55 protein-coding genes, 1 tRNA gene and 1 other RNA gene (2 of these 57 only partly in view) are annotated in these 56288 nt (G+C 64.0%); 30 read left to right on the forward strand and 27 right to left on the reverse strand.

The window, feature by feature from the left end; translation table 11 throughout:
• The 8 genes from FJ930_RS20115 to FJ930_RS20150 form a co-directional block, all read right to left on the reverse strand.
• Window positions 1–128: the 5' end (the start) of a 1-acyl-sn-glycerol-3-phosphate acyltransferase gene (locus FJ930_RS20115; protein ID WP_141839816.1), read on the reverse strand. 673 nt of this gene lie to the left of the window's left edge; only the first 128 of its 801 coding nucleotides appear in the window; its start codon is at window positions 126–128; its stop codon lies off the left edge, out of view.
• Between the two features lie 128 nt (window positions 129–256).
• A complete protein-coding gene (gene rimI, locus FJ930_RS20120) occupies window positions 257–751 on the reverse strand; it encodes a ribosomal protein S18-alanine N-acetyltransferase (protein ID WP_140607780.1) in 495 nt (164 codons plus the stop codon).
• A 1-nt stretch (window position 752) separates the two neighbouring features.
• On the reverse strand, window positions 753–1430 hold the full coding sequence (gene tsaB, locus FJ930_RS20125) for a tRNA (adenosine(37)-N6)-threonylcarbamoyltransferase complex dimerization subunit type 1 TsaB (protein ID WP_141839817.1): 678 nt from the start codon (window positions 1428–1430) through the stop codon (window positions 753–755).
• A 93-nt stretch (window positions 1431–1523) separates the two neighbouring features.
• Window positions 1524–2630: a DUF1513 domain-containing protein gene (locus FJ930_RS20130; RefSeq protein WP_141839818.1), complete on the reverse strand. Its 1107-nt coding sequence runs from the start codon at window positions 2628–2630 to the stop codon at window positions 1524–1526.
• Between the two features lie 76 nt (window positions 2631–2706).
• Window positions 2707–3786, reverse strand: a complete 1080-nt coding sequence (locus tag FJ930_RS20135; RefSeq protein ID WP_141839819.1) for an imelysin family protein — start codon at window positions 3784–3786, stop codon at window positions 2707–2709.
• Window positions 3786–5384 carry a di-heme oxidoredictase family protein gene (locus tag FJ930_RS20140; RefSeq protein WP_141839820.1) on the reverse strand — a complete coding sequence of 533 codons (1599 nt, stop codon included), beginning with the start codon at window positions 5382–5384 and terminating at the stop codon, window positions 3786–3788. The genes FJ930_RS20135 and FJ930_RS20140 overlap by 1 nt, the downstream gene beginning before the upstream one ends.
• Window positions 5385–5494: 110 nt before the next feature.
• Entirely contained in the window at window positions 5495–5806 is a 312-nt protein-coding gene (locus FJ930_RS20145; RefSeq protein WP_141839873.1) for a (2Fe-2S)-binding protein, read from the reverse strand.
• 106 nt (window positions 5807–5912) lie between these two features.
• A complete protein-coding gene (locus FJ930_RS20150) occupies window positions 5913–7202 on the reverse strand; it encodes an imelysin family protein (RefSeq protein WP_141839821.1) in 1290 nt (429 codons plus the stop codon).
• A 433-nt stretch (window positions 7203–7635) separates the two neighbouring features.
• Here FJ930_RS20150 and FJ930_RS20155 point away from each other — a divergent pair, with 433 nt between their 5' ends.
• From FJ930_RS20155 to FJ930_RS20165, 3 genes are read left to right on the forward strand one after another with little or no spacing between them, the layout of a single operon-like run.
• The gene (locus tag FJ930_RS20155; protein WP_141839822.1) at window positions 7636–8889 is read left to right on the forward strand and encodes an FAD-dependent oxidoreductase; all 1254 of its coding nucleotides are present in this window, start codon (window positions 7636–7638) and stop codon (window positions 8887–8889) included.
• A gap of 37 nt (window positions 8890–8926) precedes the next feature.
• On the forward strand, window positions 8927–9157 hold the full coding sequence (locus FJ930_RS20160) for a type II toxin-antitoxin system ParD family antitoxin (protein ID WP_140744210.1): 231 nt from the start codon (window positions 8927–8929) through the stop codon (window positions 9155–9157).
• Window positions 9158–9162: 5 nt separating this feature from the next.
• Entirely contained in the window at window positions 9163–9489 is a 327-nt protein-coding gene (locus FJ930_RS20165) for a type II toxin-antitoxin system RelE/ParE family toxin (RefSeq protein WP_141839823.1), read from the forward strand.
• A 56-nt stretch (window positions 9490–9545) separates the two neighbouring features.
• Here FJ930_RS20165 and FJ930_RS20170 read toward each other — a convergent pair whose 3' ends face one another.
• The gene (locus FJ930_RS20170) at window positions 9546–10823 is read right to left on the reverse strand and encodes a 4-aminobutyrate--2-oxoglutarate transaminase (RefSeq protein WP_141839824.1); all 1278 of its coding nucleotides are present in this window, start codon (window positions 10821–10823) and stop codon (window positions 9546–9548) included.
• A gap of 222 nt (window positions 10824–11045) precedes the next feature.
• On the opposite strand from FJ930_RS20170, the gene FJ930_RS20175 reads away from it, so the two are divergent.
• From FJ930_RS20175 to FJ930_RS20185, 3 genes are read left to right on the forward strand one after another with little or no spacing between them, the layout of a single operon-like run.
• A complete protein-coding gene (locus tag FJ930_RS20175; protein WP_141839825.1) occupies window positions 11046–12185 on the forward strand; it encodes an efflux RND transporter periplasmic adaptor subunit in 1140 nt (379 codons plus the stop codon).
• Window positions 12182–13261: an efflux RND transporter periplasmic adaptor subunit gene (locus FJ930_RS20180; RefSeq protein ID WP_141839826.1), complete on the forward strand. Its 1080-nt coding sequence runs from the start codon at window positions 12182–12184 to the stop codon at window positions 13259–13261. The genes FJ930_RS20175 and FJ930_RS20180 overlap by 4 nt, the downstream gene beginning before the upstream one ends.
• Window positions 13258–16359 carry an efflux RND transporter permease subunit gene (locus FJ930_RS20185; RefSeq protein WP_141839827.1) on the forward strand — a complete coding sequence of 1034 codons (3102 nt, stop codon included), beginning with the start codon at window positions 13258–13260 and terminating at the stop codon, window positions 16357–16359. The genes FJ930_RS20180 and FJ930_RS20185 overlap by 4 nt, the downstream gene beginning before the upstream one ends.
• A gap of 230 nt (window positions 16360–16589) precedes the next feature.
• Here FJ930_RS20185 and FJ930_RS20195 read toward each other — a convergent pair whose 3' ends face one another.
• The 12 genes from FJ930_RS20195 to ffs form a co-directional block, all read right to left on the reverse strand.
• A complete protein-coding gene (locus FJ930_RS20195) occupies window positions 16590–17336 on the reverse strand; it encodes an ABC transporter ATP-binding protein (protein ID WP_141839828.1) in 747 nt (248 codons plus the stop codon).
• Window positions 17333–18166 (reverse strand): ABC transporter ATP-binding protein, encoded by an 834-nt coding sequence (locus FJ930_RS20200; RefSeq protein ID WP_141839829.1) that lies wholly within the window; start codon window positions 18164–18166, stop codon window positions 17333–17335. Before FJ930_RS20200 ends, FJ930_RS20195 begins: the two co-directional genes overlap by 4 nt.
• Window positions 18163–19083 (reverse strand): nickel transporter permease, encoded by a 921-nt coding sequence (gene nikC, locus FJ930_RS20205; RefSeq protein ID WP_141839830.1) that lies wholly within the window; start codon window positions 19081–19083, stop codon window positions 18163–18165. The genes FJ930_RS20200 and nikC overlap by 4 nt, the downstream gene beginning before the upstream one ends.
• Window positions 19080–20147 carry an ABC transporter permease gene (locus tag FJ930_RS20210; protein ID WP_141839831.1) on the reverse strand — a complete coding sequence of 356 codons (1068 nt, stop codon included), beginning with the start codon at window positions 20145–20147 and terminating at the stop codon, window positions 19080–19082. Before FJ930_RS20210 ends, nikC begins: the two co-directional genes overlap by 4 nt.
• Window positions 20148–20165: 18 nt before the next feature.
• Entirely contained in the window at window positions 20166–21809 is a 1644-nt protein-coding gene (locus FJ930_RS20215) for an ABC transporter substrate-binding protein (RefSeq protein WP_141839832.1), read from the reverse strand.
• Between the two features lie 253 nt (window positions 21810–22062).
• Window positions 22063–23337: a lytic murein transglycosylase gene (locus tag FJ930_RS20220; RefSeq protein WP_181763430.1), complete on the reverse strand. Its 1275-nt coding sequence runs from the start codon at window positions 23335–23337 to the stop codon at window positions 22063–22065.
• Between the two features lie 26 nt (window positions 23338–23363).
• Entirely contained in the window at window positions 23364–23969 is a 606-nt protein-coding gene (gene recR, locus FJ930_RS20225; protein ID WP_141839833.1) for a recombination mediator RecR, read from the reverse strand.
• 81 nt (window positions 23970–24050) lie between these two features.
• Complete coding sequence (locus tag FJ930_RS20230; RefSeq protein WP_141839834.1) at window positions 24051–25019, reverse strand: cell wall hydrolase; 969 nt, start codon at window positions 25017–25019, stop codon at window positions 24051–24053.
• 231 nt (window positions 25020–25250) lie between these two features.
• Window positions 25251–25658, reverse strand: coding sequence for a hypothetical protein (locus tag FJ930_RS20235; protein WP_140744223.1), 408 nt, complete (start codon window positions 25656–25658; stop codon window positions 25251–25253).
• Between the two features lie 20 nt (window positions 25659–25678).
• A complete protein-coding gene (locus FJ930_RS20240; protein ID WP_019863040.1) occupies window positions 25679–26002 on the reverse strand; it encodes a YbaB/EbfC family nucleoid-associated protein in 324 nt (107 codons plus the stop codon).
• A 23-nt stretch (window positions 26003–26025) separates the two neighbouring features.
• Entirely contained in the window at window positions 26026–27834 is a 1809-nt protein-coding gene (locus FJ930_RS20245) for a DNA polymerase III subunit gamma/tau (protein WP_141839835.1), read from the reverse strand.
• Between the two features lie 105 nt (window positions 27835–27939).
• Window positions 27940–28036: signal recognition particle sRNA small type (gene ffs, locus FJ930_RS20250), an RNA gene on the reverse strand.
• A 155-nt stretch (window positions 28037–28191) separates the two neighbouring features.
• On the opposite strand from ffs, the gene FJ930_RS20255 reads away from it, so the two are divergent.
• The 3 genes from FJ930_RS20255 to FJ930_RS20265 are packed head-to-tail and all read left to right on the forward strand — an operon-like array spanning window position 28192 to window position 29946.
• Window positions 28192–28611 carry an HIT family protein gene (locus tag FJ930_RS20255; protein WP_140691276.1) on the forward strand — a complete coding sequence of 140 codons (420 nt, stop codon included), beginning with the start codon at window positions 28192–28194 and terminating at the stop codon, window positions 28609–28611.
• Window positions 28612–28664: 53 nt separating this feature from the next.
• On the forward strand, window positions 28665–29609 hold the full coding sequence (gene nudC, locus FJ930_RS20260; RefSeq protein ID WP_141839836.1) for an NAD(+) diphosphatase: 945 nt from the start codon (window positions 28665–28667) through the stop codon (window positions 29607–29609).
• A gap of 31 nt (window positions 29610–29640) precedes the next feature.
• Window positions 29641–29946 (forward strand): Dabb family protein, encoded by a 306-nt coding sequence (locus tag FJ930_RS20265; protein WP_140744226.1) that lies wholly within the window; start codon window positions 29641–29643, stop codon window positions 29944–29946.
• Here FJ930_RS20265 and FJ930_RS20270 read toward each other — a convergent pair.
• Both FJ930_RS20270 and FJ930_RS20275 read right to left on the reverse strand, forming a co-directional pair.
• Entirely contained in the window at window positions 29943–30806 is an 864-nt protein-coding gene (locus tag FJ930_RS20270; protein ID WP_141839837.1) for a prephenate dehydratase, read from the reverse strand. The genes FJ930_RS20265 and FJ930_RS20270 overlap by 4 nt on opposite strands.
• A gap of 38 nt (window positions 30807–30844) precedes the next feature.
• A complete protein-coding gene (locus FJ930_RS20275; protein ID WP_141839838.1) occupies window positions 30845–31573 on the reverse strand; it encodes a 3-deoxy-manno-octulosonate cytidylyltransferase in 729 nt (242 codons plus the stop codon).
• Between the two features lie 194 nt (window positions 31574–31767).
• Between FJ930_RS20275 and FJ930_RS20280 the strand changes: the two genes are divergently transcribed.
• The 9 genes from FJ930_RS20280 (at window position 31768) to FJ930_RS20320 (ending at window position 42116) form a co-directional block, all read left to right on the forward strand.
• Complete coding sequence (locus FJ930_RS20280) at window positions 31768–32454, forward strand: cytochrome c family protein (RefSeq protein WP_141839839.1); 687 nt, start codon at window positions 31768–31770, stop codon at window positions 32452–32454.
• A gap of 169 nt (window positions 32455–32623) precedes the next feature.
• A complete protein-coding gene (locus tag FJ930_RS20285) occupies window positions 32624–34501 on the forward strand; it encodes an extracellular solute-binding protein (protein WP_141839840.1) in 1878 nt (625 codons plus the stop codon).
• On the forward strand, window positions 34501–36369 hold the full coding sequence (locus tag FJ930_RS20290) for an extracellular solute-binding protein (protein WP_141839841.1): 1869 nt from the start codon (window positions 34501–34503) through the stop codon (window positions 36367–36369). The genes FJ930_RS20285 and FJ930_RS20290 overlap by 1 nt, the downstream gene beginning before the upstream one ends.
• A gap of 30 nt (window positions 36370–36399) precedes the next feature.
• The gene (locus FJ930_RS20295; protein ID WP_140744232.1) at window positions 36400–37494 is read left to right on the forward strand and encodes a microcin C ABC transporter permease YejB; all 1095 of its coding nucleotides are present in this window, start codon (window positions 36400–36402) and stop codon (window positions 37492–37494) included.
• Window positions 37494–38639, forward strand: a complete 1146-nt coding sequence (locus FJ930_RS20300; protein ID WP_141839842.1) for an ABC transporter permease — start codon at window positions 37494–37496, stop codon at window positions 38637–38639. Before FJ930_RS20295 ends, FJ930_RS20300 begins: the two co-directional genes overlap by 1 nt.
• Window positions 38640–38786: 147 nt before the next feature.
• A complete protein-coding gene (locus tag FJ930_RS20305) occupies window positions 38787–39020 on the forward strand; it encodes a hypothetical protein (protein WP_140744234.1) in 234 nt (77 codons plus the stop codon).
• Window positions 39020–39520, forward strand: coding sequence for a PIN domain-containing protein (locus FJ930_RS20310; protein WP_141839843.1), 501 nt, complete (start codon window positions 39020–39022; stop codon window positions 39518–39520). The genes FJ930_RS20305 and FJ930_RS20310 overlap by 1 nt, the downstream gene beginning before the upstream one ends.
• Window positions 39517–41145: an ABC transporter ATP-binding protein gene (locus FJ930_RS20315; protein ID WP_141839844.1), complete on the forward strand. Its 1629-nt coding sequence runs from the start codon at window positions 39517–39519 to the stop codon at window positions 41143–41145. The genes FJ930_RS20310 and FJ930_RS20315 overlap by 4 nt, the downstream gene beginning before the upstream one ends.
• A gap of 29 nt (window positions 41146–41174) precedes the next feature.
• Window positions 41175–42116, forward strand: a complete 942-nt coding sequence (locus FJ930_RS20320; protein WP_141839845.1) for a glyoxylate/hydroxypyruvate reductase A — start codon at window positions 41175–41177, stop codon at window positions 42114–42116.
• A 26-nt stretch (window positions 42117–42142) separates the two neighbouring features.
• Here the strand turns inward: FJ930_RS20320 and FJ930_RS20325 are convergent, their stop codons facing one another.
• Both FJ930_RS20325 and FJ930_RS20330 read right to left on the reverse strand, forming a co-directional pair.
• Window positions 42143–42502: a hypothetical protein gene (locus tag FJ930_RS20325; protein ID WP_141839846.1), complete on the reverse strand. Its 360-nt coding sequence runs from the start codon at window positions 42500–42502 to the stop codon at window positions 42143–42145.
• Between the two features lie 113 nt (window positions 42503–42615).
• Window positions 42616–43530 carry a class I SAM-dependent methyltransferase gene (locus FJ930_RS20330; RefSeq protein WP_141839847.1) on the reverse strand — a complete coding sequence of 305 codons (915 nt, stop codon included), beginning with the start codon at window positions 43528–43530 and terminating at the stop codon, window positions 42616–42618.
• 151 nt (window positions 43531–43681) lie between these two features.
• Here FJ930_RS20330 and FJ930_RS20335 point away from each other — a divergent pair, with 151 nt between their 5' ends.
• Window positions 43682–44689, forward strand: a complete 1008-nt coding sequence (locus FJ930_RS20335) for a ligase-associated DNA damage response exonuclease (protein ID WP_141839848.1) — start codon at window positions 43682–43684, stop codon at window positions 44687–44689.
• Between the two features lie 4 nt (window positions 44690–44693).
• Window positions 44694–46295: a cisplatin damage response ATP-dependent DNA ligase gene (locus tag FJ930_RS20340; RefSeq protein ID WP_141839849.1), complete on the forward strand. Its 1602-nt coding sequence runs from the start codon at window positions 44694–44696 to the stop codon at window positions 46293–46295.
• 105 nt (window positions 46296–46400) lie between these two features.
• Here the strand turns inward: FJ930_RS20340 and FJ930_RS20345 are convergent, their stop codons facing one another.
• Window positions 46401–47525, reverse strand: a complete 1125-nt coding sequence (locus FJ930_RS20345; RefSeq protein WP_141839850.1) for a hypothetical protein — start codon at window positions 47523–47525, stop codon at window positions 46401–46403.
• Between the two features lie 310 nt (window positions 47526–47835).
• Here FJ930_RS20345 and FJ930_RS20350 point away from each other — a divergent pair.
• The 10 genes from FJ930_RS20350 to FJ930_RS20395 all read left to right on the forward strand — a co-directional run bounded on the left by FJ930_RS20350 (window position 47836) and on the right by FJ930_RS20395 (window position 54603).
• Window positions 47836–47911, forward strand: a tRNA-Thr gene (locus tag FJ930_RS20350).
• Window positions 47912–48269: 358 nt separating this feature from the next.
• Window positions 48270–48707 carry a VOC family protein gene (locus tag FJ930_RS20355; RefSeq protein WP_141839851.1) on the forward strand — a complete coding sequence of 146 codons (438 nt, stop codon included), beginning with the start codon at window positions 48270–48272 and terminating at the stop codon, window positions 48705–48707.
• Window positions 48708–48838: 131 nt separating this feature from the next.
• Window positions 48839–49027 (forward strand): DUF2158 domain-containing protein, encoded by a 189-nt coding sequence (locus tag FJ930_RS20360; RefSeq protein WP_140744536.1) that lies wholly within the window; start codon window positions 48839–48841, stop codon window positions 49025–49027.
• 217 nt (window positions 49028–49244) lie between these two features.
• Window positions 49245–49667 (forward strand): EF-hand domain-containing protein, encoded by a 423-nt coding sequence (locus FJ930_RS20365; protein ID WP_141839852.1) that lies wholly within the window; start codon window positions 49245–49247, stop codon window positions 49665–49667.
• A 45-nt stretch (window positions 49668–49712) separates the two neighbouring features.
• Window positions 49713–50249, forward strand: coding sequence for an RNA polymerase sigma factor (locus tag FJ930_RS20370; RefSeq protein ID WP_141839853.1), 537 nt, complete (start codon window positions 49713–49715; stop codon window positions 50247–50249).
• A gap of 120 nt (window positions 50250–50369) precedes the next feature.
• Window positions 50370–50822, forward strand: coding sequence for a hypothetical protein (locus FJ930_RS20375; protein ID WP_141839854.1), 453 nt, complete (start codon window positions 50370–50372; stop codon window positions 50820–50822).
• Window positions 50819–51274: a periplasmic heavy metal sensor gene (locus FJ930_RS20380; RefSeq protein WP_141839855.1), complete on the forward strand. Its 456-nt coding sequence runs from the start codon at window positions 50819–50821 to the stop codon at window positions 51272–51274. The genes FJ930_RS20375 and FJ930_RS20380 overlap by 4 nt, the downstream gene beginning before the upstream one ends.
• A gap of 109 nt (window positions 51275–51383) precedes the next feature.
• Window positions 51384–51671: a hypothetical protein gene (locus FJ930_RS20385; protein ID WP_141839856.1), complete on the forward strand. Its 288-nt coding sequence runs from the start codon at window positions 51384–51386 to the stop codon at window positions 51669–51671.
• Window positions 51672–51785: 114 nt separating this feature from the next.
• Window positions 51786–53330, forward strand: coding sequence for a DUF1800 family protein (locus FJ930_RS20390; RefSeq protein WP_141839857.1), 1545 nt, complete (start codon window positions 51786–51788; stop codon window positions 53328–53330).
• A 34-nt stretch (window positions 53331–53364) separates the two neighbouring features.
• On the forward strand, window positions 53365–54603 hold the full coding sequence (locus FJ930_RS20395) for a DUF1501 domain-containing protein (protein WP_141839858.1): 1239 nt from the start codon (window positions 53365–53367) through the stop codon (window positions 54601–54603).
• Between the two features lie 54 nt (window positions 54604–54657).
• On the opposite strand, the gene FJ930_RS20400 is transcribed toward FJ930_RS20395, so the two are convergent.
• On the reverse strand, window positions 54658–56288 hold the final stretch of the coding sequence (locus FJ930_RS20400) for an acyl-[ACP]--phospholipid O-acyltransferase (protein ID WP_141839859.1). Its footprint extends 1780 nt past the window's final position; only the last 1631 of its 3411 coding nucleotides appear in the window; its start codon lies beyond the right edge, outside the window; it ends in the stop codon at window positions 54658–54660.

Here is a 56288-nt window from a genome sequence, read left to right on the forward strand (position 1 = left end):
CATGTCTTGAGGATGACGGTTTCCGGCCACCAGCCGGTTTTCATCGACAGTATCTGCAACGGTACCAGGACCAGCGAACCGGCGACGACGAGGCCCAGCGCCAGGAAAACCCTGATTTTTCCGATCATGCGTCCTTGGCCCTACCATTACAGTGCCGCGCGTCCTCTTGGACGCGCAAAGGACGCTGTAACACCTTAATCCTGGCGCATGATCCTTCCGAAAATCGGATCCGATTTGGGGGTCATGCGGCCTCTGGCTAGCGAAGATCGCGGCGCATGACAAGCGCCCCGGTCGGCCCGCGCCCGGGCGCCTTGTAGTAATCCGGGCGCTTGCCGACCTCGCGGAAGCCGAGCCGCCGATAGAGGGCGATCGCGGCGACATTGGTCTCGTCGACCTCCAGGAACAGCGCTTCGGCGCGCTGGGCGTGCAGTTCGCGCAGCACCGCGTCCATCAGCTGCCAGCCCAGGCCCTGGCGGCGATGCGATCGCGCCACGGCGACGGTCAGAATCTCGCCCTCGCCGGCTGCCAGCCTTGCCAGCACGAAGCCCACCGGCGGCTTGGCGCCCTGCCCAGTTTCGCGCGCGGCGTAGCCGAACACGGTGTCCTGTTCGAGCAAGGCAGCGAACTCGCCATCGGTCCACGGGCGGACGAAATCCTCGCGGTGCAGCAGCGAGATCGCGGGACTGTCGGTGATCCTGAGCGGCTCGAGTGCGTAGTCCCGCCGACGCGGCTGGAGAAAAGGTATGCGCATTCTATTTTTCTTGCCTTGAAAGAATAAATCCGGCCTGCGGCTTGGCATCAGCGCCGCGCAGGTAAAGCGGTTTTGGCCTGTCGCCCTCGCCTTTGGTGGCAGCCAGGCGTGCGTAGGTGACAATATCGGCGGTCGCCGCCCGAGGCCCGATATCGAAGGCGCGGCCCGCCGATGTAGCGATCTGCGCCGCCGCCGTGCCGGCAAGCACGGCAGCATTATCGACCGCCAGGGCCGTGGCTTCCGCCAGCGTGGCCACCGCGGGGCCGTAAGTCAAAGCTGACATTTTATCATACAATGCGGCATGGATCTCCTCACGGCCGGCATCGAGCGCCGCCAGCACGGCGCGGCCGGGAAATGCCGCTGCCGCTTCGGCCGCTAGCGCCTCGAGCGTCGTCACGCCGATCGCTGGCACCTTGAGCGCCAGCGCCAACCCGCGCGCTGTCGAAACACCGACGCGAAGGCCGGTGAAGGAACCGGGACCGACGGCGACGGCGACGGCGCCAAGGCCGGCGTAGTCAGTCGCACCCGCCTTCATCGCCTCGGCGATGACCGCCATCAGGTGTTCGGCATGGCCCTTGCCGAGATCGAGCACCGAGCGGCCGAGTTCCACCTCTGCCGCCGCGTCGTAGACGCAGGCGGCGCAGAGGCTGGCGGCACAGTCGATGGCAAGCACTTTCATGAAGCGACCGGTTCCGAGAACCACCTCCCTGTGCCCGCCAAGGCGCGCCACCGCAAGCACAATTTGTTAAGCGGCTTCGGTTCTGCCAGCGCGCTACCGGACCTGTTCGATGCGCAGCATGTGGTTATCCCAGACATAGTCCGGTTCCGACCGCGCCATGCCGCTGCCTTCAATAATCTCGCCGGCGCCGGTGGTGGCCATGAAGCCGGATCCGTCCGGCGCCACGCCGCAGACCTCGACCAGCGCGCGGGTCGAGATCACCCGGCCACTCGCCGCATCGATCACGGCAAGCGAATTACCTTCCGGCGACGAGACAGCGACCGTGGCGGCTGAAGGATTGGCGGCGACCGAGCCGATATAGTTGCGAAAGCCGGACAGCACATCCCCCGGCATGTCGAGCAACTGCAGATCCTTGCCGCGCGTGGCGCGGCCGACCAGCGCCGGACGATCGGTGCCCGGCCCCCTGTATTGGCAGCCGAACCAGACGGTGCCGGTCTGGTCGGTGTCCATGTGGCGGATCGACAGCTGGTGCAGCGCCGCCGGCAGTTCGTGCTTTTCGATGAGGTCACCAGAGACGCGGTCGACAAGCACATAGGACGGCTTCATGGTCGCGATATTGAGCTCGGCGCGGCCATAATCGGGATGGGTCTCGATGCCGCCATTGGCGACCGCGATCGTCCTGCCATCGCCCAGCAGCAGAAGCTCGTGCGGCCCCATGCCGTAGGTCGGGAACTCGCCGATTCGGCTGAATTTCGCCCGCGCATCATAGACGCCGACCACGCCTGCGGCGTTGTCGAAATCATTCTCCGTGGCGTAGAGCAGCGCGCCATCGGGCGAGAACACGCCATGGCCGAAGAAATGCCGGCCGTGGATGCTGGCGATTGTCAGCGGAGCATCGTGCCCGATGTGATCGAAAACGACGGCGAAAGTGCCTGGCTGGCGGGCGAAAACCACCGAACGCCTGGATACGGGATCGAAGGTGACGTCATGGCCGCGATCGGGCAGGTCGATCGCATGCAGCACCTTCCCGGCCTCGGACAGGACGGCAGCACCAAAACCGCCGTCGCGCTTGACGAAGGCGGTGGCGAAGACGGCATCCGCCGCCAGCGTTTTTGCCCAGGCCGACGGTGCCATCGCGGCGGCGAAGCCGATGCCGGCGGCTCTGAGGAAATCCCGACGATCGATGAGGGATGATCTCATGACACTATCCCGATGGTCACCGGCTCGTTCATTGTCATGTTGAAAGACCGGAGTTGGCATTCAGCTGCCATCATACTCAGTCCCCGTCCAACGACGAAAAACCCGCGGTCAGCCCGAATTCGGCGGTCAGCCTGGTGCCGATCAGGGTCGACAGGCTGGAGGTGATCAGCGCGAAATGCTCGAGTTTTTCGCGCAGCGCCGGATCGGCGAGCGCCTTGTCGATCGGACCCTGGATGGACTTCGCGGCGGCGACGCCGTTGACCAGCTGGACATGGATCGACTCCGCCATCCAGCGCGCATCCGCCGGTAGCGCATCGCCCAGCTTCGAGACCCGGAACAGCGCATCGATGCCCGCGAGATTTCCGGCCAGCGAATTGGCGGTATTTTGCGAACGCCAGTAGATCGCCTGTTTCGGCTTGTCGGCATCCGGCTTGCCACCCAGAAACCCTTTCAGGCGCACGTCGCGAACCATTTCCAGTTCCTTGACGAGGACGCCGACCAGTTCCGTCACCGCCTCGTTGCCATCGCGGTAGAGCGCGTTCTGTGGCCCCGGATTGGCCCAGAGCGCGGCAAAACCGTCGGGCTTGTTCCAGGCCTCGCTGACCTCGCCTGCAATCGTTTCAACGTTGCCGGCGACCGCCGCGCCATAGGCGCAGCGATAGGGATCATCCTTGCCCGCAAGCGCATCGGCGCCGTCGCCGTAAAGCACGAATTCCAGCGCACCCAGGCCCTGCATTGCAACGCTCTTGCCGGCCAGTTGTGCCGGATCGGTGGCGGTGGCGTCCTTGTCCGACAAGGCCGCCTGCACCTGCTTCAGGCCAATGCTCTTGCGGTCCGGCCAGTAGAGCATGCGCTCCAGCCGGTTGTTCTCCTTGATCGGTCCAAAACCAATGATCTCGGCCGACGACCAGGCGTAGACCGTGGCGGAAAATTCGGCGCGCGCCGCGTCAAGCTTCCCTTGCGAAGGCGCCTCGCAGAGCTTGTGCATCGCCTTCGCCAGGGACTGCGTGTGTTCGTGGAGGCCGGCATAGGCCGGGCGGACAAAACCCTCTATGGCGCGCTGGATGATATCGGAAGCCTTCACGGCCGCCGATGCCGGAAAAATACCCAGCAACGCCAGGGGAAGAACGAGAACCAGCGCGGAACGCTTCGGCATCAGAGTGACTCCAGGAATTTCAGCAATGCGTCGCGCTCGGCGGCGCTGGCGGCGGCAAAGCGGTCGCGCGCCTTCTGGCCCTCGCCGCCATGCCACAGGATCGCCTCGGTCAGGCTGCGCGCACGGCCATCGTGCAGAAAGAAGGAATTGCCGTTGACCGTCTCGGTGAGGCCGATGCCCCACAGCGGCGGCGTGCGCCACTCGCTGCCGGTCGCGTCACCCACGGCTTGGCCGTCGGCCAGATCAGGACCCATGTCGTGCAGCAGGAAATCGGAATAGGGCCAGATCAGCTGGAAGGCTTGCGCTTTGTTGGGAGCGTCGCGGCGGGTGACGAATTTCGGCGAGTGGCAGGCAACGCAGCCGATCTCGTAAAAGACCTTTTTTCCCGCAAGCACATCAGGCGCGGCGAGATCGCGGCGTGCCGGCACGGCCAGGTTCTGCGCATAGAAGGTGACGAGATCCATCACCGGCGACGGCGCCTCGACCGGGCCGAGGCGATCCTGCACGCCGTTGGGCATGGCGAGGCATTTACCCTGCGCGGCGGTGCAGTCGCCCCAATGTTTCGGTTCTTCCGGCGTCGAAATGCCGATGTCGCCGGCAAAAGCATCCGCCGCCTGCTGGCGGATCGTCGCGGTCTGCGCCTTCCAGCCGAAACGGCCAAGCGTCAACTCACCGCTCAGGCTGTCGCGGACGATGTTCGGCCTGCCGGAAATGCCGTCACCATCGCGGTCCTCCGGATCGGCATGAGCAAGGATGTCGGCCGGCGCGATTTGCTCGATCAGCCCAAGGCCGATCATAGGCGGGGTCAGGCGCGGCGACAGCGTGGTGCGCGGATCGAGAGGCCCGTAGGCAAGATCGGTGACGGAGTAACTGGGCTTACGCAGGGAAACCACCGTGCCATCCGTCAGTTCCACCTTACGTTCCTGATAGTCGAGATGCATTCGGCCCTCACCGTGCAGGCCAGGCACCGCCAGCTCCTGCAACTGCGTGCCGTAAACCGGATCGGGGAAGTTGGGCAGCTGGTGGCCGGCGATGGCCGCCTTCTCTTCGGCGCTGCTCGCCTCGCGGGCCAACCGCAGGAACATCGAGGTGCTGCCGGAATCGCCTTGCGGCGGGCGGCCGCGGCCATCCTTCAAATGGCAATTCTGGCAGGCCCGTTCGTTGAACAGGGGTCCAAGCCCGTCCGATGCCTGCGTCGAGGATGGCGACGACACCCAGTTCTTGCGGAACAGGGCGTTGCCGAGCTTGAAGGTGCTCTGTTCCTCGAATGTTATGTTGGCCGAGGATTGCGAGAAGGACTCGCGGCTGACGTCTTTCTCGGACGTGCCGGCGCCACCTTGCATCAGCTCGAACGGCTCGGTTCTGGAAAAATCCGTGATCGCCCTGGTGACGGCGGTGACGCGCGCCCGATCCTTCGCGCCGAGGTCGGTGCGCGTGATGGTGAGGCCAGCGGGAAGATCGCCGGCCATTGCGGAAGAGGTAAGCGCCAGCATGGCGATGACGCAACGCCGACCAGCCGATCTGGGCGGCGTTTTCCGAACAGGCAGTGGACGTTCAGCCCGCCGCAAACGGCGCAATACAGCTATGGGGCGCCGCATTTCCACATATCCTTATTCCGCTTCGTCCGCCGGGGGTTGTGCTGCCGGTATTCCTCCTCGCCGATCAAGGCCAGCAGGCCGAGTTGCGTCTCGAGGGGAACAGAGCCTTGTTAAGCCGCTCGATGATCCGCGGTTCGCCTTTCATGGCTTCTGCTCCCGTATTGGACGCGCAGGCCTCTGACGCGATCCAGATGTGAAACGACATCGGCGCCGCCTGCCTCCGCGCGGGCGTGGTAATTTTCGGTGACCCGAATGATCGTTTCGATCACATTTGGGAAGCAGCCGCAGCAACGCCCGCGCTTCTGCATGGCGTGGTAGACCTTTGCCGGCACGATGAGCTGCCAGGGGTCCTTGTCAAGCAGCCCGACGATGGCCTGCTCGATCTCCGTTTCGGTGATGATGTTGCAATGGCAGATCAGCATTACTTGGCTCGGATGGCTGGCGGCGCCTCCCGCGCCGCGTGGCATTTCTTACTGCCGAGGCCTCATTCCGACGCCGGTCGTCCGGCCTCGGAGCTCGCCCCAGATATTACTTGAACACCTTGTCGGGCGCGTCGAGGCTGTCGGAGCCTTCGAAGGCGATGGCGTTGAGCTTCAGCGAACCGACGGCGCGCTCGATCGACTTGGTCTGGTCGATCAATGCGTCGATCGCCGCCTGAACGGTGGCATTGCCTTGCGCGTTGCCCTCGGCGATCTGCTGGTCATAGGCCTCGCCAGCCTCGGCTCGCGCCTTGATCGCTTCCATCCTGGCGACGGTGACATCGAGCTTGTCCGACAGCTCCTTATCGATCGCTGGGTCGACTGCCTTCACCATATCGGACACCGAGGGCCCCGAAACGACGGTTCCGTCGAGGCGGACATAGCTGGCGTGATAGGCGGCGCGGATACCGACGGCGTCGTAAAGATGGGAGTTGTAGGTGTTGTCGGAGAAGCAGTCTTGCTCCTCTTCCGGATCATGCAGCAGCAGGCCGAGCTTCATGCGTTCGCCGGCCAGTTCACCGTAGGACAGCGAGCCCATGCCGGTGAAGATGATCGAGATCGCGGTGTTCGGCTCGCCATCGACGAGGTTCTTGCGCGCGGCGCCGTCTTCCTTCCAGTCGTTGACCATCTTCTGCAGGTCGGAGACCAGAAGGTCAGTTGCCGATTTCAGGTACTGTGCGCGGCGGGCGCAATTGCCGCCGGTGCAGTTCTTGAGGTCGTAGTCCGTATAGGGACGCTCGCCTGCGCCCGGACCGGTGCCGTGCAGATCCTGGCCCCAGAGCAGGAACTCGATGGCGTGATAACCGGTGGCGACATTGGCTTCGATACCGCCGGCCTGCTGCAAGGTGCCGGAGAGGAATTCCGGCGAAAGCGTCGAGGCATCGACCTTCTTGCCGTTGATCTCGATTTCCTTGTTGGCGATTACATTGGCCGTATAGAGCGAATTCGCGTCCGATTCCGTGCCGTAGCTCTTGGCAACGTAGTCGATCAGGCCTTCGTCCAGCGGCCAGGAATTCACCCCGCCTTCCCAGTCATCGACGATCTTGTTGCCGAAGCGGTAGACCTCGGTCTGCGGATAGAGCACGCGGGCCGCCTTCCAGGCGTCGCGGGCGGCGTTGAGCGTTTCGGCCGACGGCTTGGCAAGCAAGGCGTCGACCGCCTTGTCGAGCGTCTGCGCGGTGATCAGGGAATCCTCATATTTGGCAAGCCCGATATCCGCGTAAGTCTTGATGACCGCCTTCGCGTCGGTTTCCGCCTTCGCGGCCAGCACGAACACCGCGGCCGTCAGCAAGGCCGTGGCACCGACCGCCGCGAACCTGCCGCCATATCGTGCTGTCATTATCGTTCTCCAGTTTCTCGGGTATTCCGCAAACGGCGCGCGTGGCAGCCGGCACCAGGCCGTGTGGATGCCACCGGCCGCGGGATATGCCGCGCTGCCGCGCGGCTCAGGGAAGAAAGACACCAAAATGCCTCCAATCGAACGGGTTCAAGGCCCAGACATCAAAGGGATGCGCCAATGCGCGAGATCCCTTAAAGCTTCGACGCCAGTGGAAGTCAACCAAAATTGCTGGAAAATCCAATCGAAACAATAGTTTAGAATAATTCTAAACTATGATAGTCAACTTTATCCGCTGCCTGCACCGGTTTTCTCGACGAACTGTCCGATTGACAGCCGCCATTCCCGGTGCGACCCGCAAAAGCTCTCTTGCGGCGGCGTCGGACAATTGCCACTTGGCGAGACGTCCTAGGATCGAAATCGGGATGGGAATGCGATGAAGAACGGTGTGGTCATTGTCGGTGCGGGTCATGCGGGCGTGCAGGCGGCGGCAAGCCTGCGCGAGGACGGCTATGACGGGCCGGTGATCCTCGTCAGTGACGAGAACGAACTGCCCTACCACAAGCCGCCACTGTCGAAGACCTTTATCAAGGACGCGGAAGCCAAGCCGCAGCCCCTGCGCGGCGAGGCCTTCTATACTGGCAGCGCCATCGATTACCGGCCGGGAATCCGGATTGAGCGCATCGATTCCGGTCGCCGCAGCCTCGACATCGCCGGCGGCGGCGCGCTTGCCTTCGATCATCTGATCCTGGCGACTGGGTCGCGCCCGCGCGCCCTGCCGCTGCCCGGCTCGGATCTGTCCGGCGTTTTGTCGCTGCGCTCGCTGGCCGACGCGCGGCTGATCCGGGAGTTGAGCGCACAGAGCGAAGATGTCGTCATCCTTGGCGGTGGTTTCATCGGGCTGGAGATCGCCGCGACGCTTCGGGCGGCCGGCCGCACGGTGACGGTTGTCGAAGCGGTCGACCGGCTGCTTGGACGCGCCGTGGCGCCCGTCGTGGCGAGCCATGTCCGGCAAAGGCTGGAAGCGACCGGCGTGCGCATCCTGACCGGCACCTCGATTGCCCGGCTGGAAGGCGAAAACGGTCATGTCGTGGCCGCGATCACCTCAACAGGCGAAAGGCTGCCGGCGCGCATGGTCGTCGTCGGCATCGGCGCCGTGCCGAATGTCGAACTGGCGCAGGCAGCCGGCCTCGTCGTGGCCAACGGCATCCGAGTCGACCACCAGATGCGCAGCTCGGTGCCTGAAATCCTCGCAATCGGCGACGCCGCCTCCTACCGGCACTGGTTCACCGGCGGCGACGTGCGGCTGGAATCGGTGCAGAACGCCACCGACCAGGCGCGCCTTGCCGCGCGCACCATATCAGGCCATGCCGATGCCTATTCGGCGGTGCCGTGGTTCTGGTCCGACATTGGCGACATGAAGCTGCAGATGGTCGGACTGACCGCCGGCGGCGACAGCCATGTCGTGCTGGGCGACCTGCCGGACAACAAGTTCTCGATCTACCATTACGCCGGGGACCGGCTACTCGGCATCGAATCCGTCAACCGGCCAGGCGACCACATGCTCGGCCGCAAGATGCTCGGCGCCGGCTTCTCGCCGACGCCGCACATGGTGGCCATGGGTCCCGAAGGGCTAAAGGCAGCACTTGCCGCGTTTCAGAACCTGGAGCCTGCGAAGGCCAGTGCGTAGAATTGCCAATTTTTGCCATACACTATATCGTGGCTGAATGAGCACTATGAATATTTCACTGCCAGACAGCTTGAAGCATTTTGTCGATCAGCAAGTGGCCGATCGGGGCTATGGCACGAGCAGCGAGTATGTGCGTGAATTGATCCGCCACGATCAGGATCGCCAACTTCTGCGTGGTTTGCTTCTCGAAGGCGCGTCATCCGCGCCGGGCGCTCCCGTAGACGATGACTATTTCGCCGCGCTGCGAAAACGAGTGCAGGGCCAATAAATTAGGTGGCCACAAAGCCGATCATTCCTCGAAACCTTGCTTTGCGGGATATCGAGGAGGCCGTTGATTACTTTGCTCGCGAGGTTGGTTCGCATGTGGCGTTGGGTTATGTCGAGGATCTTCAAAGCGCCTACAAGCTGATAGCCAGCCATCCGGCATCGGGCTCTTTGAGATATGGCTACGAAATTGGATTGCCCAGCCTGCGTAGCGTGCAACTCAAGCGCTATCCGTACCTGATTTTCTATCTTGAGCAGACCGACCATATAGATGTGTGGCGGGTGCTGCATGCCACGACGGACATTCCGGCATGGTTACAGACTCCGAACTCCTGACGGCCCGCTCACCGGCCTCGGCGTAGACCGTCAGGAGGGAATGGGCGCCGCCCCTTTCAGGCGGCGCAGACTTCGCGGATCGAGCTTTCCAGAATGTCGAGCGCCTCGTTCATGACTTCGTCCTGGATGGTGATCGGCGCCAGGAAACGGATGACGTTGCCATAGACGCCGCAGGTCAGCAGGATCAGCCCCTTGTCGAGCGCCTTCAGCCGGATGGCGTTGGCGATCTCGGCCGAGGGCAGGCCCTTCTTGACGTCGTTGAACTCGACCGCGTTCATGAAGCCGAGGCCGCGGATATCGACAATCTCGGGCACGTCGTCGCGGATCGACTGGAGGCGCTGCTTCAGCCGCGCACCCAGTGAGTTCGCGCGGTCGCACAGCTTTTCGTCCTCGATGACGTCGAGAACCGCATGCGCGGCGGCGACGCCGATCGGGCTGCCGCCATAGGTCCCGCCAAGCCCGCCAGGGCCGGGCGCGTCCATGATCTCGGCGCGGCCGGTGACCGCCGCCAGCGGGAAGCCGCCGGCCAGGCTCTTGGCCATGGTGGTGATGTCGGCAGCGACCTCGTGGTGGTCCATCGCGAACATCTTGCCGGTGCGGGCAAACCCGGTCTGCACCTCGTCGGCGATGAGCAGCATGCCGTGCTGGTCGCAAAGCTTGCGCAGCGCCGTCAGGAGCTCACGCGGCGCATCGTAGAAGCCGCCCTCGCCCTGAACCGGCTCGATAATAATGGCGGCGACGCGGGCCGGATCGACATCGGCCTTGAACAGCTTGTCGAGCGCGGCAAGCGAATCGGCGACCGAGACGCCATGCAGCTGCACCGGGAACGGCACGTGATAGACGTCGCCCGGCATGGCGCCGAAGCCAACCTTGTAGGGAACGACCTTGCCGGTCAGCGCCATGCCCATGAAGGTGCGGCCGTGGAAGCCGCCCCCAAAGGCAATGACGGCTTGGCGGCCAGTGGCGTTGCGGGCGATCTTGATGGCGTTCTCGACCGCCTCGGCGCCGGTGGTGACGAAGATGGTCTTCTTCTCGAACTTGCCGGGCAGCATGGCGTTCAGGCGTTCGGCCAGTCGCACATAGCTTTCGTAGGGCACGACCTGATGGCAGGTATGGGTGAAGCGGTCGAGCTGCGTCTTGACGGCCTCGATCACCCTGGGGTGGCGGTGGCCGGTATTGACCACGGCGATGCCCGAGGAGAAGTCGATGTAGCGGCGGCCCTCGACATCCCAGATCTCCGAATTTTCAGCCCGGTCGGCATAGATCTGCGTGGTCATGCCGACGCCGCGTGAAATCGACTGGTTTTTGCGTTCGGAAATGGCTGAATTCTTCATTGATATCCCTCATCGGGCCGGCGCCCGTTCTCGTTGATCAGATGTCTTCTGACCTTATTTCATGTTTTCCTCAAGTCGGCACCATCGGCTGGCGATTGGGCCTGCCGCCGGCGGAAGCCTGCCTTAACCAGTCGGGAGATACGCGTACGAGACCGGTTTCCTTTTTCCAGGGATCGATTATCCTCCAGATATCCGCGAGCGGTCCGCGGCCGAGGGGAGCCCATGAGCAGGAACGCGACATCCTCCGTCTCGCCGCCATCGGTCAAAACCTCCAGCCTTTTGTCTTTTCCAGTCGCCTCGGCGCTTTTCGCCTGTATGGCCGCCCTGCTGCTGACCGGCTGCCAGAAGCAGGAGGCCGCGGCGAAAAAGCTGCCGATCATGGTGCGCACCGAGACGGTGGCGCTCGCCGACTATGCGCCGAGAACCTCGCTGACGGGCGTAATCGCGGCGCGCACGCTGAACAATCTGTCGTTCAGGGTCGGCGGCCGCGTCGCCGAGCGGCTCGTCGATGTCGGCCAGCATGTCGACCAGGGCGCGGTGCTTGCCCGCATCGATCCGCAGGAACAAGAATCCGATCTGCGTTCCGCGCAGGCCGACCTTGACGCGGCACAAGCACAACTGACCCAGGCCGCCGCCACATTCGCGCGGCAGAAGACGCTGCTTGCCCAGGGCTTCACCACCAGACGCGATTTTGACACCGCCGACCAGGCGCTGAAGGTGGCGCAAGGCAGTGTCGATGCAGCGCAGAGCGCGTTCGCCAATGCGCAGCAGAACCTTTCTTTCACCGAACTCAAGGCAGGGGCCGCCGGCGTGATCACCGCCCGTCAGATCGAGACCGGCCAGGTGGTGCAAGCAGCGCAGACCGTCTTCACCGTAGCCGAGGACGGCGACCGGGACGCCGTGTTCAACGTGCAGGAGACGCTGGTCGCCAGGACGCCGACCTCTCCCGCGGTGACAATCACGCTGTTGTCCGATCCGCAGGTGAGGGCAACAGGCAAGGTGCGGGAAATTTCGCCCGCGGTCGACCAGGCGTCCGGTTCGATCCGGGTCAAGGTCGGCATTGCCGATACGCCCACCGGCATGCCGCTGGGCGCGGCCGTCATCGGCTCGGTCAGCGCCAAGCCGGCGAAGGCGATCCTGTTGCCCTGGCAGGCGCTGACGTCCAGCGGCGGCAAACCGGCCGTCTGGGTCATCGATTCCTCGACCAAGGCGGTAACGACAACGCCGGTCGAGGTGCTGGCTTTCGATTCGGGCACGGTCGTCATCGCCAAGGGGCTGGACGAAGGCCAAAGCGTCGTTACATCAGGCGGGCAGCTGCTCAGTCCCGGCGAGACGGTCGAGATAGCGGGAGCGGGCCAATGAACCGGCTGCCACGCATCCTGCTTGGCCTGTTTGCGCTTGGCGCGCTTGGCGCCTGCTCGAAGTCGGATCAAAAGCCGCCGGAGATCACCCGGCCGGTGCTGTCGCTCGTGGTCGAGCCGCGCACCACCCAGACCTTCGGCTTCGCCGGCTCGGTCGAGCCGCAGGTCAGCGCGGACCTTGCCTTCCGACTGCTCGGCCGGGTTGTCTCGCGCGACGTCAAGGTCGGCGACATCGTCAGCAAGGGCACGACGATCGCCGCGCTCGACCCGACCGCGCTGGAGCTGGCGGTGCAAGCGGCCAAGGCGGAGCTCTCCAACGCGGAGGCACAGTTCGCCAATGCCGCCGCCAGCGAGGAGCGCCAGCGCCAGCTGCTTGCCTCGGCCAACACCTCGCAGTCCGTCTTCGATGCCGCACAGCAGGCAAGGAAAGCGGCCGAGGCCGGTGTCCAACGGACCAAGGCTTCTCTGGCCAAGTCGCAGGAGCAGCTTGGCTATGCCAGGCTGTTCTCGGATTTCGACGGCGTCGTCACCGCGGTCGGCGCGGAGGTCGGCCAGACGGTTTCACCCGGGCAGACGGTCGTCACCGTGGCGCGCTCGGACCTGCGCGAAGCGGTGGTCGATATTCCCGACCAGTTGACCGGCGATCTCTCCGCCGGCACGCCCTTCCAGGTCATCCTGCAATCGCTGCCGACGATCCAGACGGAGGCCAAGCTGCGCGAGATCGCGCCGCAGGCCGAGGGGGCGACCCGCACCCGGCGCGTGCGACTGACGCTGACCAATCCCCCGCAGGCCTTTCGGCTCGGCTCGACGGTGACGGCAACCCGCATGACCAAGGTGGCGCCGACGATCGAACTGCCCATGTCGGCGCTGCTCGAAAAGGACGGCGCCGACAAAGTGTGGATCGTCGATCCGCGGACATCGAGCGTGAGCGCGCGCGACATCAAGGTCGCGTCGAGGAATGGCGGCACCTTCACCGTTGCCGAGGGGCTTGAAGCCGGCATGCGTGTCGTCACCGCGGGTGTCCACAGCCTGAGCGAAGGTCAGAAGGTGAAAGTGCCCGAGGGAGGGGCCTCATGAAGGGCTTCAATCTCTCCGACTGGGCGCTCAACCACCGCTCGCTGGTCTGGTACTTCATGCTGGTCTTCGTGGTGGCCGGCGTATTTTCCTATCTCAATCTCGGCCGCGAAGAGGACCCGGCCTTCACCATCAAGACGATGATCATCCAGGCCAACTGGCCAGGCGCCTCGGTCGACGAGACCGTGCGGCAGGTGACCGACCGCATCGAGAAGAAGCTCGAGGAGCTCGACAGCCTCGACTACACCAAGTCGGTCACGACAGCCGGCCAGACCGTCGTCTTCGTCAACCTGAAGCCGACCACCAGGGCGCGCGACGTCGTGCCGACCTGGCTGCAGGTGCGCAACATGGTCAACGACATCCGGAACCAGTTTCCGCAAGGCGTGCAGGGACCGTTCTTCAACGACCGCTTCGGCGACGTCTACGGCAACATCTACGCCTTCACGTCGGATGGGCTGACACCGCGCCAGCTGCGCGATTATGTCGAGGATGTCAGAACCAGGATCCTGACCGTGCCCAATGCCGGGAAAGTCGACCTGATCGGCGCGCAGGACGAGGCGATCTATCTCGAATTCTCGACCCGCCAGATCGCGGCCCTTGGCCTCAACCAGCAGGCGATCGTGGCGAGCCTGCAGGCACAGAACGCAATCACGCCTTCCGGTGTCATCCAGTCCGGCCCGGAGCGCATCAGCGTGCGCGTCGGCGGCCAGTTCACCTCGGAGGAGAGCCTGCGCGCCATCAACCTGCGCGTCAACGACCGCTTCTTCCGGCTGAGCGACGTGGCGACCATCACGCGCGGCTATGTCGATCCGCCGACGGCGCTGTTCCGTTTCAATGGCCAGGACGCGATCGGGCTCGCCATCGGCATGAAGCCCAATGCCAACCTGCTGCAGTTCGGCGAGGCGCTGCATGAGGAGATGAACAGGGTGCTGGCCGACCTGCCGGTCGGCGTCGGCGTGCATCTGGTCGCCGATCAGCCTGTCATCGTCGAGGAGGCGGTGTCGGGCTTCACCCGCGCCCTGTTCGAAGCGGTAGCCATCGTGCTCGCGGTGTCGTTCATCAGCCTCGGCATGCGCGCCGGCTTCGTGGTGGCACTGTCGATCCCGTTGGTGCTGGCCATCACCTTCACCGTCATGGAATATCTCGGCATATCGCTGCAGCGCATTTCGCTGGGCGCGCTGATCATCGCTCTCGGGCTGCTGGTCGACGACGCGATGATCGCGGTCGAGATGATGGTGGCGCGGCTCGAGGTCGGCGACACCTTGCGCAGGGCGGCGACCTATGTCTACACCTCGACCGCCTTTCCGATGCTGACCGGGACGCTGGTGACGGTCGCGGGCTTCATCCCGATCGGCCTCAACAACAGCGCCGCCGGCGAATACACCTTCACCCTTTTCGTCGTCATCGCCGTGTCGCTGCTGGTGTCATGGATCGTGGCGGTGCTGTTTGCGCCCCTGCTCGGCGTCACTATCCTGCCGGCGACGATGAAGGCCAAGCATCACGAGCAGCCCGGCCGCTTCACGTCGCTGTTCCGGCGCATCCTTGTCGGCTCGGTGCGCCGCCACTGGCTGACGATCATCGTGACGGTGCTGTTGTTTGCGGCCTCGATCGCCGGTTTCGGCCTCGTTCAGCAGCAATTCTTCCCGCCATCCGACCGGGCGGAACTGGTCGTCGACTGGAACCTGCCGCAGAACGCGTCGATCGCCGATACGCGCGACCAGATGGAGCGGTTCGAGCAGCGGGCACTGGTCGGCAATCCAGACATCGACCATTTCTCGTCCTATATCGGCCAGGGCGCGGTGCGCTTCGTGCTGGCCTATGACGTGCAGCCGGCCAACCCCTATTTCGGCCAGACCGTGATCGTCACCAAGAACATCGGGGCGCGCAACCGGGTCAAGGCGGCACTGGAAAAGCTGCTACGCGAGGAGTTCGTCGGCACCGACGCCTTCGTCAAGCTGCTCGAGCTCGGACCGCCGGTCGGCCGCCCGGTTCAGTACCGCGTCGGCGGTCCTGATATCCAGACGGTGCGCGAACTGGCGCAGAAATTCGCCGGCATCATCTCGGCCAATCCGAAGCTGGCGGCCCCGACCTTCGACTGGAACGAACCGCAGCGTGTGCTGAGGGTCGACGTGCTGCAGGACAAGGCGCGCCAGCTCGGTATCACCTCTTCCGACATCGCCAGCGCGCTGAACAGCACGGTCGGCGGCGCCACCATCACCCAGGTGCGCGACGCCACCTACCTGATCAATGTCGTGGCGCGCTCACGCGAGGCCGAACGGGGCTCGATCGAGACTTTGCAGAACATGCAGCTGCCGACCAGCACCGGCGAGGCGATCCCGCTCGCGGCGGTCGCCAACTTCCGCTATGACCTCGAGCAGCCGACGGTGTGGCGGCGCGACCGCATCCCGACCATCACGGTGCGCGCCGGGCTGGTCGGCGATGCGCTGCCGGCAACCGTGGTCAACGAACTGAAGCCCTCGGTCAACGCCTTCATCGCCAAGCTGCCGCCGGGTTATTCGGTCGAAACGGCGGGCTCGGTCGAGGAGAGCGCCAAAAGCCAGGGACCGATCGCGGCGGTTGTGCCGTTGATGCTGTTCGTGATGGCGACGATCCTGATGGTGCAGCTGCAGAGCTTCCAGCGCCTGTTCCTGGTGGTGGCGGTGGCGCCGCTCGGGCTGATCGGCGTGGTGGCGGCCCTGGTGCCGAGCGGCGCGCCGCTCGGCTTCGTCGCCATCCTCGGCGTGCTGGCGCTGATCGGCATCCTGATCCGCAACTCGGTCATCCTGATCGTGCAGATCGAGGACCTCGTCGCCGAAGGCAAGGATCGCTGGGTGGCCGTCATCGAGGCGACCGAGCATCGTATGCGGCCGATCGCGCTGACGGCGGCGGCGGCCAGCCTGGCACTGATCCCGATCGCGCGCGAAGTGTTCTGGGGGCCGATGGCCTACGCCATGATGGGCGGCATCATCGCAGGTACCGCGATCACGCTGCTGTTCCTGCCAGCGCTGTATGTGACGTGGTTCCGGATCAAGGAGCCGAAGCGGGAACAGGAGGGCGAGACTGGACACCGAGAAGCGGTATCGGAAGGCGGGGCAGCCTGAGCCTATTGCGCGATCCTTCAACGCAAAATGTTGAAGGCTGGCGGGACAGCACCCCCCTCTGTCCTACCGGACATCTCCCCCGCAAGGGAGGAGATTGAGCGCCCCGCCGCTTTCGCCAATCGCCGTTGCAGGAGAGAGCGCAACGCCGAAGCTGCTGATCTCCCCCCTTGCGGGGGAGATGTCCGGCAGGACAGAGGGGGTGGGCGGGAACTCGGCGTCAGCGATAAACGTCAGGCCCGCACAAACCCCTCGCTCGCCCTGAGCAATTTCCGCGTATAGTCCGCATTCACGCGGTGGCCGATCAACTGGCTGGCGGTCAGCGTCTCCACCGCTTCGCCGTTCTGCATCACCATCAGCCGCTCGCACATATGTGTGATGATGGCGAGGTCGTGGCTGACCATCAGGAAGGTGAGCTTGCGCCGCCGTCGTACCTCTTCGAGCAGGTTCAGCACTTCGGCCTGTACCGAGGCGTCGAGCGCCGAGGTCGGCTCGTCGAGCAGGAGGATCGAGGGTTCAAGGATCAGCGCGCGGGCAATGGCGACACGTTGGCGTTGGCCGCCCGAGAGCTGGTGCGCGTAGCGGAAGCGAAAACCGTTGCCGAGGCCGACCTCGTCCAGCGCGCGTTCGATGCGCTTTTCGCCGTCGGCGAAGCCGTGGATGGCAAGCGGCTCCTGCAACAGGCGATCGACGGTCTGGCGCGGATGCAACGAGCCGTACGGATCCTGGAAGACCATCTGCACCTCGCGGTAGAAAGCCTTGGCGCGGCGCGCGCCGAGCTTCTTGCCGTTGACGGCGATGCTGCCGGAGGAGACCGGTGCGAGCCCGGCAATCGCTCTTAGCAATGTCGATTTGCCGGAGCCGCTTTCGCCGACAAGCCCATAGGACTCTCCTTCCCTGACCTCGAGGCTGACGCCCTTCAGCGCGCGAAAGCGGTCGAAGACCACCTCCAGCCTGTCGACGGCAATCGCTGACGTCATGCCGCCCACTCCGGCTTGCGGTCGAGCACCGGCAAGGGATGGCGCTCGAAGCCGATCCGGGGCATGCAATTGAGCAGGCCGCGCGTATAGGGATGCTGGGCCTCACGCAGCTCCGAGGCCTTCAACTGCTCGACCACCTTGCCGGCATACATCACCACGACGCGGTCGCAGAAGGACGAGACCAGGCGCAGATCGTGCGAGATGAAGATCAGCCCCATGCCGCGCTCGCTGACCAGCTTATCGAGGATATTGAGCACGTCGAGTTGCACGGTGACGTCGAGCGCCGAAGTCGGCTCGTCGGCGATCATCAGCTCGGGTCCGGCGATCAGCATCATCGCGATCATGGCGCGCTGGCCCATGCCGCCGGAGACTTCGTGCGGATGCAGGTCGAAAACGCGTTTGGGGTCACGGATCTGTACGGCCTCCAGCATGGCCAGCGCCCGCTCGCGCGCCTCGGCCTTGGAGACCTTCTCGTGCGTGCGCAGCGTCTCGACGATCTGGCGGCCGATGCTCATCACCGGATCGAGCGAATATTTCGGATCCTGCAGGATCATAGCGATGCGGTTGCCCCGCAGCGCCCGGCGTTCGCGTGGCGAGATGCCGAGCAGGTCGATGCCGTCGAAGGCCAATTTGCCGGCCGATATCCGGGCCTGCGGCGGCGTCAGGCCCATGATGGCGCGGCCCGTCTGCGACTTGCCCGAGCCGGACTCGCCGACGATGCCAAGACGTTCGCGGCCAAGCGAGAAGGAGACGCCACGCACCGCCTCGATCAGACCGGTGCGGGTCGGGAAGGTGACGCGCAGCTCCTCGACGTCGAGAAGGACGCTCATTGGTCACCGCTGCGGGGATCGAGTGCGTCGCGCAGGCCGTCGCCGAGCAGGTTGAAGCCGAGGCTGACGATGAGGATGGCGAAGCCCGGCGCGCCGGCCACCCACCATTGGTCGAGCACGAAGCGGCGGCCCGAGGCGATCATCGTGCCCCATTCGGGCAGCGGCGGTTGCGCGCCCAGACCAAGAAAACCGAGGCCGGCGGCGGTGAGGATGATGCCGGCCATGTCGAGCGTCACGCGAATGATCAGCGAGGAGATGCAAAGAGGCATGATGTGGCGCAGCACGATGCGGGCGGGCGACGCGCCCATCAGCTGCACTGCCTTGATGTAGTCGGAGTTGCGCACGGTCAGCGTTTCGGCACGCGCGATGCGCGCATAAGGCGGCCAGGACGTGATGGCGATGGCAAGCACCGCATTCTCGATGCCCGGACCGAGCGCGGCGACAAAAGCCAGCGCCAGGATCAGCTTGGGAAAAGCGAGGAAGATATCGGTGATGCGCATCAGGATGGCATCGGTCCAGCCGCCGGCATAGCCGGCGACGGTGCCGACCAGAAGGCCGATCGGGGCTGCGATGATGGCAACCAGGATGACCACGTAAAGCGTCCAGCGCGAGCCGTAGAGGATGCGCGAATAGATGTCGCGGCCAAGATCGTCGGTGCCGAACCAGTGCGCGGCGCTTGGCGCCAGCAGCCGCGCATTCTTCAAATCGCCGACGGTCGGCGAATAGGGCGCCAGCACGCCGGCAAGAGCGGCAATGACCAGCAGGGCGATAATGATCAGCAGGCCGACAAAGGCCAGCCGATTGGCGGAAAAGCGCCGCCATGCGACATAGGCGCGGCCGAGCCTCGCCTGCGTGCGGGACGCCGGCCGCTCGCTGAGCAGCCAGTCGCGACGGCTCTGGATCGCCTCGGCGCTCATGCGGATTTCGTCCTCGGATCGAGCAAACGATAGAGCAGGTCTGACAAAAGATTGATGCCGATGAACACCGAGCCGATGACGATGGTGCCGCCGAGCACGGCGTTCATATCGGCATTCTGCAGCGAGTTGGTGATGTAAAGGCCGATGCCCGGCCAGGAAAAGACAGTCTCGGTCAGCACCGAGCCTTCTAGCAGGCCGGCATAGGAGAGCGCGATCACGGTGACCATCGGCACGGCGGCATTGCGCAGCGCGTGGGCCCAGATGATGCGGCGTTCCGACAGGCCCTTGGCGCGCGCGGCGACGACATATTCCTGAGCAAGTTCGTTGAGCATGAACGAGCGCGTCATGCGGCTGATATAGGCGAGCGAGAAATAGCCGAGCAGCGAGGCCGGCAGGATGATGTGGCGGAAGGCGTCCCAAAAGACATCCCACTGACCCTGCATCGCAGAGTCGAGCAGGTAGAAACCGGTGATCGGCGTGAACGTGTATTCGTAGACGACATCGAGCCGCGCGGGAAAAGCCACCCATTGCAGCTTGGCATAGAACAGCACGAGCCCAAGCAGGCCGAGCCAGAAGATCGGCACGGAATAGCCGATCAGGCCAATCACGCGCACGATCTGGTCGATGAGGCTGCCGCGCCTGACGGCCGCCAGCACGCCGAGCGGCACGCCAAACAGCGCGCCGATCAGTGTTCCGAGCGTGGCCAGTTCCGTCGTTGCCGGAAGAGCGCGGCGGATGTCGGTCATGACAGGGTTGGTGGTCAGCACCGAGGTGCCGAAATCCCCGTTCAGCGCACTCCTGACATAGATGTAGAACTGCTCGATCAACGGCAGGTCTAGGCCCATCTCGCGGCGCGTGCGCTCGACGACATTTGCCGGCGCCCGGTCGCCGAGCACCGCCAGCACCGGGTCGATCGGGATGATGCGGCCGATGAAGAAGGTGACCGCGAGAAGACCAAGATAGGTCGTCACCGCGATGACCAGGAACCGGCCGATCGAGGAGAGAATGGCAAAGGCACGGGCGCTGCCGCGCCCCGCCTTCTCCTGGCTTTCAACCGTGCTCATGCGGCGTGTCCGCGGGCGCTATTCCTTGGAAACCGGCCCGACGAAGTTGGTGTCGAAGCTCGGGCCGAGCGCGAAGCCCTTGAGGTTCTTGCGCAAGCCAGCCACTTCCAGTTGCTGGTGGATGAGGACGAAGGGGCTGGTGTCGAGTACCTTCTTCTCGAGGTCCTGGTACAGCGCGGCGCGCTTGGCCGAGTCCTTCTCCAGCAGAGCCGCTTCGGTCTGCTTGGTCAGGTCCGGAATGTCCCAGGCGTTGCGCCAGGCCAGTGTGTGCGACTTGCCGGCATCCGAATTGTCCGGGTTCGAGGCGAAGGTCTGGGCGTTGGAATTCGGATCGAAATAGTCCTGTCCCCACTGGCCAATATAGATGTCGTGGTTGCGGGCGCGATACTTGGTCAGCGTCTGCTTGCCGTCACCGGGAATGATCTCCAGCTTGATGCCGGCTTGTCCGAGCGTCTGCTGGATCGATTCCGCCATGCCTGTCGTCGGCTGGCCGGTACGCACATCCATGGTCACGCTGAAGCCGTCTGGCAGACCGGCCTTGGCCAGCAGTTCCTTGGCCTTGGCGACGTCGAGCTTGAAGGGGTTTTCGTCGAGAGCGCCGAGATCGCCCTTGGGCAGGAAGGTCTGGTGGATCTCGCCGATGCCCTTGAGGATGGTCGAGCTCAACGCGTCATAGTCGACCAGATATTTGAAGGCCTGGCGAACCTCGGGCTTGGCCAGGTTCGGGTTCTTCTGGTTGAGGCTGATGTAATAGACCGTGCCCTTCGGCGCGCTGTTGGTGGTGAGATCGGCGTTCTTGGCGATGGCGTCGAGGTCGTTCGGTTCGAGATTGCGGGCAACGTCGATGTCGCCGGCCTCGAGCGCCAGGCGCTGCGCCGAGCTTTCCTTCATGTTGCGATAGATGACGCGGGCGAGCTTGGCCTTTTCGCCGTGATAATTGTCGTTGCGCTCCATGACGACGGCTTCGTTGGCGCGCCATTCACGCAGCTTGTAGGCGCCGGAGCCGGCATAGCCGGTCTTCAGCCAGGCGTTGCCGAAGTCATTGTCCCATTTGTAGTCGGCGGTGGGCGCGGCCTTGACGACGTGCTCCTTGACCAGCTTGCTATCGACGACCGATGCGACGGTCGCCGACAGGCAGTTCAAGACGAAGCTCGGCGCATAGGCCTTGTCGACGGTAAACTGGAAGGTGGTGTCGTCGACGGCCTTAGCCTTGTCGGCGACGTTGTCGCCGCTGATGCCGAACTGTTCGATGATGAAGGCCGGGCTCTTGTCCAGCTTGACAACGCGCTCGAACGAGTAGGCGACGTCGGCAGCCGTGATCGGATTGCCCGAGGCGAATTTCAGGCCGGGCTTGAGCTTGAAGGTGTAGGTCAGGCCGTCGTCGGAGACGGCCCAGCCTTCGGCGAGGTCGGGCTTGACCTTGGAGGTGTCGCTGAGGTCGAGGCGGACCAGCAGATCATAGGTGTTGCCGGTGACCTCGGCGGTCGACAACTCGAACGCCTCGCCCGGATCCATGGTGATGATGTCGTCGATCGCGAAGCCTTCGACCAGTGTGTCGGCGGGCGTGACCGCGCCAGCCGGGGCACCAGCCAGAAGCAGCGCCGACATAGCCGCGCCCGCAAGCAGGATGCGGGATCGTAGAGCAAACTTTTCCATCATCATGGCAATTGTTCCCTGTTTTGTTGACCTGAGTTCCCGGCTCAGGATTGCGGTGTTCTTTTCGGGGCCGGCAAGGCCCTTCGACGACTTACCGTCGTGGTTTTTGTCCAATTGGTCAACAGCATATCCGGCGCTTCGGGGCGGGCAACGAGGATTTTACGCGACGACTCATTCAACCGGAATGGCGGGCGGCACCGACACACACGCAGGCCAATCGGGGCTGGCAAACGGGACAAATCCCCTTACTTTTTTGGGTTTATTTCAGCGCGGCGACCAGGCCGGCATCTGGAAAGCAGGTCGCGGGCTCGCCGTTCTTGGTCTGCCACTTGCCAATCGAGCGTCGGGTCTTGAAGCCCGGCAGGCCGTCGGCGCTGCCGACATCATAACCTTTGGCTTCCAGCGCCCGTTGCAGGGCGGCGATGTCGGAACGATGGAGATCGCCTACCGGCCCCCAGCTGCCGGAAAAATTCTGATCGCCATGGGCAATCCCGTCAGCGCCGTGGCCGATGAACAGCGCGTAAAGATCGCTGGTGTTGTATTCCTTGAGCACATAGAAATTGGGGGTGGCGATGAAGGCCGGGCCGCTGCGGCCAGCCGGCATCAGCAGGAAACCTTCCGCCTTCAATTCGCTCGCCGGAAACGGCTTTCCGTCGACGCGCTTGATGCCCATGGCAGCCCATTGCGAGATCTTCTTGCCCTGGTCCGGACCTTCCAGCGAGCAGGAGACGCTCTCGGGCACCGTCACCTCGAAACCCCAGCCGCGTCCCCGCACCCAGCCATAGTGGACGAGATAGTTGGCGATCGAGGCGAGCACGTCGGGCGTCGAATTCCAGATGTCGACGCGTCCATCGCTGTCGAAATCCACGGCATGCTTGAGGAAAGAGGTCGGCATGAATTGCGGCTGGCCGAGCGCACCGGCCCAGGATGATTTCATGGCATTGACCGGGGCCAGCCCGCGCTGGACGATTTCCAGCGCCGCAAGCAGTTCGGTGCGGAAGAAATCCTTCCTCGTCGACATGAATGCCTTGGTGCCCAGCACCTCGAAGGCATCGTAAGGCATCTTCGCCGCGCCGAAGCCGGTCTCGCGGCCCCAGATCGCCAGAAGGATCTCGCCGGGAACGCCGTAACGTTTTTCGATCAGCCCAAGCACTCTTGAATTGGCGCTCTCGCGTGTGCGCCCGCCCAAGGTGACGGCGCGGACGATCTTCTCGGCGAAATAGTTGGCAGGCGGACCGAACTCGGCCTGATGCTGCTTCTGCGGCGTCGCCGGCTCTTCGCCGGGCATCACGAGGTCCGGCAGCTTGAGGTTCGGCTTCACGCCGAGGAAGGCAGCGTCGAAGGTCTTTTTCGAGATGCCTTTGGACTTGGCTTCGGGCCAGAGGTCGGTTTGGAGCCAGGCCTGGAACTGGTCGTCGACGGAGGCGGCGGAGGCGGGGATGGTGAGGAGGAAAATGACGAACGCTGCGAAGAGGGAGAGGAGAGCTAATGTTCGATTCTTGCGCACAAGCTTCGAAGGGTTTGTGGCAGGCATAGGCGTGGACTTCCCCATTTGTCCCCTCAAAACGCCGTCCGCGAGCGCAGCGCCGCGGCCAGCGTGCCTTCGTCGAGATAGTCGAGCTCGCCGCCGACCGGCACGCCATGCGCCAGCCGCGTCACCTTGATGTCGAAGCCGGAGAGTTGATCGGTGAGGTAGTGCGCGGTGGTCTGGCCCTCCACCGTCGCGTTGACGGCAAGGATGATTTCCTTCACCTCGCCGCCGGCGACACGGTCGATCAGCGAGCGGATGTTGAGCTGATCGGGACCGATGCCGTCGAGCGGCGACAGCGTGCCGCCGAGCACATGGTAGCGCACATTCATCGCCGCCGCCCGCTCCAGCGCCCAGAGATCCGAGACGTCCTCGACAACGATGAGGGTGGCGGCATCACGGCGCGGGTCGGTGCAGATCATGCAAGGGTCCGACGTGTCGAGATTGCCGCAGGTGGAGCAGATGCGCACCTTGTCGGCCGCCTCGCCCATGGCGGCGGCCAGCGGCGACAGGAGTTGCTCCTTCTTCTTGATCAGATGAAGGGCGGCACGCCTGGCCGAACGGGGACCAAGCCCCGGCACCTTGGCCAGGAGCTGGATCAGGCGTTCGATTTCGGGACCGGCGATTCGCTTGGACATCGCTCTGATCTAGGATTTTTCAGAGCGCTTTGAAACAGCCTGCATCCGCGCATGACCTGCCATTGCGGGTCGGGACGCGGATCAATTCTCTTCGAGCGGCCGACCCTGGCTGACGATCATCTCGGCAATGGCATCGGTGTTTTCAGGCGTCGACTGGAATCCCATCGCCGCTTCCTGCGGCGCGGTCTGGACCGAGGAGATGACCCTTGTGTTCAAGACGCCGCCGAAACGGGCGGCATCCGGCTCTTCCATCGGCTCCTGCATCGCCACCAGTGTCGGCTTCACCGCGACGCGCGCGGACTTTGCCGCCGGCGCCCCGGCGGCCGTCATATAGGTCTGCTCCGCGGGTACGGCGGTTGCCGGGGTCGAGCGCGCGGTGGTTACGCCAGCCTGCTTGGCCGGATCGGCACGGACAATCGTCCTGACCACCGGTTCCGCGGATGCCACGAGCACGGGCGCCGCAGGCGCGCGCTGCTGCTGTTCAGCCGAGGCCACCATCGGCTCGTCGGGCAGCGGCTGCCAGTCGCGGCCGCGCTTTTCGTAGAACGCATTGCCGCCGGCGACCATGGTGTAATGCATGTTGTTGTAGGGGAAGCGCAGGCCGGCGGTGTGGAAATACATCGTGTTCTTGAGCTTGGCCTTGCGCTCGCCCTTGAGCACGGCGTCGGCGGCTTCCTCGACATCGGGCATCGCCCGCGAGTTCATCTGCCTGGTCATGACACCTGGCGCGAACTGCCCGGGCTCGCCCACCACTTCGCAGATGGTGTTGCCGTGCTGGCCGGAGCGCAGCCGGTTCATGACCACGGTGCCGACGGCGATCATGCCGTCACGGCTCGAACGGTTGGATTCGAAGAACATCGCCCTTTCCAGGCATTCCTTGTCCTTCGGCGTGTGGCCGTAAGACCGCGAGCTCAGGAAACTCGGCGTGATGGCGTCGGTCAGGCTGGCAACGGACATGCCGTGCGACGTGGTCTGACTGCAAGCGGCCAAGAACAAGGGAGACGTAACGACGCCGAGCAACAGCGGCGCCTTCCATCGCATGGCAATCAACAGGTAACCCTCTCACTTCGATGCCCGCCCCCAGGCTGCGGCAAGAATGAGACACTTTCGGGCAAAATGATGGCTAAAACGTTATTAATGAAGCACTGTTGCCAAATTGGCACAATTTCGTGGCTTTCCAGATGGATCGAGCCATCGTTTCATAAATGCGATGATCGGCCTCTCATGGTTTCGCCGCAATTCCGGACGGAAAACCGCGTTATGCTTTTTCCGGAATCGCTTTTATCGCCCCGCCGCAATCGCGGCCGGTTGACCCGGCTCGATCTCCTCGACTTTCTCCGAAAACAGGCCACGCCTGAGGAACAGTGCCCGCGCATCCCTGGCCGTCGGCGCGATCCTTCCCGGCCAGTCGCTGTCGATGAACTCGGCCTTGGTGAAATCGGGATTTGTTTCGGAAGCCGCCTCGAGGAATTCGGCGATCTCCAGCACGATCGCGCGCTCCTCCTTCGAAAGCGCCGATCTGCCGGCCTCGATCGACGGGCGGTGCACAAAATCCTCGAACAGATTGAAGTAGCCCTTGATGCCGACAATATCGACGCCAGCATCGCAATCGGCCAGGATTTCCAGGATCTCGTAGAGCCTGTTGCGGATACGCTGCTCGATCAGTCGTTCGGACGGCTCGTCGATCATGGGCTCATCGCCGCCGAAGGCTAGAAGGGCAGTTTCATTCCCGGCGGGATCGGCAGGCCGGCGGTCAGCGCCTTGGTCTTTTCCTGCATGATCTGCTCGACCTTGGCCTTGGCGTCATTGTGGGCGGCGAGAATCAGATCCTCGAGGATCTCGACCTCGTCCTCCTTGAACAGAGACGGATCGATCTTCAGCGACTTCATCTCGAACTTTCCGCTCAGCGTCACGCTGACCAGGCCGCCGCCCGCCTGGCCGACGGATTCCACCGTGGCGATCTCATCCTGCATGGCCTGGAACTTGGCCTGCATTTCCTTCGCCTTGCCCATCAGGCCGAGAAGATCTTTCATGGTCCGATCCTTGTCTTGATTTGTCAGGTCTCGTCGTCATCGGCCGGCGGTTCAACCGGCACTTCGGCCTCGGTCTCGTCGACCTCCGGCGCGTCGGGAATGCGCACGTCGATGATCTTGGCGCCGGGAAAGCGCGCCAGGATGGCGGCGACGGTCGGATCGCTCCTGGCATCGAGGAAGGCGTTTTCGCGCTTCGTCGATTCCATCTCGGCCAGCGTCTGGCCACCTTCTTCCTTCGACAGCGACACCAGCCAGTTGCGGCCGGTCCAGGCGCGCAGCTTCGTCGTCAGGTCGTTGAGCAGCATCTTGGGCGCGTCGCTGGTCAGGCCGACATCGATGCGGCCAGGCTCGATGCGCACGAGACGAATGCAGCTCCTGAGCAGCACCTTGAAAGCGATGTCGCGCTGCGCATCGGCAAGGGCGATAATGTCGGCCAGCGATTTCAAGGGTACCGGCTGCGTCTCCGGCACCGGCTGCGGAGGCCCGACGAAGGCGGTCGGCGCCGGCGTGGCCTCGACCAGCCGCATGGTCTGCGCGCCGCCCGATCCGCCAGGCATGCGCGTCTGGGCCACCGCGCTGGCCCCGCTGCCGCCGCCATTGCCGGGACTGGCCGGCGCTCCGTTTGGCCGCGGCGCACCGTTTTGAACCGGTGCTCCCCCCTCGAGCGATCGCAACGCCTCGTCCAGCGTCGGCAGGTCGGCGGCGTGCGCCAGACGGATCAGCACCATTTCGGCGGCGCTGACGGGCCGGTTGGAGGACTGCACCTCGGGAATGCCCTTGAGCAGCATCTGCCAGGTCCGCGACAGCACCCTGACCGACAGCGCCCTGGCGAAATCGGCGCCACGCTGGCGTTCGTCCTGCGACAGCGATGCGTCGTCCATGGCGGTCGGCACGAAACGCAGCCTCGTGACGAGGTGGTTGAACTCGGCAAGGTCGGTCAGCACGGCGGCCGGATCGGCGCCGGTATCGTATTGCGCGCGGAATTCGCCAAGTGCGGCCGCCACATCGCCTTTCATGACATGTTCAAACAGATCTACGATGCGGGCGCGGTCGGCCAGGCCGAGCATGGCGCGCACGGCCTCGGCGCTGACGGAGCCGGCACCATGGGCGATCGCCTGGTCGAGGATGGAGAGCGAATCGCGGGCCGAACCCTCGGCGGCGCGCGCGATCATCGCCAGCGCGTCGTCGTCGACCGAAATGCCTTCCTTGGCCGCGATCGAGGAGAGATGCGCGACCAGCGCGCCGGCATCGATGCGCCTTAGGTCAAACCGCTGGCAGCGCGACAGGACGGTGATCGGAACCTTGCGGATCTCGGTGGTGGCGAAGATGAATTTGACGTGCGGCGGCGGTTCTTCCAGCGTCTTCAACAGGCCGTTGAAGGCCTGCGTGGACAGCATGTGCACTTCGTCGATGATGTAGACCTTGTAGCGGGCCGAGACCGGCGCGTAGCGCACGCGCTCGATGATGTCCCTGATGTCGTCGATGCCGGTGTGCGAGGCGGCGTCCATCTCGATGACGTCGACATGACGGCCTTCCATGATCGCCTGGCAATGCTCGCCGGGCACCGAAAGATCGACCGAAGGCTGGTCCACGGCTGATGTCTTGTAATTCAAGGCGCGGGCCAGGATACGCGCCGTCGTCGTCTTGCCGACACCGCGTACGCCGGTCAGCATCCAGGCCTGGGCGATGCGGCCGGTGGCAAAGGCGTTGGTGAGGGTGCGGACCATCGGCTCCTGGCCGATCAGCTCGGAGAAGTTCGAAGGACGGTATTTGCGCGCCAATACTCGATAGGCGCCGGCCTTGTCCGCTCCCGAATTTCCGGCTTCGCTCATTCGCCCGTAAAGCTCCAAGGACCGCGTCTCGACGCGGTCGATTCCTGCGCATAGTTTCGCCCGCACGGCTTGGCGCCGTCAATGTCGCGGGAGAAAGGCGAAGAGGCGGGAGGCTGGAACAATGACCCGTTCCGGGCTCGTTAGGGCTGCTTCCTTCCGGACCTGACCCGGTTGGCGAGTGGATCGTCCACCACCAACCTCCCGCTGTCCATATCGGCAATTGCGCGATGAAATGCAAGTGCGCATGAGATTTGATGCGCCAAACCGTGAGGGAAACAATGATTCGCTTGCGGCCCCCGTGCCAGCGCTCTAGCGTCCACGAGTCCGAGGAAACCAAGAAAATTAAGGGAAACGCCGATGTTGCCGGGCCTGAAGGCCGGATTCACGCTGGACGCCCGGCTGGAAGCGGACAGCGAGCAGTTGATGTGGCTTGGGCTGTGCGAATTGCGGATCATGAACGATCGCCGCTGGCCATGGCTGGTTCTGGTGCCGCAAAGGCCGGGTGCGGAGGAGATCCACGACATGACGCCACTCGACCAGGCGATGCTGACCTTCGAGACCAACATGGTGGCGCAGGCCCTGAAGAAGGTGACCGGCTGCACCAAGATCAACACCGGCGCGCTTGGCAACATCGTGCGCCAGCTGCACATCCATGTCATTGCACGGTCTGAAGGCGATCCCGGCTGGCCCGGCCCGGTGTGGGGCCACGGCCTGCGCGAGCCCTATCAGCGTTCCGATCTGCGCCGGTTTGCCGAAACGATCAGGGCGGCGTTATAAGCCATCCCCTGTGTTCAGCCCAAACATGTCCATCCCAAAGTTCCAGAGTCCGCATGAGCTTCAGCCTGTTTGACGCGCCCCTGCGCGAGCCGAGCCAGTTCGTCGGCTTTGCCGGCAACACGATCGACCGGCAATCCGAGAACCGCGCCGACGATTCGGCCGACAAGGCGCTCGCCGACCCGACGGCGCGGCTGCTTTTGATGAACGGCGGACGGCTCTACCTGAAGTCAGGAAATGGCACCGGTCTTGATCCCTGGTTTGGCGTCGCGGAGAGCCAGCCATTTAATCCTCCCTTTGGTCAAAGTGTCCTGCTCGGCTTTTCCGAACAGGGACCGGTGCTGGCGGTGCCGGCCGGCATCGACCCCGAACAGCTGCCGGAAACCGTCAAGGCGATCGACTACCGCTCGGTCTATATGCAGGGGCTGATCGACGAGGCGGCGGCCGGGGCGATGGCGCAAGGGGCCTCCCTGCTCGCCTGGCATGCCAGCCACCGCTTCTGCAGCAAATGCGGATCCGAATCGCAAATGCGGGCCGGTGGCTACAAACGGCACTGCCCGAATTGCGGTGCCGAGCATTTCCCGCGCACCGACCCGGTGGCGATCATGCTGACGGCGACGCGGGAGAAATGCCTGCTTGGGCGCGGCCGGCACTTCGCCCCGGGCATGTATTCGGCCCTTGCCGGTTTCATCGAGCCGGGCGAGACGATCGAGGCGGCGGTGCGCCGCGAAACGCTGGAGGAGGCCGGCATCCGGCTCGGCCGCGTCGTCTATCATGCCAGCCAGCCCTGGCCGTTCCCCTATTCACTGATGATCGGCTGCTTCGGCGAGCCGCTCAACGAAGACATCCAGGCCGATCTCAACGAGCTGGAAGACTGCCGCTGGTTCTTGCGCGACGAAGTGCGCTCGATGCTGGCCCGGGAACATCCTGGCAACCTGATCACGCCGCCGAAAGGCGCCATCGCGCATCACCTCATCCGCGCCTGGGTCGACAGCGCATAGCGAATACTGAAAGTCATTGCAGGAGAGGCAAATGATCCGCCACACCGTCGTCTTCACGCTGAAGCATGCGCCGCACTCACTGGAGGAAAAGCGCTTCCTGGTCGACGCCAGGAAAATCCTCTCGGCGATCCGGGGCGTCACCCATTTCGAACAGCTGCGGCAAGTGAGCGCCAAGAACGACTATCGGTTCGGCTTCTCGATGGAGTTCGCCGACCAGGCCGCCTACACCAGATACAACGACCATCCGGACCATGTCGCCTTCGTGCGCGACCGCTGGGTGCCGGAGGTCGAGAAATTTCTCGAGATCGACTACGTGCCGCTGGGCGCGGTGATTTAATCCGCCACTTTCCACTGCTCGCGCGACTGGCTGGCCGGATAGACACCCAGAATGCGCACCTCGCGTGAAAAGAAGCGAAGCTCGTCCAGCGCCAGCTTGACCAGCGGATCGTCGGGATGGCCTTCGATATCGGCGTAGAAAAGCGTCGCCGTGAATGCGCCCAGCTGATAGCTCTCCAGCTTGGTCATGTTGATGCCGTTGGTGGCGAAGCCGCCCATCGCCTTGTAAAGCGCGGCCGGCACGTTGCGGACGCGGAACATGAAGGTCGTCATCATCCTGACGTCAGGTGACGGGCGCTCGGCCCACTGCTTGTTCTTGGTCAGGACGACGAAGCGGGTGACGTTGGAATCGGTATCCTCGACATTCTCCTCGATGATATCGAGCCCGTAAAGCGTCGCCGCCAGCGCCGGCGACAGCGCGGCCATGGTGCGGTCCCTGACCTCGGAGACCATCTTGGCGGCGCCCGCCGTGTCACCAGCGACGACCGCCTTCCAGCCGTTCTTGCGGATGTATTTGCGGCACTGGCCAAGCGCGTGGATATGGCTGTGCACGGTTTTGATCTCGTCGCGTATGACGCCGGGCAGCACCATCAGCTGGAAATGGATCGGCAGAAAATATTCGCCGACGATGTGAAGCCTCGATTCCGGCAGCAGGTGATGGATGTCGGCAACGCGTCCGGCGATGGTGTTCTCGATCGGGATCATGGCGAGATCGGCCTTGCCGGTCTCGACCGCGTTGAACGCGTCCTCGAAGGTCGGGCACGGCAACGGCTCCATCGAGGGATAGACGTTGCGGCAGGCGGTGTCGGAATTGGCGCCTGGCTCGCCCTGGAAGGATATTCTGTTGGTCTTTTCAGGCATGGCCAGATCTCGATTCACAGTGTCTCTGTTCGGAGGGATCAGTTTGAAAGGATGGTTCGGGCGCGCTCAAGGTCTTCCGGCGTGTCGACGCCAAGCGGCAGCGACTGGACGACCTCGGCGTCGATGCGCATGCCGGCTTCCAGCGCCCGCAACTGCTCCAGCCGCTCGCGGCGCTCGAGCGGCGATGGCTTCAGCGACACGAAACGCTCGAGCGCGGCACGTCGATAGGCGTAGAGGCCGACATGATGATAGAGCGGCCCCTCGCCCCATGGCGCGGTGGCGCGGGTGAAATAGAGCGCCCTTAGCCTCGTGGCGGACAGAGGCGAACCGACGACCTTGACGACGTTGGAATTGGTCTTTTCCTCCTCGCGTACGATCTCGACGCAGAGCGTGGCGATATCCACGGCCGCGTTCTCGAAAGGCCAAAGCGAGGCGGCGATGATGCCGGGATCGATGGTCGGCAGGTCGCCCTGCACATTAACGATGGTTTCGACCTCGCGCCGGGGATCAAGCTCGACCAGCGCCTCGTGGATGCGATCGGAGCCGGATTCGTGATCGACGCGTGTCATCACGGCCTCGAAACCGTGCGCGCGCACCGCTTCGGCGACACTCCGCGTGTCGGTCGCCACCACCACGCGGCCAAGGCTGGCCTCGGCCGCGCGGCGGGCGACATGGACGATCATCGGCGCGCCGGCGATGTCGGCCAGCGGCTTGCCCGGCAGGCGGGTCGAGGCCATGCGGGCGGGGATCAGGATCAAGGTGGACATGGCTATGGCAAGGCGTTCGAAAAGGGGAGGGGAAAAGTGGCAAAAGGTCTCACTGGAAGCGCCCTTATAGGTGTTGCAACGCCCGAGCAAAAGACCTAGTTTCCGCCCCGATTTGACCGGCTCTGGAGGGCGGGTCTCGACACCGACGGACGGAGTGGACGGATCAGTCCGCCGGAAAAGGGAGCAAGGGGCGTATGGATTCCAACGAAGTCAACAAACTGCTCGCCGGATTGCTCGGAACCATTTTCGTCGTTTTCTCGGTCGGACTTGTCTCGGACGCGCTGTTTGCCTCGCCGGCTCCGGAAAAGCCTGGCTTCGCCATCGAGGCCGCCGAGCCCACCGAAGGCGGCGCTACCGGCCCGGCCGCCGAGGCCAAGCCGATCGCCGATCTGCTGCAGACCGCCAATGTCGAGGCGGGCGCCGCCGTCTTCAAGAAATGCCAGGCCTGCCATTCCGGCGAAAAGGGCGGGCCGAACAAGGTCGGCCCCGATCTGTGGGACGTCGTCGACCGTCCGGTCGCCGAACATGAAGGCTTCGCCTATTCGGCCGGCATGAAGGAATTCTCCAAGGGCGGCACCGAGAAGTGGACCTACGACAACATCAACCACTTCATCACCTCGCCGAAGAAATTCGTGAAGGGCACCGCCATGGGTTTCGCCGGCCTGCCCAAGGACGAGGACCGCGCCAACGTCATCGCCTATCTGCGCACGCTGTCGGACAATCCCAAGCCGCTGCCGGCGCCGGGTGCCGCCGCGGACGCTTCCGCGCCCGCCAAGCCAGCCAGCGGAGCCGCTCCGGCAAAGCCGGCTGATGGCGCCGCACCGGCCAAGCCGACCGCTCCCGCGGCACCCGCACCGGCGGCACCGGCGCCGGCCAAATAACCAAAATATCATCTCATGATCTTGAAAAAGCCGGGTTCAGCCCGGCTTTTTTGTCGAGAAAACGCACGGTGCGGCGACAAAGCCGGCGCATTGCGGTTTTCACGAGCGCCAAATCATCTAGGATCACTCCTTCTGGATGATCTGGCACGTATCGCGAAGAGGATGGTGCATGACGGTTGGCCGAATGCTTCTCAAGTCGCTGCTGGCGGCGGCCCTGCTGGCGGCAGGGTTGCAGACGACCCTAGCCGACGAGTGGCGGACCACCTCATCGCTGATCGGCCAATCCAAATACGGCGACAACTTCCAGCACTATGACTATGTCAACCCCAACGCGCCCAAGGGTGGCACATTGAATTCGGTGCTGCTCGGCACCTATGACAGCTTCAACCCCTATATCGTCCAGGGATCGCCGGCGGCCGGCCTGGTCGGATTCGGTGGCGGCCTGCTCTACGACACGCTGATGGAGCAGGCGACCGATGAGGGCAGCACTAGCCATCCGCTGATTGCCGACGCCTACAAATACCCAGCCGATTATTCCTCTGCGACCTACCGGCTCGACCCGCGCGCGAAATGGCATGACGGCCAGCCGATCACCGTCGATGACGTGATCTGGTCGTTCCAGGTGCTGAAGGCGAACAGCCCGCAATACAGTCGTTATTTCGAGAACGTCACCGATGCGGTCGCGGTCTCCGACCACGAGGTCGAGTTCCGTTTCAACCAGAAGGGCAACCGCGAGCTGCCGAAGATCATCGGCGACCTCGCGGTGCTGCCGAAGCACTGGTGGGAAGGCACGGATGCCAACGGCAAGAAGCGAGACGTCACCAAGCCGACGCTGGAAATCCCGCTCGGCTCGGCGGCCTACAAGATCGCCAGCTTCAAGCCGGGCTCGGAAATCGTCTGGCAGCGCGTGCCGGACTATTGGGGCGCCAAACTGCCGGTGAAGATCGGCCGCGAGAATTTCGACACGCGCCGATACACCTATATCCTCGACGACAATGCCGCCTGGCTTGCCTTCACCAAGGGCGGCCTGGAAGATATCAACCGCGAGTACAGCTCCCGCAAATGGGCGACGGCCTACAATTTCCCAGCCATCCAGGCCGGCGACGTCATCAAGAAGGATTTTCAGACCCAGTCGCCACAACCAATGCAGGGCTTTGTCCTGAACCAGCGGCGGCCGTTGTTCCAGGACCGGCTGGTCCGGGAGGCACTGACCATCCCGTTCGATTTCGAGAGCATGAATCGCACCTTGTTCTTCGGCTTCAATACCCGCACATCCAGCTATTTCCAGGGGACCGAACTGGCATCCAGCGGCTTGCCGCAAGGCAAGGAACTGGAAATCCTGGAAAAATATCGCGACAAGTTGCCGCCAGAACTCTTCACGCAGGAATTCAAGCTGCCCGTCTACGACTCCCCGCAAGCGGAGCGAAAGTATCTGAAGCAGGCGGTCGATCTCTTCGCCAAGGCCGGCTGGGTCATCAAGGGCGGCAAGATGGTCAACGCCAAGACAGGCGCTCCGTTCAAGTTCGAGATTCTCGGCTGGAATGATACCGACCAGGTGATCGCCAGTCCCTATATCGCCAATCTGCGCAAGATCGGTGTCGACGCCTCGCTCCGCATCATCGATCAGACGCAATACATCAACCGCGTCAACAACTTCGATTTCGATGTCGTCACGGGCCTGTTCGGCCAGTCGGACTCACCTGGCAACGAGCAGCGCGATTTCTGGAGCTCGAAGGCCGCCGACGCACCTGGTTCGCGCAATCTGATGGGCATCAAGGAGCCCACCGTCGACGCGCTGGTCGACCGCATCATCTTCGCCACCGACCGCGATGATCTCGTCGCCGCCACCCATGCGCTCGACCGCGTCCTGCTGTGGAACTTCTACGTGGTGCCGCAATACCATCGGTCCGCGGTTTGGCTGGCCTATTGGGACAAGTTCAAGTTCCCCGACAAGCAGCCCGCCTATGTCGGTGCCGATATCGATTCGTGGTGGATCGACCTCGACAAGGAGAAGGCGCTGGCGGCCAAATACAAAGGCGGTAATTGATGGCGGCTCTTCCCCGCCGCGACTTCCTCGCGCTTGGCGCGGCTGCCGCCGCCGCGACTCTGCTGCCCGCAAAAGCCTTCGCCGACATCGCGACAGGCACCAAACTGCACGGCCTGTCTGCCTTCGGCGACCTGAAATACAAGCCGGATTTCACCCATTTCGACTATGTCAATGTCGAAGCACCGGCTGGTGGGATCTTCAATTTCGCGCCGCCGAACTGGGGCTACAACCAGGATACGCAGACCTTCAACACGCTGAACTCCTTCGTGGACAAGGGCGATGCGCCGCCGCGCATGGAAATGTGCTTCGACGGGCTGATGGTGCGCGCGCTCGACGAACCCGACGCCGTCTATGGCCAGATCGCCGACGGCGTGACGCTGTCCGACGACCGCAACGCCTTCACCTTCTCGCTTCGCCCCGAAGCGCGCTTCCATGACGGCACGCCGCTGACGGCGCGGGACGCAGCCTTCACCTTCAAGCTCTACAAGGACAAGGGTCACCCCGACCTGTCACTGTCGCTGACCCATATGGTCGATGCCCTTGCTGTCGACGACCGCACGCTGCGGCTTACCTTTTCCGGCAAGCAATCGGCCCGCACCGTGCTCAATGTCGTGGAGTTCCCGATCCTGTCGAAGGCCTTCTACACGGCCAATCCGTTCGACTCCTCGCAGTTGAACCCGCCGCTCGGCTCCGGCGCCTACAAGGTCGGGCGCTTCTCCGCCGGCGCCTGGATCGAATATGACCGGGTGGTGGACCATTGGGGCCGCGACCTCCCGGTCAATCGTGGCCAGAACAATTTCGACCGCATCCGCATAGAGTTCTACCAGAACCGCATGGCCGGCTTCGAAGCCTTCAAGAAAGGCGAAATTACCTATCGCGAGGAATTCACCTCGCGCGTCTGGGCGACCGCCTACGACTTTCCAGCCCTGACCGCCGGCAAGGTCGTCAAGCACGAATTCCCCGCCGAAAAGCGGCCGACAATGCAGGGGACGGCGGTCAACCAGCGACGCGAACAGTTTCGCGACCCGCGCGTGCGCCAGGCGATCGCGCTCTGCTTCGATTTCGAATGGACGCGGCGCAACTTCTTCTACGGCTCCTACGAGCGTTCGCAATCCTGCTTCGAGAAATCCGACTTCCGTGCCGAAGGGCTGCCATCGCCGCAGGAACTGACCCTGCTGGAGCCGTTGCGCAGCCAGCTTCCGCCGGAAGTCTTCGGCGAGGCGGTGACGCAGCCCGCGTCCGACGGATCCGGCCGCGACCGCAAGCTGCTTGGCCAGGCGGCAAAGCTTCTCAATGCAGCGGGCTGGAAGCGGACGGGCGATTTCGTCGTCAATGAGAAGGGCGGCAGGCTTTCGGCGGAATTCATGGTGGACGACGATACCTTCGTGCAGGTCTATTCGCCCTGGGTCGCCAACATGAAGGCGATCGGCATCGACGCCACGATCCGGCTGGTGGATTCGGCGCAATACCAGGCGAGGCAGGCGACATTCGATTTCGATCTGCTGTCGGCCGCTTTCTCGTTCAGCGCGACGCCGACGCGCGACGATCTCGAAGTCTTCTTCCACTCCAGAACCGCCAACCTTTCCGGCTCGCGCAACCTGCCAGGCGTGTCAAACCCCGCTATAGACACGCTGATCGATGCGGTTGGGGCAGCCAAGGACCGTGAAAGCCTGACAGTCGCGATGCGGGCACTCGACCGGGTCTTGCGCGCGCGGTGCGATTGGATTCCTAGTTGGTTCCTGGCGAATCACCGAAGCGCCTATTGGGATATGTTCGGCTTTCCCAAGCAGAAGCCCGATTTCGGTTTTCCGGTCGAGGCGCTGTGGTGGGTCGATAAAGACAAGGCGGCAAAAATTGGCAAAGGCTGAGATATCAGTCCAAAGAGGGCAGGAAGCCTGATGGGCGCCTATATCCTGCGCCGCATCCTTTTGATGATCCCGACTCTGTTCGGCATCATGGCGATCTCCTTCGCCGTCATCCAGTTCGCACCGGGCGGCCCGGTCGAACAGGTCATCGCGAAGCTGACCAACCAGGGCGGCAGCGACCGCCTCGGCGGCGGTGGCGGCGATACGGGCGGTTCCAATTTCGACGCCGCCGGCGACGTCGGCTCGAAATATCGCGGCGCCCAGGGACTCGATCCAGAATTCATTAAGAAGCTGGAAAAGCAATTCGGCTTCGACAAGCCGCCGCTCGAGCGCTTCGGCATGATGCTCTGGAACTATGCCCGTTTCGACTTCGGCAACAGCTATTTCCGCGATATTTCGGTGCTCAATCTGATCCTTGAGAAAATGCCCGTTTCGATTTCGATCGGACTTTGGATCACGCTGCTGTCCTACCTGATCTCAATCCCGCTCGGCATCCGCAAGGCGGTCAAGGACGGCAGCCCGTTCGACGTCTGGACCAGCGGCGTCGTCATTGTCGGCTACGCCATTCCAGGCTTCCTGTTCGGCATCCTGTTGATGGTGCTGTTTGCCGGCGGATCCTTCTGGGACTGGTTCCCGCTGCGCGGCATCGTCTCGGACAATTGGGACCAGTTGTCATGGCCGGGCAAGATCGTCGACTATTTCTGGCACATGACCCTGCCGCTGACGGCGCTGGTGCTGTCGGCCTTCGCCACGACGACGCTGCTGACCAAGAACTCGTTCCTGGAGGAAATCCGCAAGCAGTATGTGGTGACCGCGCGCGCCAAGGGCCTGTCGGAAAGGCAGGTGCTTTACGGCCACGTGTTCCGCAATGCCATGCTGATCGTCATCGCCGGCTTTCCGGGCGCCTTCATCTCGGCCTTCTTCACCGGTTCGCTGCTGATCGAGAACATCTTCTCTCTCGACGGCCTCGGCCTGCTCGGCTTCAGGTCGGTGGTCGAGCGTGATTATCCGGTGGTGTTCGCCAACCTCTACATCTTCTCGCTTCTCGGACTGTTCATCGGATTGCTGTCCGACCTCATCTACACCTGGGTCGATCCGCGCATCGATTTCGAGCGGAGAGACGTCTGATGTCGGAGGCAAGCGTTACTGCCGGCGCGGTACCGGTGCGGATCCCACGGCCGTTTCTGTCGCCGCTCAACAAGCGCCGCTTGCAGAATTTCAAGGCCAACCGGCGCGGCTTCTGGTCGTTGTGGATTTTCCTCGTCCTGTTCGTGCTGTCGCTGTTTGCCGAATTCATCGCCAACGACAAACCGATCGTCGCCTCCTACAAGGGCGAGATCCTGTTTCCGGTGCTGGTGGCCTATCCGGAAGAAAAGTTCGGCGGCTTCTACGCCGTCACCGACTATCGCGATCCGGTGATCCAGGACGAGATCAACGCCAATGGCTGGATGATCTGGCCGCCGATCCGCTACTCCTACCAGACCGTCAACAACGCCATTCCCGAAGCCGCACCCGCAAAGCCGTCCTGGCGGTATGACGCCAAGACGCGCTGCAACCAGTATCCGAAAGGGGCTGATGATCCTGCCTGCATTGTCGGCAACTGGAACTGGCTGGGCACCGACGACCAGGCGCGCGACGTGTTGGCGCGCGTCATCTACGGTTTTCGCATTTCGGTGCTGTTCGGCCTGGTCCTGACCGCCGGGTCGGCCTTGATCGGCGTCGGAGCCGGTGCCGTGCAGGGCTATTTCGGCGGCTGGACGGATCTGCTGTTCCAGCGCTTCATCGAAATCTGGTCGGCTATACCCGTGCTCTATCTGCTGCTCATCGTCGCCGCCATTCTGCCGCCGGGGTTCTTCATCCTGCTCGGCCTGATGCTCTTGTTCTCCTGGGTGGCGCTGGTCGGCGTGGTGCGGGCCGAGTTCCTGCGCGCGCGCAACTTCGAATATGTCAACGCGGCGCGCGCGCTCGGCGTGCCCAACCGCACCATCATGTTCCGGCATCTGCTGCCCAATGCCATGGTGGCGACATTGACCTTCCTGCCCTTTCTGCTCTCGGGCTCGATCTCGACGCTGACCTCGCTCGACTATCTCGGCTTCGGTCTGCCGCCCGGCTCGGCCTCGCTCGGCGAACTGCTGAAACAGGCGCAGCGCAACCTCAACGCGCCGTGGCTCGGCATTTCCGGTTTCGTCGTCATCTCGCTGATGCTGTCGCTGCTGGTCTTCGTCGGCGAGGCGACGCGCGATGCCTTCGATCCGCGCAAGACGTTCAAATGAGAGGCAAACCGGCATTCGGAATGTTATATTCTCGGTGTGGCAATTCGCATAAAAGCGGCCGTATGCGTCAATTGGCGAAACGACTGGTGGCAGTGACCGGCGAATCACAAGTGGCAGCCACGCCGCCCCCCATGAGAGGACCTCGCTATGAATAAGGTCATCCTTGAGCATTATCCGGCATCGAAACTCCCCGATGAATTGCGATCGGGTATAGCCCTGGGTGCCTCGGTCACGGTTACTGTAGAAGAGGAAGCCAAAAGGCCTCTCAGCCGCGAACAATTGCTTGAACTTATGCAAAATGCTCAGGCCAGCGCGCCGGGAACGAGCCTCGAAGAAGCTGTCGCGCGCGTTCGTGCCCTCCGTGATGAATGGGAGGATTGATGGCCGCCTTCCGGCTTTATATCGATACGAACATTTTCGTCTACGCTTTTGAAAACAATGATGCACTCGCAAAAAAGCTGCTTCAGCTCATTTCATTGAACGGGGGTAGACAGCAGCCTTTCCTCGCGACAAGCGAGATCGTGTTGGCAGAGTTGATGGTTGATCCTCTGAAAAAAGGCAACGAGTCGCTTGTCGAGCTCTATGACAATATTTCGATTGGCAACGCCTTTGTCTTAGTTGGGACGGTAACTCGCGAGGTTCTGTGGCACGCGGCACAGCTCCGTTCGAAATTCGTTTCTCTCAGGCTACCGGATGCGATTCACCTTGCCGCGGCCATGCACTTCGGCTGCACGCAATTCCTGACTGCCGATACCAGGTTGAAAGATGCCTATTCTCTCGCGCCAGATCGACTCGTTCCTCCTCAATTGACAGCGGAAATTTCGATCATGCGACCGGAGATTTCCGCCTTGGACAAAGCTATCTCGGAAATCGAGGGATGAGTGCTCCCCTGCTCAGCGTACAGGACCTCAGCGTCGCCTTCAGGCAGGGCGGCGGCCAGTCCGTCGCCGTCGACCATATCTCCTTCGATATCGCCGAGGGCGAGACGGTGGCGCTGGTCGGCGAATCCGGCTCCGGCAAGTCGGTCTCGGCGCTGTCGGTGCTGAAGCTGCTGCCCTATCCCAGCGCCAGCCATCCCTCGGGCAAGATCCTGTTCCAGGGCGCCGACCTGCTGGCGATGAACGAGAAGCAGTTGCGCCAGGTGCGCGGCAACAAGATCACCATGATCTTCCAGGAGCCGATGACCTCGCTCAATCCGCTGCATACGATCGAGCAGCAGATCGTCGAGATCCTGAAGCTGCACCAGGGCATGGCCGACCGCCCGGCCAAGGCGCGCACGCTTGCGCTGCTCAACGAGGTCGGCATCCGCGATCCGCAGAAGCGGCTCGACGCCTATCCGCACCAATTGTCCGGCGGCCAGCGCCAGCGCGTCATGATCGCCATGGCGCTGGCCAACGAACCGGAACTCCTGATCGCCGACGAGCCGACGACGGCGCTCGACGTCACCGTCCAGGCGCAGATCCTGGAACTGCTGGCCGGCCTCAAGAGCCGCAAGGGCATGTCGATGCTGTTCATCACCCATGATCTCGGCATCGTGCGCAAGATCGCCGACCGGGTCTGCGTGATGACCAAGGGCAAGATCGTCGAGACGGGACCGACCAAGGACATCTTCACCAACCCCCAGCACCCCTATACGCGTCACCTCCTGGCCGCCGAGCCAAAGGGCAAGCCGCCGGCCGCCAATGCCGGCGCCAAGGCGGTGATGACGGGCAAGGACATCAAGGTCTGGTTTCCGATCAAACAGGGCTTCTTCCGCCGCACGGTCGATCATGTGAAGGCGGTCGACGGCATCGACGTCACCGTGCGCGCCGGCCAGACGCTGGGCGTGGTCGGCGAATCCGGATCGGGCAAAACGACGCTCGGCCTGGCGCTGGCGCGCATGATCTCCTCGACCGGAACCATCCAGTTCAACGGGCGCGACATCAACCAGCTCACTTTCAACGCCATGAGGCCGCTCAGGCGCGAATTGCAGATCGTCTTCCAGGACCCGTTCGGCTCGCTCAGCCCGCGCATGTCGATCGCCGAGATCATCGAGGAAGGCCTGAAGATCCACGAACCGAGGCTTTCACCGGACCAGCGCGACGACAAGGTGGCCGCCGTGCTGCAGGAGGTCGGCCTCGATCCGGCGACCCGCAACCGCTATCCGCACGAGTTTTCCGGCGGCCAGCGCCAGCGTGTCGCGATCGCCCGCGCCATGGTGCTCAACCCGCGTTTCGTCATGCTGGACGAGCCGACATCGGCGCTCGACATGAGCGTGCAGGCACAGGTCGTCGACCTCTTGCGCAGCCTGCAGGCCAAGCACGACCTCGCCTATCTTTTCATCAGCCATGACCTCAAGGTCATCCGGGCGCTGGCCAACGACGTCATCGTCATGCGCAACGGCCAGATCGTCGAAGCCGGTCCTTCCGAACAGATTTTTGGAAAGCCGCAAACGGACTATACTCGGGCGCTCATCTCGGCAGCCTTCAAGATAGAGACGGCGCCAACCGGCATCGTCAGCGAGTGATTGGCATAAAAGGGACTAGACGAACCACGATGGAAAAAGGCCGCATCCTGCTTGCCGTCACCGGCTTTCATCCGCAGCGCTGGCGCGACCTGTTGTCGGCCGAGCGCGAGGTGGTGCTGGAGCCGGATGGCGCCAAGGATCCATCGATCACCTATGCGGTGGTGTGGAAGCAGAAGCCGAATATTCTGGCGTCGCTGCCCAATCTGCGCGCCATCTTCTCGATCGGCGCCGGCGTCGACCATATCTTCGCCGACCCCGGCCTGCCCGATGTGCCGATCGTCAGAGTCGTCGCCGACAACCTCACCCAATACATGACCGAGTATGTCGTCTGGCGGGTGCTCGACCATCATCGTCAGGGCCTGCTCTACCGGTCGCAGCAGCCGAAGAAGATCTGGCGCGAGGCGCAGCAACGGCCGGCCGAGGACATTTCCGTCGGCATTATGGGGCTCGGCAATCTCGGCCGCGCCGCGGCCTCGGTGCTTCTGTCGCTCGGCTTCGCGGTCAATGGCTGGTCGCGCACCGACCGGCCGATGCAAGGGGTCGCGACCTATTGCGGCGAGGCCGGATTGATCCCGTTCCTCAAGGCGACCGATATACTGGTTGTGCTTTTGCCGCTGACGCCGGACACGCAGGGCATAATCAACTATGGCGTGCTGAAGGAACTGAGGAAACGCAACGGCCTCGGCGGCTCGGTGCTGATCAATGCCGGACGCGGCCGCCTGCAGAAGGACACCGACATCGTGCGGGCGCTGGACGACGGCACGCTGAAGGAGGCAAGCCTCGACGTCTTCGAGGTCGAACCGCTGCCGAAGACCAGCCCGCTGTGGAAGCATCCGAAAGTGTTCGTCACGCCGCACGCCGCGGCGACCTCCGATCCGGTCCATCTGGCGCCGATCATGCTGCGCCAGATGGACGCCTTCGAGCGCGGCGAAAAGCTGGACAATCTGGTGGACCGCAAGGCGGGATATTAGCTGGACTTTACCCTCGCCTGGTCAGGTTAGCCAGGCAGCGCGAGCTTCTTCTGCTTGTCCGGCTTGCCGCAGTCGCGGCGGTCGATGGACCGGTTCATGGCATCGATCTCGCCTGACGCCTTGTCGCTGTCGCGCTGGGCCTTGGAGCGTATGTCGGGCGTGAACGGGCCGAAGCCCATGGCGGGATTGGAGAAGGTCGGCTTCGCGGTCGTCGGGAGGTGGTATTGCTGCGCCAGCCCATTGCGCTGCGCCAGCAGTTGATCGCATGGCACGCTGTCATACTGCAGCGAAGACTGGATGTTGGCGTCCTGGCGCTCCGACATCGAATTGCCCACGCAGCCGGCCGTCGCCAGGCAAGATGCCAAGACCATCATGTTCCAGCGCATCTGATATGCTCCTCCAGATATCCCGCCCTGATGCGACCAGATCGCAAATATCAGTCGCGCACGCAAATCCGACTTTTTCGCAGCAGCGTCACCGCATGACGACCATCCACAAATCATGCGGCGTGACCTTTTCGGGCCACGACCGCCAGCCCGTTGACGGGCTGGCGGCGATCCTGCCGGATGGTTGTCGGTTTCAGTGTCAGGATCGAAAATCCATTGGCCTCGAGTATGCGCCTGACGTAGCTATCCGAGTGTGCATAGCGCCGGGAGGGTTGCAGAGCGAAATCGCCGCCATCCAGGCTCTCGACCGAGAAGACAAACAGGCCACCGCCGGCGAGCAGGCTGGCAACTGTCGCCACGATGCCCTCCAGCGCGCCGATGTAGATCAGAACATCGGCTGATGTCACCAGATCGGCCTTCTCGCCCGGATAGGAAAATCGCTGCAGATCCGCTTTGGTCAGCGCGTCATAAACGCCTTTTGCCCGCGCTTTCCTCAACATGCTGGCGGAGATGTCGACTCCTTCCAGCCGGTCGACAATCGGCCTCAGCCTCTCGCCCATCAGGCCGGTGCCGCAGCCGAGGTCGAGCGCCAGGCGGAAGCGCCCCGGCTCTGTCTGGCGGATGATGGCGTCGAGCACACCGGGCAGCCGGTAGTCGAGCTTGCCGACCAGCATCTCCTCGAATGTCTCGGCATAATGATCGAAAAGCGTTTCGACGAAGGCACTGGGCGGCGCGGTGGCAACCGGCCCCCTGCCGATCAACTGCAATTTGAGGGCCGCGCCCTGGCGATCGGCGGGGTCCAGTTTCAGCGATGTCGTCCAGGCCTGCGCCGCGAGGTCAGGCCTGCCGGCGGCTTCCTGCATCTCGCCAAGGCGAAACCAGCCCATGGCCCATCGCGGCGCCAGGTCCAGCGCACCAAGCAGCAGCTCGGCCGCCTCCGCGTGATCGCCCGAGGCAAAGAGCATCTCGGCATAGTCGGCACGACGATCGGCGTTCAGGTCGCCCGACGAGGTCTGAAGCGGTTTCATGATGATGGTTCCACCGGCGGAGGCGTCCGGCTGCATGTCCATGTAGAGCAAAACATGTCGAAGCTGAACCGAATTGCGTATCCTTTGCCGAGGAGTCAGCAGTCTCCGGTGACAGGCTTCCCGTGGCGGAATTATATCCTATCTTGGGACGATGCGCGCCAGCGACCTGCTTCATCCCCGGCCCGAGGGCCTCTACTGCCCGCCCGGCGATTTCTTCATCGATCCGGTGCGGCCGGTGAACCGGGCGCTGATCACCCACGGCCATTCCGACCATGCGCGCTCGGGCCACCGCTCGGTGCTGGCGACGCAGCAGACGCTCGACATTATGGGCCTGCGCTATGGCGAGGATTTTGCCGGCATCCGCCAAGCGGCGCGCCTCGGCGAGACGATCGTCCTCGGCGGTGTCAGCGTGAGCTTCCATCCGGCCGGCCATGTGCTGGGCTCGGCGCAGATCTCCGTTGAGCATCAGGGCACGCGCATCGTCGCTTCCGGCGACTACAAGCGTCAGAAGGATGCGACCTGCGCGCCGTTCGAGCCGATCCGCTGCGACGTGTTCATTACCGAGGCGACCTTCGGCCTGCCGGTGTTTCGCCATCCACCCGATACCGAAGAGATCGCCCGCCTTTTGAAATCGGCGGCGCAGTTTCCCGAACGCTCGCACCTGGTCGGCGCCTATGCGCTGGGCAAGGCGCAGCGCGTGATGCGGCTGTTGCGCGATGCCGGCTACGACAGGCCGCTCTACATCCATGGCGCGCTGGCCAGGCTCAGCGACTATTACCAGAGCCAGGGCATCGATCTGGGAACGCTGGAACCGGCGACGGTGGAAGGCGGCAGGCAAGACTTCGCCGGCGCCATCGTGGTCGGGCCGCCAGCGGCCTTCGCCGACCGCTGGGCGCGGCGCTTCCCCGATCCGATCTCGTGCTTCGCGTCGGGCTGGATGCGCATCCGCCAGCGCGCCAAGCAAGGCGGCGTCGAACTGCCGCTGATCATATCGGACCATGCCGACTGGGACGAGCTGACCGCCACCATCAAGGAGACTGGCGCCGAGGAGGTCTGGGTCACGCATGGCCGCGAGGAAGCGCTGGTGCGCTGGTGCGAACTCGAAGGCATCGCCGCCCGGCCGCTGCATCTGGTGGGCTATGAGGACGAGGGCGATTGACGGCATGAACCGCTTCGCCGAACTCCTCGACCGCCTTGTGCTGACCCCGTCGCGCAACGGCAAGCTCACTTTGCTCACCGATTATTTCCGCAGCGTCGAGGATCCGGATCGCGGCCTGGCGGTGGCCGCGATCACCGGCGATCTCAAAATCGCGGCGGTCAAACCGGCGATGCTGCGCATGCTGGTCACCGAACGCATGGACCCTGTGCTGTTCGGCTATTCCTACGACTATGTCGGCGATCTCGCCGAGACGGTGTCGCTGGTCTGGCCGCAAACACCCGGCAAAATCCCGAACCGCGAGCCGACGCTTGGCGAGGTCGTGGCCAAACTGCAGGCGGCGAGCCGATCCGACGGACCGAAGGTGCTGGCGGGGCTGCTCGACAGCGCTGGCATCTCGGCGCGCTTCGCCATCATCAAGCTGGTCACCGGAGGCCTGCGCATCGGCGTCTCGGCGCGGCTCGCCAAACGGGCGCTGGCGGATCTCGGCGAGGTCGATGTCGCCGAGATCGAGGAGCTCTGGCACGGCCTGTCGCCGCCCTACACCGCGCTGTTCGCCTGGCTGGAAGGCAAGGCCGACAAGCCTCGGAACACGGCGATGGCGCTGTTCCGCCCGGTTATGCTGTCGAACCCGGTCGGCGACGGCGATCTCGAAAAGCTCGACCCCGTGGATTATGCGGCCGAATGGAAATGGGACGGCATCCGTGTGCAGGCGGTAGCGGAAGGGGGCATCCGCCGGCTTTATTCGCGGACGGGCGACGATGTCTCCGGCGCTTTTCCCGATCTTGCCGACGCCATGCATTTTTCCGCGGCGCTCGATGGCGAATTGCTGGTCGGCGACCCGCGACAGGCGACAGGAACCTTTTCGGACCTGCAGCAGCGGCTGAACCGCAAGACGGTGACGCCGAAGATGCAGCAGCAATATCCGGCCTTCATGCGCTGCTACGACTTGCTGCAGATCGGCGCCGAGGATTTGCGCGCACTGCCCTTCCGCGAACGGCGCGGCCGCCTCGAAGCCTTCGTCAAGACACTCGACCCGAGCCGTTTCGACCTGTCGCCCTTCGTGGCGTTCACGGATTGGCAGGCGCTTGAAGACCTGCGCCGTTTGCCGCCGCATCCGATCATCGAGGGCGTGATGCTGAAGCGCTGGGATTCGCCCTATGTCGCCGGGAGGCCCAAAGGCCCGTGGTTCAAATGGAAGCGCGATCCGCACACGGTGGACGCCGTGCTGATGTATGCCCAGCGCGGGCACGGCAAGCGGTCGAGCTTCTACTCGGATTACACGTTCGGCGTCTGGTCGGGAACCGAGGGCGAGGAGGAACTGGTGCCAGTCGGCAAGGCCTATTTCGGCTTCACCGATGAGGAACTGAAGCAGATCGACAAATATGTCCGGGACAACACGGTCGAACGTTTCGGGCCGGTGCGCTCGGTGCGGGCCGACCGCGACAACGGCCTGGTGTTGGAAGTCGCCTTCGAGGGGCTCAACCGCTCGACCCGGCACAAATCCGGCGTCGCCATGCGCTTTCCCCGCATCTCACGGCTGCGCTGGGACAAGCCGGCCAACGAGGCCGACCGCATCGAGACGCTGCAGGCGCTGCTGGACCGCTAGGGCAATTCCAGTGTGCAGCCGCTTTCCGCCCGGAATGACCCAAGGCAACGAGTTAGAGCGAGTCAACGATTCTATCGAACGCTGAACCGCTCTGACTGCTCGCAACTACGGCTCGACCGAGACGCGGATCTCGTAGATGTTGACCGCCTTGCCTTGTTTGTCGAAATCGGAATTGACGGCGATGGTTCCGGCCGAGCCCGGATGCTTGTTGGGGAACTGCACGTCGAACAAATATTCGTTGCGCTGCTGGCCGACCGCGTAGCGCTTGCGGCCGCAGTCGCCGAGCTCGCCGAAATTGCAATCGACGGAGATCTGCGTGTCCTTGCCGTCCTCGGCACGGGCGACGATGTCGAAGACCGCGTGCTTGCCGGCGAGCTTCTCCAGCACGCCCTGTCCGACGTCGAAGACGATCGCCGAACCAGAGGCGCCGGACTGGATACGCAGGAACGAGCCGGTGTCGTCCTTCATCACCTCTGCCTTGGCGTCCGAGGGAGCGGCCACATGTGTCGGGTCGTTCGGCGAGAACACATTGATCCAGTCACGCGACTGGTCCGGCGCGCCCGGCTTTGCCGGCGCGTTGGCGCCGTCGGCCGGCGTGAAATCGTCGCCCTCGACGGTCGGCGGCGCCTCCGGCGGCGCTGTATTGAGCTGCGCCGCCGTCTTGAATACGCCGGTCTGCATGGCGAAAAACAGGCCGATGCCGATTGCTGCTAGCAGGGTCACCGTGAAGAAGATCGCGGTCAGCGGCAGGCGTCGTCCGCGAATGCGCCGTTCATCGCGGTCCGGCGCCACTTCGGTCGCTGCTCCCGGCGCGGCGGGGGCTGCGATGTCGATAGCGTCCGGCATGATGTCGGGAACGACCGGCAGCACGCGCGAGCGCGCCGCGTCGGATGCCGGGTGTACAGGCCCGTCCACGGTAAAGGCGGGCGATGGCGCCTCCTGTCCCGTCTCGACCGCCGGCGCTACGCCGGCCGTGGGCCCGGCCACCGGTGCGTCGATCTGCGGGGCGACGTCCGGCACCGCCGGCAGGAATTCGGATTCGATTTCGGTGATCTTCGCCTGGATCGCCTTGCGGCGCTTGATGGCGACTTCCACTGTCACGCCGGGATTGGCCTGGAGCGCGCGGTCGAGCGCGGCAAAGGCCGACCGGTAGACCCTCTCGCGAAACGCGCGGTCCTCGGCATTGCCCTTTTCCAAGGCGTTCCGGATCGCTTTTTCGATCGCGTCCAAGCGAGATCCCTCTGCAAATTGTCCAACCCTGCGTGATGGTTAGCCGCAGGCGACCAATCAATCAACGGGCGGACGGCCGCATTCTGCCTCGACAGCGTGTCCAAAGTCCATCTTGGCGATGTTCCGGCAAACAAAATCGGACCCTGTCTGCGATTTTCACGCGCAAGGACGGGCGAACCCTGCCGCAAGACCGATCCGAGGCCGGCTTTCGATCTTGACGGAAGCCCGTGCAGAATTGCCAAGTCGCATCTTGAATTCGCAGCCGGTTGAGTCTATCACCCAGCCCATCTTGGAGGCCTTGGCCTCCCGGGCCGCTTTAGCTCAGTTGGTAGAGCACATCATTCGTAATGATGGGGTCAGGTGTTCGAGTCACCTAAGCGGCACCAAAACTCAACACCTTGGCTGATCGCCTCGCCGGATTTGTACGCAACGGAAAAGACTCCAGCCTGCGCCTTCTGCCCAAGAGACCGAGTTTTCCAACCTCATCAACGACGACACTCGCGAACTGGACCGGACGGACCTGTCCGCCGAGGAGTGCAAAGCCATCGAGCAGCGTAGAGCCACGAATATATGCCCGGCTCCTTTGCGGCAGCATTGGCTCGATTAGCGACCACTCAAAATCCGTCGGCTCAAACCGGCGACGCATCACAAGGCTCCCTGCCGGAGCCTTGATTCACCACTTGCTTACCTTGGCAAGCATTTTTATGAGTTTACGGTCCAGACGACGCCTTGTAGATTGAACCCATGGCGCTCAAACGGATGGACAACATAGGTATCGTCGTCGATGACCTCGGAGAGACGATTGATTTCTTTCTCGAGCTCGGCCTTGAGCTCGAAGGGCGGGCCACGATCGAAGGAGAATGGTCCGGACGTGTCACCGGATTGGGCGATCAGCACGTCGAGGTTGCCATGATGCGCACGCCAGACGGCCATGGCCGGCTCGAGCTATCCCGCTTCCTCACGCCGCCTGCCGTCGCGGATCATCGTAACGCCCCTGTCAACGCTCTCGGCTACCTCCGCGTCATGTTCGCCGTGGACGACATCGACGACACGCTTGAAAGGCTCCGCAATCGCGGCGCGCAGCTCGTAGGCGAAGTCGTCCAGTACAAGGACGTCTATCGGCTCTGCTACATCCGCGGGCCCGAAGGGCTTCTCATCGGACTCGCCCAAGAACTCAACTGAGCGCGATACGACGACAATGACGAAGGGCCTGCTAGCGGGGGTGCGAAGGATCGCGGCGCCCGCCACGCATATCGCCATTGTCGAGACTCATGTTTGATGTGAAACTCCCGGCGTCAGCATGGAGGCCCAAAATGCCCAACAGTTTCAAGACCGGAGACGTCGTCAGGCTGAAGTCGGGAGGTCCGAAGATGACGGTCAGCGACGGCGCGGCTTCCGGCACGTATATGTGCCATTGGTTCAACCGCGAGGGCGATGTCTGGACCCCGCAACATGCGGGCTTCAAATCGGACCAGCTGGTGGCCGCCGACCAATCCACATAATCCCAGCCCGACCGCCAACGATAGTGGCCTGCCTAGCGTGGATTCAGATCACGCCAGGCGCCGTGTTACGGCGACCGCTCCAAGGACGAGCACCACCGTCGACAAATCGGAACAGGCGGCACGGCGACCGACGGATTTCTCCCGCCGCGGCGTTTAACGGTTGAAGCGTGACCATGGCACGGGCCGTGGCCGACGCCCCAACCGGAGACGCCAGAGCATGATACGCCGTTCGATCCTTGCCGCTGCCTTGAGCCTGTCGACCGTGGCAGCTTTTGCCCAGACGCAGCCTCCTGCTCCTGCTCCTGCCACACCGCCGGCTGCCGCGCCCAAGGCCAAGTCCGATCTTACGCTGGCCAAGTTCCAGAGACGGCGGGAGACGGCGATCATGGCCGCCGACACGGATGGCGACGGCAAGATCAGCCTGCTGGAGTGGGAGGCTTTCCAGGCCAAGCGCAACGCCAAGGGCGATCCAGCCAAATCCTTCGCCCGCATCGATTCCAACCATGACGGCTTCATCGATCGCGCCGAACTCGACGCGTTCTTCGCCAAGCGCTTCGCCAAGCTGGACAAGAATGGCGACGGGGTTCTCGCGGCCGACGAGATGCCAGGCCACAAATCCGCTCCCAAGGCGGAGCAATGACCAAGAGGCCATGACGCGTGATGAACCTCGGGAGTGCGCCAGCAGATGAGCGCCGATCCGGACGAGGAGTTGGTCCGTCGGGTCGGGGCTGGCGATCCCGCGGCGGTGCGGACGCTTGTCGCGCGCAAGCTGCCGCGCATCCTTTCGCTAGCCGTCCGCATGCTGGGCGACGCGGCGGAGGCCGAGGATGTCGCCCAGGAAACCTTCGTGCGGATCTGGCGTCATGCCTCGAGCTGGCGGCGCGGCAACGCACGCTTCGACACCTGGATCCATCGGGTGACGCTCAACCTTTGCTACGACCGGCTGCGCCGGCGCCGCGAATGGGTGACCAACGATTTGCCGGATGTGGTCGACCCGGCCCCGCTTCCCGATTCCCGGGAAGAGACGCATCGGGTCGAGCGCGCCTTGCAGGCGATCGCGCCACGCCAGCGCGAAGCGATCATCCTGGTCTACTATCAAGAGATGTCCAATATCGAGGCGGCCGCGACCCTGGAGATCAGCGTCGACGCCCTGGAGAGCCTGCTTTCGCGCGGCCGGCGGGCCCTGCAGGCGATTCTGGCCAGGGATAGCGTCCATGACTGACAAAGGCGCGACCATGGATGCCGAACATTCATCGCGCTTTGCGGGCGTCCGGTGGGGGGCCGGTCGCTGTCGTTTCCAACCCGCGTGGGCACGCGGCGCAAAAGGGCAAGGGGAAAGCAAATGACTAAAGACATCGAAGACGGCCCGGCAATGGATGCAGAGCGTTTCGCGGCGCTCGCCGAAGCCTATGGCGGCGATTTGCGTCGCTGGCCGGAAGCGGAGCGCGAAGCCGCCGCGGCCTTTGCTCCAAGCGAGGCAGGCCAAGCCATTTCGCGACATGCCGGCACGCTCGACACCCTGCTCGACAGCTACAGCGTCCAGCCCCCCGGCAAGGCGCTGCACGGCAGCATCCTACGCGTCGCCGACCGGCACCTCGTCCAGCGGCGGCGTCAGCGGTTCTGGTGGTTGGGATTGGGACTTGCCGGCATCGGCCTGGCCGGCGCCGTGGCCGGATTGGCCCTGGTGACCGTCGTCACGCCCGAGGCTCAGCCCGACCACTATGTGCTCGATGCCAATGCGACGGCCTTCGGCGACGCCGGGCCCGACAGCGACACGATCGAGGAGGATCTATGAGCACAGGCCGAAACCTCCTCATCGCGTCGGTGGTGCTGAATGTGTTCCTGGCCGGCGCGCTCGCCGGCGGCGCCGTCTGGATAAGAAGCGGCAAGCAGGGCCAGGGCTATTCGCTGGAAGCGGCGGGCGGCCGGCTTCCCGACCAGCAGCGCACGCAGTTCCGCAAGGCGCTGCGGGAGGTCCGCCGCGAATCCCGCGATATTATCCTCGCTGGCCAGCAGGCCCGGCGGGAGGCGGCGGACCTGCTGCGGCAGCCCGTCCTTGACAAGGCGGCCCTGACGGCAGCCCTGGAGCGGGCCCGCAATGCCGACGTCACCATACGCGCGCGGCTGGAGCAGCGCATCATCGAGTTCGCGGCGGCGGGTTCGGCCGAGGATCGCGCCGTGTTGGCGGAAGGGCTCACAAGGCGCGCGGGCCAGCAACCACCCGCCACGCCAAAAAAATCGCCGTGACGACCGACGGAAACTGCCGGCGGCAGCGTTTAACCGGGAGAAGGGCAGGATCTGCCGGACCGCTGCGTGCGAGCAGGTCTTCAACCTCTGAAATATTCGGAGCACGGACATGTTTCATCTGACAAAATACGCCATTACCGCCGCTCTTGCCGTAACCGGCACGGTTGCCACGGCCGCGGCATCTTCGGCGATGCCCATGGTGTCGCTTGCGCAGCCAGCCGCCCCCGCGCTGGTCGAGCACGTGGCCTGGGGCTGCGGCCCCGGCTGGCATCCCAACCGCTGGGGGCGCTGCGTTCCTTATCGCGTGGGGGTCTATCCGCGCTATTATTACTGGAACGGCCCGGGCTTCCACGCCTGGCATCCGCACCACCGCTGGCATCGCTGGCATCGCTGGTAGGCGCTTCCGAGGCCGGCTTCCGCGCCGGCCCCACACCTTGATTGAGCAGGTACGAAACGGCTCGAACGGGCTTCAGGCGCCTCGCGCGGAAAGCCCAAGCAATGGAGAGTTGACTTGGCTATCCCGGCCTCCAATTCCCAGCCAGATCCGGCCCTTGTCGCTTCCAACCGTTTCGGGCTCGGGGCAAAGCCCGGCGACCGCGACAGGATTGCCGGCGACCCGCGCGGTTACCTGAAGGCGGAACTGCGGCAGCCCGACATCGCCATGATCTCGCTGGACGACCCGGCCTATGCAAGCCTGCTGGGCAGCACGCCGGCTATCCAGGCCAGCATGGCGGCAAATGTCCAGCGCAAGCTCGAACGTGAACGCATGGCCGCAGCGCAGCCGGCGATGGCAACAGCGAGCGTGCAGGAGATGCCCGCCCAAGCCACACCGGCTCGGTCCAAGCCAGTCCAGCCCAAGCCGGCCCAGTCCGCGCCGACCCAGGCTGCGCCTGCCCAGCCCATGCCGTCGCCGACCGCCCCCGCGAAGCCAGCCGTTCCACCGGTCGAGGCCAGGCTCTTCCGGGCCGAAGCACAAGCGCGCTTCGACAAAGCCTTTCGGGCCGAGGCCGGCTTCGTCGAGCGTCTCGTCTATTTCTGGTCGAATCATTTCTGTGTCTCGGCGGCGAAGGGGCCGATCGTGCGGGCCAGCGCCGGTGCCTTCGAGCGGGAAGCGATCCGTCCCTTCGTACTCGGCCGCTTCGCCGACATGCTGATGGCGGTCGAGCGGCATCCGGCGATGCTGTTCTATCTCGACAACCAGCAATCGATCGGCCCGGACTCCCGCGCCGGCAGGAACCGCCAGCGCGGCCTCAACGAGAACCTCGCCCGCGAGATCCTGGAACTGCACACGCTGGGCGTCGGCAGCGGCTACAGCCAAGCCGATGTCACCAGCTTCGCCCGTATCCTGACCGGCTGGATGATGGCCGGACGGGAAGGACGGCTGGGCGAGCCCGGCAGTTCGGTCTTCAACGCCAATGCGCATGAGCCTGGTGACGCGGTGCTGCTGGGCAAGACCTATCCGGCTGGCGGCATGGGCCAGGCCGAGGCCGCGCTCAACGATATCGCCCGCCATCCGGCGACGGCGCAACACATCGCCACCAAGCTCGCCCGACACTTCATAGCGGACGAACCGCCACCGGCGGTGGTGACGCGTCTCGCCAAGCTGTTCACCAGGAGCGATGGCAATCTCAGGGCGTTGGCGGCGGCGCTCATCGACATGCCTGAGGCCTGGTCGACGCCATTGACCAAGATGCGCTCGCCCTTCGACTACATCGTCGCCATCCGCCGGGCCGCCGGACCCGGCCCGGCGAACGATCCCGGCCAGTCGCTCAACTGGCTCAGCGCGCTGGGCGAGCCGCTCTGGCAGCCACCGGGGCCGAACGGCTTTTCCGACCAGGCTGACAGTTGGGCCTCTGCCGAAGGCATGAAGATCCGCCTCGACATCGCCTGGCAGGCGGCCCGCCAGGTCAAGGACATCGGCAATCCCAACGACATGCTCGACGCCGTCATCGGTCCCTCCGCCTCGCTGGAGACGCGGCAGGCGGTCGCACGCGCCGAGTCCAAGCAGCAAGGCCTGGCGCTGCTGCTGATTGCGCCCGAATTCCAGAGACGATAGCGCCAGCGCGGACAACTCCCACGGAGACAAGGTCATGAGCCTGCTGTGTGAAACCCCTCGTCCTTCCCGCCGCGCCGTGCTGATGACCGGCGGCGCGCTGTTTGCCTGGGCCTATCTGCCCCGCTTCGCCCGTGCCGCCGACAATCGCGACCCGCGCCTGATCGTTATCGTGTTGCGCGGCGCGCTCGATGGCCTGTCGGCTGTCGGTCCGGTCGGGGATCCGGACTATGCCGGCCTGCATGGCGATATCGCGCTGTCGCTCACCGGCCCGCACGCGGCGCTGCCGCTCGATGGTTTCTTCGCGGTCAATCCGGCGATGCCGGTATTCGCGCGGCTGTTCAAGGCAAGACAAGCGGCGGTGGTGCATGCAGCCGCGACAGGCTACCGCGAACGCTCGCATTTCGACGGGCAGGATGTGCTGGAGAGCGGCTATGCCGGCCCGGGCCATGTCGCCACCGGATGGCTCAACCGGGCGCTCGAGAGCCTGCCGGCCGGCGACCGCGTCGCGACGCTTGGCGGATTGGCCGTCGGGCCTTCGACACCGCTGGTGATCCGCGGCGCGGCACCGGTGCTCGGCTGGGCGCCGCAATCCCTGCCGCCGCCAGCCGGCGACCTCGCGGCGCGGGTTCTCGATCTCTACCAGCATCGCGACCCGGTGCTGGCGGTGGCCTTGCAAAAAGGCCTCGATGCCGACCGCATGGCGCTCGACGACCAGATGGTCGCCAAAGCAATCAAGCCGAAGGGGGGCCTCGACAGCGCCGCCGGCATGCGGCAGGCCGCGCAAGGCGCCGCCAAGCTGATCGCGGCCGATGATGGGCCGCGGGTTGCCGCCCTCGCCTTCGACGGCTGGGACACCCATGTCAATGAGGGCGGCGCGACCGGCCGGCTTGCCACTTTGCTCGGTGGTCTCGACGGTGCCTTCGAGGAATTCGAGAAGGGGCTTGGCGAGCGCTGGAAGGACACTGCGATCGTCGCCATCACCGAGTTCGGGCGCACGGCGCGGATCAACGGCACGGTCGGCACCGATCACGGCACCGGCACGGTGGTGCTGCTCGCCGGCGGCGCGATCAAGGGCGACCGCGTCATCGCAGACTGGCCGGGATTGAAGCCGGCTCAGCTCCGTGAGCAACGCGATCTCGCGCCGACCAGCGATGTCAGAGCCGTGCTGAAGGGCCTGCTCGCCGACCAGTTCGGTCTTTCCGCCGCCGTGCTTGGCGACAAGGTGTTTCCGGAGTCGGCGGCAGTGAAGCCGATGACGAACCTGGTTGTCTGAAACGCTCACGACGCCGCGATTTTCAGCGCGGCGCCGTCTCGCCGTCACCCGTGATCAGGCGGCCTCGACCTTGGCGGAAGGCTCATCCTCGCCACGCACCAGTCTGGTCACGCCGGCGAAGTCGAGCTTGCCGGAGCCGAGCACCGGCACTTTCTGGACGACGCGCACTTCGGCGGGCACCATCAAGTCCATGGCGCCGTTCGTCTTGGCGAAGTTCAGGAACTCGGCGCGCGTGGCGCCGGGAGCCTCGGTGATGAGAATGAGCTTCTCACCCTTGCGCGCATCCGGCACGGAAGCGACTGCCGAGAGCAAGCCCTTCCACAGTTCGCCGGCCAGCGCCTCGACCGCTGCGAGCGAGATCATCTCGCCGCCGATCTTGGCGAAACGCTTGGCGCGGCCGCGAATGGTGATAAATCCCGCCTCGTCGATGGAGACGACGTCACCGGTGTCATGCCAGCCGTCCGGGAGAGGTTCGAGCACGCCCGGCTTCTCGGCGCGCAGATAGCCCGCCATGACGTTTGGCCCACGTATATAGAGCCGCCCGCCATTGTCGTCACGAGGCACCGGATCGAGACGATACTCCATTCCGGGCATGATTTTGCCGACAGTGCCGGAGCGGTTGTACATCGGTGTGTTGATGGAGATCACCGGCGCGGTCTCGGTGACGCCATAGCCTTCGAGGATACGCACGCCGAACTTTTCCATATAGGTCATGCGCGTCGCGGCCTTGACGGGCTCCGCGCCGGCAAAGCAATAGCGTATCGAACGGAAATCGTACGGGTGCGCGGTGCGGGCATAGCCGCTGAGAAACGTATCGGTGCCGAAGATGATCGTCGCGTTCGATGCGTAGATCAGTTCCGGCACGATGCGGTAGTGCAGCGGCGACGGGTAGAAATAGACCGGTACGCCCGAGATCAGCGGCAGCACGGTGCCGGCCGTCATGCCGAAGGAATGGAAGATCGGCAGCACGTTGAACACCTTGTCGCCCGAGTGGAAGTCGATGCGGGAGGCGGCCTGCGCGGCATTGGCCAGGATGTTGCGGTGGGTGAGCACCACGCCCTTTGGCGTGCCTTCCGACCCGGAGGTGAACAGGATCACCGCAGGGTCGGCGGCCTTGCGGGCAACCCTGGGCGTGCTCTTGCGCAACAGGCCGAGCAGTTTGTCCTTGAGGCCGATGGTGGCGCGCAGATCATCCAGCCAGACAATGTCGACCGACCGGCCCATCTCCTCGACCACGGCGCCAAGCTTGGCCTGTTCCACGAAGGCCCGCGAGGTAAGCACGGTGCGCACCTCGGCCGCCTTGCAGGCCGACAGGATGTTGGCCGCACCGGCGGTGAAGTTGATCATCGCCGCCACCTTGCCCGCCGACATCACGCCAAGCAGTGTGGCGCAAGAGCCGTTGGCGTTGGGCAGCATGATGCCGAGCGCCCGCTGGCCGGCATAGAGGTTCTTGAACTTCTCACCGAGGACGGCGGCCGCGGTGAGTAGCTTGCCGTAGCTCAGCGAACCGGTGACGGGATCCTGAACGGCGAGCCGTTTCATGCCGCGTTCGTTCGCGGTCTCGATGATCTTTTCCAGCACGGTCTTGTCGATATTCTGGGTGCGGAAGACGAGATCCGACATGACCTGATAGAGTGCTGCACCCGCCGCTGCGCGGCGCTGGCGGCCTTTCAGTTCCTGCGGCA

Origin of the sequence: Mesorhizobium sp. B2-4-15, assembly GCF_006658505.1 — a bacterium.
In the GTDB taxonomy this organism is placed as follows: Bacteria; Pseudomonadota; Alphaproteobacteria; order Rhizobiales; family Rhizobiaceae; genus Mesorhizobium.

Coding starts and splice junctions, on each gene's coding strand:
- rimI (WP_140607780.1), bottom strand. CDS start 751: ATGCGCATACCTTTTCTCCAGCCGCGTCGGCGGGACTACGCACTCGAG.
- tsaB (WP_141839817.1), bottom strand. CDS start 1,430: ATGAAAGTGCTTGCCATCGACTGTGCCGCCAGCCTCTGCGCCGCCTGC.
- FJ930_RS20130 (WP_141839818.1), bottom strand. CDS start 2,630: ATGAGATCATCCCTCATCGATCGTCGGGATTTCCTCAGAGCCGCCGGC.
- FJ930_RS20135 (WP_141839819.1), bottom strand. CDS start 3,786: ATGCCGAAGCGTTCCGCGCTGGTTCTCGTTCTTCCCCTGGCGTTGCTG.
- FJ930_RS20140 (WP_141839820.1), bottom strand. CDS start 5,384: ATGCGGCGCCCCATAGCTGTATTGCGCCGTTTGCGGCGGGCTGAACGT.
- FJ930_RS20145 (WP_141839873.1), bottom strand. CDS start 5,806: ATGCTGATCTGCCATTGCAACATCATCACCGAAACGGAGATCGAGCAG.
- FJ930_RS20150 (WP_141839821.1), bottom strand. CDS start 7,202: ATGACAGCACGATATGGCGGCAGGTTCGCGGCGGTCGGTGCCACGGCC.
- FJ930_RS20155 (WP_141839822.1), top strand. CDS start 7,636: ATGAAGAACGGTGTGGTCATTGTCGGTGCGGGTCATGCGGGCGTGCAG.
- FJ930_RS20160 (WP_140744210.1), top strand. CDS start 8,927: ATGAGCACTATGAATATTTCACTGCCAGACAGCTTGAAGCATTTTGTC.
- FJ930_RS20170 (WP_141839824.1), bottom strand. CDS start 10,823: ATGAAGAATTCAGCCATTTCCGAACGCAAAAACCAGTCGATTTCACGC.
- FJ930_RS20175 (WP_141839825.1), top strand. CDS start 11,046: ATGAGCAGGAACGCGACATCCTCCGTCTCGCCGCCATCGGTCAAAACC.
- FJ930_RS20180 (WP_141839826.1), top strand. CDS start 12,182: ATGAACCGGCTGCCACGCATCCTGCTTGGCCTGTTTGCGCTTGGCGCG.
- FJ930_RS20185 (WP_141839827.1), top strand. CDS start 13,258: ATGAAGGGCTTCAATCTCTCCGACTGGGCGCTCAACCACCGCTCGCTG.
- FJ930_RS20195 (WP_141839828.1), bottom strand. CDS start 17,336: ATGACGTCAGCGATTGCCGTCGACAGGCTGGAGGTGGTCTTCGACCGC.
- FJ930_RS20200 (WP_141839829.1), bottom strand. CDS start 18,166: ATGAGCGTCCTTCTCGACGTCGAGGAGCTGCGCGTCACCTTCCCGACC.
- nikC (WP_141839830.1), bottom strand. CDS start 19,083: ATGAGCGCCGAGGCGATCCAGAGCCGTCGCGACTGGCTGCTCAGCGAG.
- FJ930_RS20210 (WP_141839831.1), bottom strand. CDS start 20,147: ATGAGCACGGTTGAAAGCCAGGAGAAGGCGGGGCGCGGCAGCGCCCGT.
- FJ930_RS20215 (WP_141839832.1), bottom strand. CDS start 21,809: ATGATGATGGAAAAGTTTGCTCTACGATCCCGCATCCTGCTTGCGGGC.
- FJ930_RS20220 (WP_181763430.1), bottom strand. CDS start 23,337: ATGCCTGCCACAAACCCTTCGAAGCTTGTGCGCAAGAATCGAACATTA.
- recR (WP_141839833.1), bottom strand. CDS start 23,969: ATGTCCAAGCGAATCGCCGGTCCCGAAATCGAACGCCTGATCCAGCTC.
- FJ930_RS20235 (WP_140744223.1), bottom strand. CDS start 25,658: ATGATCGACGAGCCGTCCGAACGACTGATCGAGCAGCGTATCCGCAAC.
- FJ930_RS20240 (WP_019863040.1), bottom strand. CDS start 26,002: ATGAAAGATCTTCTCGGCCTGATGGGCAAGGCGAAGGAAATGCAGGCC.
- FJ930_RS20245 (WP_141839835.1), bottom strand. CDS start 27,834: ATGAGCGAAGCCGGAAATTCGGGAGCGGACAAGGCCGGCGCCTATCGA.
- FJ930_RS20255 (WP_140691276.1), top strand. CDS start 28,192: ATGTTGCCGGGCCTGAAGGCCGGATTCACGCTGGACGCCCGGCTGGAA.
- nudC (WP_141839836.1), top strand. CDS start 28,665: ATGAGCTTCAGCCTGTTTGACGCGCCCCTGCGCGAGCCGAGCCAGTTC.
- FJ930_RS20265 (WP_140744226.1), top strand. CDS start 29,641: ATGATCCGCCACACCGTCGTCTTCACGCTGAAGCATGCGCCGCACTCA.
- FJ930_RS20270 (WP_141839837.1), bottom strand. CDS start 30,806: ATGCCTGAAAAGACCAACAGAATATCCTTCCAGGGCGAGCCAGGCGCC.
- FJ930_RS20275 (WP_141839838.1), bottom strand. CDS start 31,573: ATGTCCACCTTGATCCTGATCCCCGCCCGCATGGCCTCGACCCGCCTG.
- FJ930_RS20280 (WP_141839839.1), top strand. CDS start 31,768: ATGGATTCCAACGAAGTCAACAAACTGCTCGCCGGATTGCTCGGAACC.
- FJ930_RS20285 (WP_141839840.1), top strand. CDS start 32,624: ATGACGGTTGGCCGAATGCTTCTCAAGTCGCTGCTGGCGGCGGCCCTG.
- FJ930_RS20290 (WP_141839841.1), top strand. CDS start 34,501: ATGGCGGCTCTTCCCCGCCGCGACTTCCTCGCGCTTGGCGCGGCTGCC.
- FJ930_RS20295 (WP_140744232.1), top strand. CDS start 36,400: ATGGGCGCCTATATCCTGCGCCGCATCCTTTTGATGATCCCGACTCTG.
- FJ930_RS20300 (WP_141839842.1), top strand. CDS start 37,494: ATGTCGGAGGCAAGCGTTACTGCCGGCGCGGTACCGGTGCGGATCCCA.
- FJ930_RS20305 (WP_140744234.1), top strand. CDS start 38,787: ATGAATAAGGTCATCCTTGAGCATTATCCGGCATCGAAACTCCCCGAT.
- FJ930_RS20310 (WP_141839843.1), top strand. CDS start 39,020: ATGGCCGCCTTCCGGCTTTATATCGATACGAACATTTTCGTCTACGCT.
- FJ930_RS20315 (WP_141839844.1), top strand. CDS start 39,517: ATGAGTGCTCCCCTGCTCAGCGTACAGGACCTCAGCGTCGCCTTCAGG.
- FJ930_RS20320 (WP_141839845.1), top strand. CDS start 41,175: ATGGAAAAAGGCCGCATCCTGCTTGCCGTCACCGGCTTTCATCCGCAG.
- FJ930_RS20325 (WP_141839846.1), bottom strand. CDS start 42,502: ATGCGCTGGAACATGATGGTCTTGGCATCTTGCCTGGCGACGGCCGGC.
- FJ930_RS20330 (WP_141839847.1), bottom strand. CDS start 43,530: ATGAAACCGCTTCAGACCTCGTCGGGCGACCTGAACGCCGATCGTCGT.
- FJ930_RS20335 (WP_141839848.1), top strand. CDS start 43,682: ATGCGCGCCAGCGACCTGCTTCATCCCCGGCCCGAGGGCCTCTACTGC.
- FJ930_RS20340 (WP_141839849.1), top strand. CDS start 44,694: ATGAACCGCTTCGCCGAACTCCTCGACCGCCTTGTGCTGACCCCGTCG.
- FJ930_RS20355 (WP_141839851.1), top strand. CDS start 48,270: ATGGCGCTCAAACGGATGGACAACATAGGTATCGTCGTCGATGACCTC.
- FJ930_RS20360 (WP_140744536.1), top strand. CDS start 48,839: ATGCCCAACAGTTTCAAGACCGGAGACGTCGTCAGGCTGAAGTCGGGA.
- FJ930_RS20365 (WP_141839852.1), top strand. CDS start 49,245: ATGATACGCCGTTCGATCCTTGCCGCTGCCTTGAGCCTGTCGACCGTG.
- FJ930_RS20370 (WP_141839853.1), top strand. CDS start 49,713: ATGAGCGCCGATCCGGACGAGGAGTTGGTCCGTCGGGTCGGGGCTGGC.
- FJ930_RS20375 (WP_141839854.1), top strand. CDS start 50,370: ATGACTAAAGACATCGAAGACGGCCCGGCAATGGATGCAGAGCGTTTC.
- FJ930_RS20380 (WP_141839855.1), top strand. CDS start 50,819: ATGAGCACAGGCCGAAACCTCCTCATCGCGTCGGTGGTGCTGAATGTG.
- FJ930_RS20385 (WP_141839856.1), top strand. CDS start 51,384: ATGTTTCATCTGACAAAATACGCCATTACCGCCGCTCTTGCCGTAACC.
- FJ930_RS20395 (WP_141839858.1), top strand. CDS start 53,365: ATGAGCCTGCTGTGTGAAACCCCTCGTCCTTCCCGCCGCGCCGTGCTG.